Raw genomic sequence first — 47,397 nt, forward strand, 5'->3', positions numbered from 1 at the left:
GCGGGTGTTATCTCATCATTACTTGCAGAGAGTGGACATCAGGTCTTTATTTGTAATGATTTACAAGACCATACAGCGCTATTCAACCTTAGAGACCAAGATGTAGTGCGTTCTTTGGAGAAACAGCACAAAAGTGGCTTTCTAAGCTATTGTGATTTTGCAGCCCTACCTTTAGACATAGATGCTTATTTTTTTAGTTTTAATCCAGCTCAAGAGGGGGAGGCACTTGGTGTTGCTAAGCAACTAAAAATGCGTACGATTATTCATCCGAAATTGATGATTAATGCCTCTACGTTTGGTCTTAACGGTACTGAAAAATTAAAAGCCGTATTAACAGACGATCATTGGGTCTATTTTCCCGATATTATTCAAGAAGGTCAGGCTTTTAAAAGTGTGACGAGTGCTTCTAAGGTGATTATTGGCTGTGCCGATCAACAAGCACAGGATCATTTAGAAGAAATGTTACGCCCAATTTTTCCCCGACCTCAGCAATATTTGTTTATGCCAGTTTTAGATGCTGAATTTACCAAACTCAGTATTTCAGGCATGTTGGCAACGCGCATTAGTTATGTCAATGATCTAGCTGCGGTTGCCGAGAAATTAGGTATTGATATTGCCCATGTTCGTGATGGGATGGCTGCGGATAGCCGTATAGGGGAATCATATTTGTATTCTGGAGCGGGGTTTGGTGGAGAAAATTTTTCACATGATATTTTGACTCTATCAAATACCATCAGTAATACAGGAACAAAAAGTCAACTTCTGGGACAAGTTTGGGATATTAATGAGCAGCAAAAGGAGTTTCTATTCCGTAAGCTGTGGAATTATTATCATGGAAATTTAGCTGGAAAAACCATTGCAATTTGGGGGGCTGCTTTTAAGCAACATACCTCAAGTACCAGTTTTTCACCTATTCATCCGATGCTTGCCGCACTGTGGGCACAAGGTGTGACGGTTCGTTTGCATGATCCACAGGCCTTAGAAGAAATACACACAATTTATGGTGAACGTGATAATTTAATTTTATGTGAAGATCAGTATGACGCGGTGAATCAGGCACACGGTTTATGTGTTCTAACTGCATGGAAGCAATATTGGTCACTTGATTATACGCAATTAAAACTTAAATTAGCCCATCCTTTGATTTTGGATGGACGTAATATTTATCAACCTGATTATGTTAAAAGTCAGGGTTTTGCATATATGGGAGTAGGAAGATAATGATAAATTTAACTATTTTTCCTAAAAAAACGCTAGCAACAACACTTGAACATTTACAACACTTAAGTAAAACCATTGGCCAGAAGCACTTAAATACTTTTTTTGCCGAAGATGACCAAAGATTTAAGCATTTTTCTGTTCAATATGATGAAATCACTTTTGATTTTAGTAAGCATCGTGTTGATGAGTCTGTAATCAGTGCATTGATTGATTTTGTACAAGTTCGGGATCTTCCCACTTGGACGAAACGTTTATTTTCAGAAGAAGAAATTAACTATACAGAACAGCGTGCAGCTATGCATTGGGCGCTTCGTTTACCGAAACATGATGAGCAGCATCCTAAATTAGCAGGCAAAGTACATGAGCAATTAGAGCGAATGTATGCATTGGTTGAGAAAATTCATGCGGGCCAGTACCGTGGTGCAACGGGTGAAGTTATACAAGATGTGGTCAATATTGGTGTGGGTGGGTCTGATCTAGGGCCATTAATGGTGAGTCACGCTCTGTCTGATTTTAAAGTCAATACAGTCAAACCACTGAAAATGCATTTCGTATCTACCATGGATGGTAGCCAACTTTCAGATTTACTGCATCAATTACGCCCAGAAACGACATTATTTATTATTTCATCAAAGTCTTTTGGAACGATTGATACGCTTTATAATGCGCAAACTGCACGCCAATGGCTTGAAAAGCAATTGGGCCAATCAGAAGCGGTAGATCAGCATCATTTTATTGGCGTATCAACTAAGCCAGAGAAAATGACGGAATGGGGTATAGCAAGCCATAATCAGTTTTTACTCTGGGACTGGGTCGGCGGTCGTTACTCTTTATGGTCGTGTATTGGTTTGCCGATTGCATTAAATATCGGTGTACATGGTTTTAAGCGCTTACTTGCAGGTGCTCATGCAATTGATGAGCATTTCCAAAATGCCCCTTTACGCCAGAATATTCCTGTTCTTATGGGTATTTTAGGGATATGGAATCATAACTTCTTAGGAATTCAGACGCAGGCTATTTTACCTTATGATGGTCGTTTAAAGTATTTTTCGGCATATCTACAACAGCTTGAGATGGAGTCAAATGGTAAGTCGATTCAGCGTAATGGTCAAAAAGTTGAATTAGAGACATGTCCTATCGTTTGGGGTGAAGTGGGTCCAAATGCACAGCATGCTTTTTATCAGTTGTTACACCAAGGTGCGCATAAAGTGAGCTGTGAGTTTATTGCACCCGTTAATCGTTATGCTGCGAACCAATTTACCTATGTAAAAAATGCCAATGCATTGATTGATCAACACCATTTAGCGCTATCAAACTGTTTGGCTCAGTCTCGACTATTGGCCTTTGGTAATCAGGCACTTGATGCTGAAGAGGTGGCGGGTCTAGAGAATTATCAAAAATATGAGGGTAATCAGCCCAGTACAACCATTTTGCTTAAAGAACTGAATCCTTATACATTAGGTATGTTGGTTGCGTTGTATGAACATAAAGTATTTGTGCAATCTGTACTTTGGAATATCAATGCTTTTGACCAATGGGGAGTTGAAAAAGGTAAACAAATTGCGAATCAAGTACTTCCAATTTTGACTGGTACAGAAAAAGATTATGTTGATTTTGATAGCTCTACCCGTGGTCTATTAGATATTTTACTTGGAAAATAAAATGGCAAAAATATTAGTCACTGGTGGGGCTGGTTATATTGGTTCACATACTTGTTTGGAATTATTGAATGCTCAACATGAAGTTGTTGTCTTAGATAATTTATCAAACAGCTCGGAAGTGTCATTATCGAGAGTTCAAGTTTTAGCAAATAAAAGTTTAACTTTTATCCAAGGTGATATTCGCGATGCGCAGATTTTAGATCAGATCTTTGCACAGCATCAGATTGATGCGGTCATCCATTTTGCTGGTTTAAAAGCAGTTGGCGAAAGTCAGGTCATTCCACATGCTTACTTTGACCATAATGTTGCAGGCTCGATTAATCTTGTTCAAGCGATGATTCGTGCCAAAGTGTTTAAATTGGTCTTTAGTTCATCAGCAACAGTTTATGATGAAAAAAATTTATCACCGTTAAGTGAAGATATGCCAACAGGAATGCCAAGCAATAATTATGGCTATACCAAGTTGATCGTTGAGCAAATGTTACAAAAGCTTGCCGAGTCAAACGCTATTTGGTCCATTGCTTTACTGCGTTATTTTAATCCTGTTGGCGCACATAAAAGTGGCCAAATTGGAGAGGATCCACATGGGATTCCAAATAATTTAATGCCATTTGTGACTCAGGTTGCAGTAGGGCGACGTGAAAAGTTGTCAATATTTGGTCATGATTACGATACCCCAGATGGTACAGGGGTGCGGGATTATATTCATGTTGTTGATTTGGCTTGTGCACATGTGTTGGCGATTCAGAACAGGCTGAATGATACAGGCTGCCGTGTTTGGAATATTGGTACAGGCAATGGGATTTCTGTACAGCAAATCAAGGATACCTTTGAGAAAGTCAATAATGTGCGTATTCCCTTTGAGTACGCACCACGTCGGGCAGGGGATGTTGCAACAACGTTTGCTGATAATGCTCGGGCGGTTGCTGAATTAGGTTGGCAGCCAAAATTTGGGTTAGAAGATATGCTGGTTGATAGCTGGAACTGGCAAAAGCAAAACCCAAATGGTTTTATGCAGGACTGATACAATATTTTAAAACTCTGTCATGTATTGATTATGCAAACAATCATGTATTTATTCCCTTATTTTAAAAAACATCGCTATGATGTTTTTTAAAAATGAACTTAGATGAAGAATATTTATGAGATATCAAAGTATTAGATTTTTGTCACTTGCGGTTTTATCTGCACTTTCTTTGCCAGCAATTGCACAAGGAATTGTTTTAAATAATGAAGACTTACGAACTGATTTAAATTGGTTAAATCAACAAGGTGTGATTCAAATTAGCACGTCTACATGGCCTTTAAGTGGTGATGAAATACAACGTGCTTTATCTAATGCAAAGATTGATAATCAAGTTCAGCAGCAAGTCTTGGACTCCGTGCAAGCTGCTTTAAGTGCGGAAAATACAACGGCCAAAGCCAGTTTATATGCTGAATCTGATCCCCAAAATGTACCGCAACATTTTGCAGATGAACAAAAATCACAATATCAAGCGGCTGTTGAGTTCAATGCTGGTGGGGCGCAGTGGGATGCAAGACTGCGTGTTAATGCTGAAAAAGACCCTATTATTGATAATGGGCATGATGTGAATGTTGAAGGGTCATATTTAGCTGGAAAGTTGTGGAATCAATGGTTGATTGCAGGGCAAATTCCGACCTATTGGGGGCCTGGACATGATGGTAGTCTAATTCGAGGGGATGCAAGTCGTCCAGTATACGGTTTTACAATGCAACGCGCTGAGCAAAAGGCATTTGAAACGAAATGGCTGTCTTGGATTGGCCCTTGGCAGTATCAAGTTTTTGCTGGCCGATTAGATGATTATGAGGCCGTGCCAAATACAAATCTCTTGGGAATGCGTTTAACAGCCCAACCTTTACCTTATCTTGAATTGGGTGCATCACGTACATTCCAAATAGATGGTCAAGGTCAACCTGATAGTTTCAAAGCCTATTGGAATGCTTTTATTGGTAAAGATAACGAATGTGATGATAGTGGGTGTACTGGAGAGGGAAATGCCTCAAACCAAATTGCAGGCCTAGATGCGCGTTTAAATCTACAACAATGGTTTAAAGTTCCATTGAGTTTGTATGGGCAGTTTGTCGGTGAAGATGAATCAGGTTTACTGCCATCTCGGAAAATGTATTTGGCAGGACTCGATTATTCCTCACAAGTGAAGAATATGCCGTTCCAGCTTTATACTGAATGGGCAGATACACGTACCAATGGTGATGTTTGGGGTTATTCATATAATCATCATAATTATACGGATGGTTACTACCAACATGGATTCCCTTTAGGTCACGCTATGGGCGGTGATGGTCAGATGTATAGTTTAGGTGGAGATATTCGTTTCGATAAAATGAATCGTTTAAATGGTCGCATCTTGTTGGCAAAAGTGAATCAGTCAGGACTTGAAATCAATCATGCTTTTCCACAAAAAGATGAAATCAAAGCTCTGGATTTAACGTGGACACATTATCTTCGTCCGAATACGCCGTTGAAATTAAGTGGTTGGGTCAGTGACTCTGACGTGTATGGTGGAGATAGCGGCGTGTCTTTAGGGGTTGAAATTCCTTTGGATCGCTCTTTATTTTACTAAGTTAAAAAGACTTTCTTGAAAAATTATCTATATATGAACCATTCAAACGATGTTAAATCGTTTGAATGGTTTTTTATTTGTGGCTAACTATTGCTTAAGCTTGGATAAGTTGGGTCAACTGATCGACATAGACTTGTATTGCTTCAGGGTTTTTACTTGCATCACTTTCAATGTTTAAGCGTAATAGTGGTTCAGTATTTGAAGCCCGTACATTTAGACGCCAAATACCAAAATCTAAACTCACGCCATCAGTTTGATCAATCACTGGATTTTGGTCAGCAAAATGATCAAAGATCTTTTGAATGGTGACTTGTGTATCGGCAACTTTGAAGTTAATTTCACCTGAGCACGGGAATTTTGCAATCATATCCTCAACCAATGAAGATAAAGATTGACCTGTTTCAGAGAGTACAGAAACAGCCAATAACCACGGAATCATTCCACTATCACAGTAAGCAAAATCACGGAAGTAATGGTGGGCACTCATTTCACCACCATATACAGCATTGTGCTCACGCATTACATCTTTAATGAATGCATGGCCTGATTTAGATTGGACAGCGATCCCTTGATGTTTCTCAACAATATCTAATGTATTCCAGGTTAAACGAGGGTCATGCACAATCTTTTCACCCGCTTGTTTGAGTAGAAAGGCTTGTGCTAAGAGGCCAACAATATAATAACCTTCAATGAATTGGCCTTTTTCATCAAACAAGAAACAACGGTCAAAGTCCCCATCCCAAGCAATCCCCATATCTGCACCGTGCTTAAGTACTGCTTGGCTGGTACTATCACGGTTTTCGATTAAAATAGGGTTAGGGATTCCATTTGGGAAATTGCCATCAGCCTCATGGTGGATTTTGATGAACTCGACTGGGATATTTAATGCTTTAAATTTTTCTTCTATCGCATCAATTACATGCCCTGCTGCACCATTACCTGCATTGGTGACAAGTTTCATTGGGCGAATCTTAGTCGGGTCAATGTAGGTCATGAGGTGATCTACAAATTCAGGTAGGATATTGTATTTTTCTACAAGCCCCTTTTGAGTAGCGTCGATAAAGTTGCCTGATTCAGCAAGCGCTTGAATCTCTTTTAAACCTGTATCCGCACTAATTGGTCGTGAGTTCTCGCGAACCAGTTTCATCCCATTGTAATCCATAGGGTTATGGCTGGCCGTTACTTCAATACCACCTTGGACATCTAAATGGAATGCGCCAAAGTAAACTTCTTCTGTACCTGTCATACCCAGATCAAGAACATTTACGCCTGCATCATTTAAACCCTGAATGGTTGCTTGTTTAAGGCTTTCACTGGTTAGACGAACATCGGCACCAATCACAACTGTTTTTGGTTGATAAATTTGCCCATAAGCACGACCAATTTTATATGCAATATCTTCATTGAGTTCTGTGCCAAGCTTTCCACGGATGTCGTAGGCTTTGAAGCAGGTTAAAGTCATTTTATTACCCTATTTAAAAATGAAAGGGCTGGAAGTCAGCCCTTTAAACGTTATTATTCAACAGTTACGGATTTAGCTAAGTTTCGAGGCTGATCGACATCGGTTCCTCGAAGTACGGCAACATGATAGGACAAGAGCTGCACAGGAACGCTATAAACAATCGGAGCTAATACAGGGCTGATGCTTGGCACATAGACCACATGTTGGCGGTCTTTGGCTTGGATGCCACTGTTTTCATCGGCAAAGACAAAGAGTTCCCCGCCACGCGCTTGGACTTCTTCCATATTGGATTTGAGTTTATCGAGCATGTCATCTTGCGGTGCGAGAATGACCACTGGCATCTCATTATCAACTAAAGCGAGTGGGCCGTGTTTAAGTTCGCCAGCTGCATAGCCTTCTGCATGAATATAAGAAATTTCTTTTAGTTTCAATGCACCTTCGAGTGCAATAGGGAAGTGAGTCCCACGACCAAGGAACAAGCAATGCTGTTTCTCTACAAATAGTTCAGAGAGGCGGAGAATTTCAGCGTCGTTCCGTAAAGTATCTAAAATGACTTTAGGTAAGTGCCAAAGTCCAGCGGTAATCTCAGCCACCTGTTGTGTAGAGATACGATTTTTAATCGTACCTATTTTGAGTACCAACAACATAAGCGCTGCGAGCTGCGTGGTAAATGCTTTGGTGGATGCAACACCAATTTCAGGACCTGCCAGAGTTAATAAGCTATGGTTGGTTTCACGTACCATGGAAGATGTTGCGACATTGCAAATGGTCATCGTAATGATGTCTAAGCCTTTTGCTGTAGCACGCTTTTGAGTATCGCGCAGGGCAGCTAAAGTATCTGCTGTTTCACCGGACTGAGAAATACAGACATATAGGGTATTATTGACAATCACTGGTGTACGATAGCGAAATTCACTCGCGATTTCCACTTGGCAAGGCAGATCAATGAGCTGTTCAAACCAATATTTTGCAATCATACCCGCATGGTAACTGGTACCACAGGCAATGATTTGGATTTGCTGAATTTGAGATAAATCTGCAACAGCATTCGCAAGGAAATCTTCACGTAGGGCATTGCCATTTAAGGCTTGTGAAATGGTTTGTTGAATCGCTTCAGGTTGCTCATAAATTTCTTTGAGCATGTAGTGTTTATATTCGCCTTTTGATGCATTGCTGACGGTCGCATCTAACTCTTTTACTGGGCGATGAACCAATTGACCATCAACAAAGATTTCAATGCTATTACGAGTGAGACGCGCAATATCACCTTCTTCGAGATAAATAAATCGGTTGGTAATCGGAAGCAGCGCCAATTGGTCTGAGCTGATAAAGTTTTCACCAATACCTACGCCAATGACCAAAGGTGAACCTTCACGCACGGTAATCAGTTCATCTGGATAATCAGTATGTACGATACCGAGAGCATAAGCTCCTTTAAGCTGTGGCACGACTTGTTTGACTGCTTCAAGTAAACTTGGCGTTGACTTCAATGCATCATGAATCAGGTGGGCAACCACTTCGGTATCGGTCTGAGAGGTAAATACATACCCCCGTGCTTCAAGATCATCTTTAAGTTCTTGATAGTTTTCAATAATGCCATTGTGTACGATAGCAACGTTGCCTGAAATATGCGGATGTGCATTGTTTTCAGTTGGTTTGCCATGGGTTGCCCAGCGAGTATGTGCAATCCCTAATGAACCGATAATCTGTGATTCTTCAACCGCACCACCCAGATTGGCTACTTTACCGACACGACGTTCACGTAGAACATGGCCTTGGTTAATGAGAGCTAAGCCCGCAGAGTCGTAACCACGATATTCTAGACGCTTTAAACCTTCGATGAGGATATTACTAATATTACGTTCTGCAACGCCACCGACGATACCACACATAACAAATTCCTCTTATTTCTTGATCTTTTGCGGACGTTGGTAGTTTTCTTTCGTAAACTGCTTAGAACGTTCTACCGCTAAACTATTTTCTTCGACATCGCGGGTGATGGTTGAGCCAGCCCCGACAGTTGCGCCGTTGCCAATGGTGACTGGGGCAACCAAAGCACTATTTGAACCAATAAAGGCATGATCGCCAATGATGGTTTTAAATTTGTTTGCACCATCATAGTTGCAGGTAATGGTTCCTGCACCAATATTAGAGCCACTGCCCACTTCAGCATCACCCAAATAAGTAAAGTGGTTGGCTTTAGACCCGACACCGACCGTTGAGTTTTTGACTTCTACAAAGTTGCCAATATGCACTTCAGCCGCGAGTTTGGCACCTGGGCGTAAACGGGCAAAAGGTCCAATCTGCGCATCTTCACCGACAATAGCTTGATCAAAAATACTATAAGGCTGAACTTTGGTGCCTGCCGCGATTTTGGTATTTTTAATGATGCAGCCTGCGCCAATTTCTACATGGTCACCGAATTCACATTCGCCTTCAATGATGACATTGATATCAATGCGCACATCTTGTCCAACGACTAAGTTACCACGAAGATCAAAGCGACTAGGATCAATTAAATGCACACCTTGTTGCATGAGTTTTTTAGCTAGATTTGCTTGGAACTGGCGTTCTAAAGCTGCCAGCTGAATACGGTCATTGACCCCTTCAACTTCGAAGGCTTGTTCAGGCTCAACTGAGGCAACGGTCAAACCATCAGCCAATGCCATTGCCACAATATCTGTCAGGTAATATTCGCCTTGCGCATTGTTATTGCTGAGTTTGGGTAACCATTCGTGCAATTTGGCATTGCTCACACAGTAAATGCCGGTATTAAACTCTTTGATTTGGCGCTGTTGCTCTGTTGCATCTTTATGTTCAACAATCGCCTGAATCTGACCATTCTCACGGACGATACGACCATAGCCTGTTGCATCATCCACAGTGAGTGTGACTAAGCCGATACCAGTTTGGCTCGATGCATCTAATAGTTTTTGTAGCGTATTCTGGCTAATGCAAGGCACATCACCAGAGAGAATGAGGGAAATACCATCTTGAGGTAAAACGGGCAGGGTCATTTGTACCGCATGCCCAGTACCGAGTTGTTCTGCTTGTTCAACCCATTTAATGTCTTGATCTGCAAAAGCTGATTGAACCCGATCGCCACCGTGACCATAGATCGTAATGATGTTTTCAGCGTGGATTTTTTTTGCTGTTTCAATCACATGACCGAGTAAAGGACGCCCTGCAAGTGGTTGTAGCACTTTGGGTAACGTCGAACGCATACGCGTTCCTTTACCTGCAGCAAGAATAATAACAGTCGTTGACATGTTCTAATCCTAAAAATGGCCTAGGCCACGGTGAAATAAAAATAAAGCCCAATACAAAGTGCGGCCCAAAGACCAGCAATAATGTCATCAAGCATGATGCCGAAACCACCATCGACTTTTTGGTCAATGACATGAATTGGCCAGGGTTTCCATACGTCAAATAAGCGGAATAAGGCAAAACCAAACAACAGCCAGAGCCAATTCATTTGCCCTAAATACAGTACAGGCAAGAAAGTGATGGATTGGCCTGCAAATTCATCCCATACGATACGTCCATCATCATGTACCCCCATGACTTTGGCGGTATGGTCGCAAATATAAATACCGATCAGAGACATGAAGATGATGGCAATAATGGTGTTGGATAAGCCAATTGCAAGCCAGATTGGGACGAACAGCAGTGCAAAGGCTGAACCAAATGTTCCTGGTGCTTTGGGTGCTAGTCCTGAGCCAAAACCTACACCGCAAAACACGATGAAACGGTCGTACCCAGACATCTGACGAAAGAGGATAGGAGGCTTATGCAAAGTGTTGATATCCAGTAAATTGCAATGAATGGTCTAAGCCATTTTGTTGAAAACGTAGACCGCTTTGAGCGTCAACTTTTCCAATCACGTTGATCTTAGTATGGTTTTGTTGTTGCAAAAGTTTTTCATAATTCTGCGGACTTATTGTAAAGCATAATTCATAGTCATCGCCACCCGCCAAAGCATATTGCCATTGTTGTTCTCGTGTTAAATCTTGTAGAGCGGTGTTGATGGGCAGTTGATCAAGTTGTAGGGTCGCACCGACATTTGATGCCTTTAAGATATGACCTAAGTCTTGTGCTAAGCCATCGGACACATCAATCATACTATGTGCCAAGCCTTTGAGTACTTGGCCCAGTTCACAGCGTGGGGTGGGGTAGTCCAAACGTTGTTGCAGAGGGTGACCCAAGTGTTGCAGTGCGAAGGCGGCATCACCAATCGTACCACTAACACAAATTAAATCACCCACTTGAGCGGCGGAGCGGGTGACGGCTTGGCCGATATCGACCCAGCCCAGTGCAGTCACTGAAATGGTCAGATGTGGGCTTTGGGTGGTGTCTCCACCAATTAAACTCACGCCAAATTGATCGCAACAATCATATAAACCCTGACTAAAGCCTTTAAGCCAGTCATGATCAATTTGGGGTAAGCTCAAGGCCAGTAAAATACTCTGAGGTTTCGCGCCCATTGCGGCGATATCAGATAAATTGACCGCGACAGATTTCCAGCCAATCGCATGAGGACGGGTATCAAGCGGGAAGTGACGTCCAGCAACGAGAGTATCGGCACAGATGACCAATTGTTGCTGTGGAGGAGGGGTGAGCAAGGCTGAGTCGTCACCGACGCCTAAATCGACAGAATAAGGACTCTTACGATTAAAATAGCTATCAATGATCGAAAACTCAGCCATACAACAAATCTACTACTGTGAGTTCGCTTGTTGCTTTTCTGCTGCACGTAAAGTTGTTGCTAAACGATCTAATACACCATTGATGTATTTATGGCTGTCTGCACCGCCAAAGTGTTTAGCAAGCTCGATTGCTTCGTCTAAAACCACACGATATGGAATTTCAAGATGTTCCTTGAGTTCATATGCGCCTAAACGAAGGGTCGCAAGTTCAACGCCGTCAAGCGCAGAAACGTCGCGATCAAGCACAGGGATTAAGAGCGCATCCAATGCTTCATGATTGGCAACCACTTGGGTTAACAATTCATGATAATAGCTCAGATCCACTTTGTGCATGGCATTTTCCACACGCGTACGTGCTTCAATCTCATGGACTGGATTGTGGCTCATTTGCCATTCGTAAATTCCTTGTACAGCAAAGCGACGTGCTTTACGTTTTGCTGCATAAGTTGCTTGCAATGTTTGCGACATAGCGTTAAATAGCCTTTAACAAGTTAACCATTTCAATTGCAGTAAGAGCAGCTTCGCCACCTTTATTACCTGCTTTTGTACCCGAGCGTTCAATCGCTTGTTCGATACTATCCGTAGTCAATACACCATTAATCACTGGAAGACCAGATTCTAGGCCAACCACGCCTAAACCTTTGGCACATTCACCTGCAACAAAGTCGAAGTGAGGTGTGCTACCACGAATCACAGCACCCAGTGCAATGATGGCATCGAAGCGTTCAGATGCCACTAATTTTTTAGCCACGACAGGAAGTTCCCACGCGCCTGGTGCATGAACAACAGTGATATTATCCTCTGATACACCATGACGTTTCAATGTATCAATTGCACCTTCTAATAGATGTTCGACAACAAAACTATTAAAACGACCCACTAAAATCGCATAACGGCCTTCGCTAGCGAGATGTAACATACCTTCAATACGGCGAATTGCCATAGCAACCTCGATGATTTTTTAAGTTGTTTGATGTGCGGTGATATATTCCACCACTTCTAAATTAAACCCAGAGAGTGCATTAAAGCGTAAAGGTGAGCTTAAAAGCTTCATCTTTTCTACGCCTAAATCACGTAAAATTTGTGCGCCAACCCCAATGGTTTGGTACTGCTGAGATAAAGCAGCATTGGATTTGGTTGGTTTTGGTGCGGTAAGGCTGTCTAAGGCTGGGCCTAGGTCTTGTAAGTGACGTTGACCAATCCAAACCAAAACACCCCGATCGCTACTTGCGATTTCTTGCAGCGCTTTGTCGAGATTCCATGCTGGCTCGCCGTCCTTTTTATTGAACTTAAGCAAGTCACGAACAGGGTTGAAACCATGAACACGAACGGTGGTTACCCCTTCTTTTTTCGGTTCACCTTTCACCAAAGCCAAGTGAATATCTGGATTGCCCAATTCGCGGTAACGATATAAGTCAAAAGTCCCATATTCGGTATCAATGCTTTGCTGATCAATCCGTTCAACCGTTTGTTCATTGGTCATACGGTAGTGAATCAGATCCGCGATGGTGCCAATTTTTAAACCATGCTTTTCAGCAAAAATTTCAAGATCGGCACGACGCGCCATTGTGCCATCTTCATTGATGATTTCACAGATGACTGATGCAGGCTCTAAACCCGCTAGGCGAGATAAATCACAACCTGCTTCGGTATGCCCAGCACGGTGCAGTACACCGCCAGGCTGCGCCATCAATGGGAAAATATGACCCGGTTGAACGATGTCTGATGGTTTGGCATGTGCCGCTACAGCCGTTTGAATGGTATGCGCACGTTCCGCAGGTGAAATCCCTGTAGAAATACCTTCTGCCGCTTCAATTGAAAGCGTGAAGTTGGTGCCATGTTGTGCGCCATTGGCATCGACCATTAATGGAAGATTCAATTGTTTACAGCGATCACGGCTGAGCGTTAAGCACACCAAACCACGGGCATGGGTGATCATAAAGTTGATGTCTTCTGCGCGAACATGGGTCGCTGCAATAACTAAATCACCTTCATTTTCACGATCTTCGTCATCCATCAGGATGACCATCTTACCTGCACGGATATCTGCAACTAGCTCTTCAACAGTATTGAGCGGCATCAACCTTCACCTTCATTGTTGTCGTCATGGACGACGTATCATTTGTTTTCATTGGCACATAGTTTAAGCTTTTTTCAGGCTTTTGCCTATGCGCGAATCATTTCCCTGAGTTGTCCATTGTTATACACAGTCAATCTCAGCTTGAAAAGAGACCTTTATTTTAAAAAGCCGAAAAGTGCTTAGTCTTTAAACAATTGAAAAGCATAAAAAAGAACAATCTTATCGAAAATAAGTCAATCGGCGTAGTAAATAAGGGGACTAGACAAATGTTGTGTTGGTACTGGTGTGTCGTTGAGCGCTCAAGTCATTCTTTTTTGCATTTGAGCATCAGTTTAATTCGAGATGGACACGGCAATTGCGTAATCCGATCAGGGGGCACTCATCGGGTAGAGGGTGAGTTAACGAAATATTAAATGTGCCGTAGTGAATAATCAGACGATTCGTCATCTCTTTTTGATTTGTACTATAATTCTTCTTTTTTTAATCCTCTGGATTATTTCTCCTGTGATGTCCTTACTTGCTCAATATTTTGCACAGCAACAATTTTGCGTATTGGTTGAATACTTAAGCGTGCAGCAAGCCCAATCGCCTGTCAAAACTCAATTTGCAGGTTTTCCTGTGGCTATGACGCTGGCCGATCGGGTACATGCGGATGACGATGAAGCGCCTTTAATGGTCGCCAAGCAGTATCCACAAGCGATTGAAAAAGTCATTCACTTTTCGGGGAAAGCGCGTGATATACAGGACTTTGAACAGTTTTTGCAAGATGCAAAAATACAGGGTCAAAAGAACCTGTTGCTCTTAACGGGTGATAAATTAAAACAGCACCACTACAGCCATGACTTAGAGCCACGGACACGTTATTTGGAGTCTGTGAATGCTGTCATGGAAGCCAAACGCCAAGGTGGTTTTCATATTGGTGTGGCGTTTAATCCGTTTAAATATGCGGAAGCGGAAAAAGAGGCACAATATCTGAAACTGCATAAAAAGATGAAAGCAGGGGCGGATTATGTGATTACCCAGTTGGGCTATGACATGGCTGCTTTACAGGATGCGCATGCATTTTTAGCGCAACATCAGTATGCACAGAAAATTTTAGCCTGCGTTATGCCACTGACCTTGGCGCGGGCCAAGTTTATGCTGAATCATAAAGTAGCCGGCATTGTGATCACCCCGCATATATTGAAGGTGTTGCAGCAGGAAAAAGAACAGGGTTTAAGTGATCGCGTTTATGTGCGCTGCGCATTACAGATTCTCATGTGTCGACATTTGGGCTTTGCGGGGGTGCATTTATCGGCTTGCCATCAGCCTGAAGAACAAATGTTGTTGGAACGCTATATTGAAGAATATCGGCACTTGAGTTTTGCTGAGTGTGAACGACTTTGGAATACGCTTTGGCAGGTGCAAACAGGTACAGAGTTTCATCCGCAGCTGACTTATTATTCACGGCCTGCGACCTCTAGTCAGATCATTAAATACCAACATCTGCATCTGATGCACGATGCTTTATTTGAATCTAAACTGGCTAAAGGAGTAGGGCGGTTTATTTTTAATTTTAATGTTTGGGATCGAACGAAAGCCAACAATGCATTACTGAAAACGGAACATTTGAGTAAGCATGCGGTGGTGGGCTGTGAGAGTTGTGGTCAATGCCGTTTAGGCGAGACCCTGTACATTTGCCCAGAAACTTGCCCCAAAGGCTTGGCTAATGGGCCTTGTGGTGGAACCAGCTTAGACCGCTGTGAATTTGGTGACCGTGAATGCATTCATTCCGTCAAAGCACGCTTAGCCAAAGCGGTTGGACAAACAGCGATTTTAAAAGAAAAGCTGATTCCGACCGTGTCGATTGCGGTACGTGGAACCAGCTCTTGGAAAAATTGGTATGTGGAGTCTGCGAACTAAAATCAGCTGTCCTGATCCATAGCATTGGAATAGAACTTTTCTCCGAGTTTGATGCGCTCACGGCCTTGGCTCATGCGCCAGCGGTTGCTATCCCGCAGTGAATACACACAACCACAGTATTCTTGTTGATAAAATTCTTCACGTTTGCTGATGTCTAGCATGCGTACCGCACCGCCATGTTTGCGCCAGTTATAGTCCCAGTACTGAATGCCTGCATAATGTGAAGCAGAACGGTGTCCGCATTCATTGATCTGTTGCATATTCTTCCAACGGGAAATGCCGAGAGAGCTACTGATTAGGCTAAAGCCATGTTCTGCCGCATATAACGCCGTTCGTTCAAACCGCATATCAAAACACATGGTACAACGGATGCCTTTCTCTGGCTCATTTTCCATCCCTTTGGCACGTGCAAACCAGTTGTCTGTATCGTAATCACAGTCAATAAATGGAATATGATGTTTTTCTGCAAAGCGAATATTTTCTTCTTTACGAATTAGATATTCTTTCACGGGGTGAATATTGGGATTGTAAAAAAAGATGGAAAAATTGATACCTGATTCAATCAGGGTTTCCATGACTTCACCTGAACAAGGTGCACAGCAGGAATGCAGGAGCAGCTTGTCATGACCTGTGGGGAGGGTAAGTTTCTGACGTTCGAGCTTCGACATATTGAATGGTTATATATTTAAACCAGACAGTTTAAAACGTCTAAAAGACAGATCAATCCAGATTGGGTGAAGAATTCTCAGGATGAGCTGATGAATTTTCATGATCAAAAGCGGGTTGAGTCGATGATTAAGATATGCACTTAGCCTTGTAATGGATATAGAGAGAACATTTGAGAGGCCTAAACTTGCATAATGGATCGAGATTCGTCATCATTTACACAAAGGGTGTTTAACAGTTGTGTTAGATAGGTATTCGTTGAAGGCGGGCCACTTCAACAGCAAGAAAGAGAGTATCTAACAGTGCTGCATTTTTTTACTACGCCTTCCAATAAGGAATTGGAGTGTCGTCATAATTTCCAATTTGAAACTGATATGCGTTTGATCCAACGCTGTAAATTTCTTGAAGATCAAGATGAGAAAAAAGCCATTCAACATCTTTTAAAAGAACGTGGTTATACTAAAGCTGAGATTTTAAAACTCACGATTGATAGTTAAGTTAAGATTGAAAAGAGCTTCCAAAATAGGAAGCTTTTTTGTTTTTGCATGCCTTGTTTTGTATCTCGTTAGTTTGAGATACAAACGACTTTTGCTCCCTGCTTACATGATGCTTCACGTGGAACATCAAAAACCAAGGCTGAGGCAAATAATGTAGTGTGCTTTAGTTGATCGAAGGTGTTTGAAAACATCAGCTTTATATAAATGAGATGAATATTACTCAGGTATACAATAGGGAGGGTTGAGCTTAACCCATAAGAAGTGTTTAGCTGTGGTTTTTAACTTGTAGTTGATCGTGCCAATCATTTTCTTTACTTGTTTGAGAGTTGCTTTCATGTCTAAAACAGGCTTCAGCAGTAAATTGTGGCTTGCATCTCTGGGTTGTTGATCGTGTGCTGATTATATTTACATACCGTGTAGGGCGGTAAAATTTTTGTTATAGACAGCATGATTTAAAATTAAATAATGAAATAAATTAATAAGTTTAATCTAAAGGTGAAAAATATTAAGTATTAGGCGTGATTATCAGTTAAGCTATACCGTATCTATTAAAATTAAACCTTGAGTTGCGCCAGATGTTAGAACTCCGCCATTTAAAAACTTTAACCGCCTTAAGAGAGCATGGCTCATTGGTCGCTGCTGCAGGGGATTTGTGTTTAACCCCTTCAGCACTATCGCACCAGTTGCGTGAGCTTGATCAATGGTTTGGTGTGGAGGTGGTGAATCGTCGCAGTCGCCCTGTTAGTTTTTCGAATGTTGGACAGCGTCTATTAAAGTTAGCGGATGAGGTGTTACCACAGGTACAAATTGCACAAAGCGACATTACCCGTATCGTACATGGGCAAACAGGACGCATTACCTTTTCTTCTGAGTGTCATAGTTGTTTTGATTGGTTAATGCCGTTGTTAAATCAATATCGTCAGCAATATCCTGATGTTGATTTGGACTTTGCTTCAGGCTTTGAGGCGAACCCGCATGAATTATTACAGACGGGCGAATTTGACCTATTGATTACAGCCGATCCGATTGCATTAAAAGGGGTAGAATATTTCCCAATTTTTGAGTACGAGTCACGTTTGGTCTTATCCAATACCCATCCTTTGGTTCGCGCTAAAGAGATTACTGTACAAGAGCTTGCCGAAGAGACTCTTATTACCTATCCAGTTGATAAACATCGTTTGGATATTATGTCGCGTCTGTTTATTCCAGCCAATATTCTGCCAAAACAAATCCGTACCACCGATCTGACTCAAATGCTGATCCAGTTGGTGGCCAGTGGTCGTGGTATTGGTGCGTTGCCAGACTGGGTAGTGAATGAATATGAACAAAAAGGCTGGGTGACTTCACGTCGTTTGGACTGTGTAGCACCTGAAGGTTTGCGTCGTACTCTCTACGCTGGATATCGTACTGAAGAAAAAGAAAAAGACTATTTTGAAGGCTTTTTAAAGCAGCTCGATAAATTTGCCAAAAAAAGAGCGCAATACTATATCTAGTTGAAAAATAAAAAGAGGAGGAACATATTTCCTTCTCTTTTTTTAACTATTCTTAACTATTTATAATTTATGAAAATTTTTCTTCATAAAATATTAAACCTTTATTCACGATAACAATCATTTAAATGATTGACTAAAATATACAGATTTTCGGGTAAATCCTGAGTAGAATTCGACTTTTATTTTTTCTCCAGTAAAAAAGGCATGGCTTCTCACTATGCTGCTTTGCAAGGACGTTTTATGCTCGCGCTAGATATACAACATGTTCGAATGAAACAACACGCCACTGATAAGGCACAAGCGTTGCAATGTCTAGTCGATATCTTAGTCGAAGACCAATTGGTTACCCCTGATTATATTCATGGCTTGACCGCGCGCGAACAACAAAGTGCAACGTATTTAGGGCAAGGAATTGCCATTCCGCATGGGACACCTCAGTCGCGCCAATCTATTTTAAAAACAGGTATTCGTCTGGCGCACTTTCCTGAAGGAATTGTTTGGGACGGTGAAAATAAAATTTATTTAGCGGTGGTGATTGCTGCGAAATCAGATGAGCATTTGCAAGTCTTACAAGTTTTGACACGGGCTTTAATTAACGAGGTCGCTGACCAAGTGAAACAGGCTCAATCTGCAGAGCAAATTATTGCATTATTACAAGCCCAACCAGCATCTTTGGCATTGCATGAAAATTTAATCGCCACTCAAGTTCCCGCACTAGATGTAGAGGATTTGATTTGGCAGGCAACACAGCTGCTGAAACAGCAAAAAATGGTGGAGTGTGGTTTTCTGTCGGGTTTAAACCTAAAAAGCATGATTCATTTAGGGGAGGGGGTCTGGTCGATCACTTCGAACCAGCATGTTTTGAGCCCAGCTGTAAGTTTGGTAAAAGCGGAACAGGTTTTAAGCCATCAGCAGGAAATGCTCAAGACTTTGGTGTGTATTGCCAGTAATGAGCAACTGGATATGCCACGGTTTCAACAATTAATGGATATTTTGTTTGATACTGAACAAGTTCATACCCTCAACCAAGAGCAAGATAGTCACCAGTTGGCGCAGTTAATTGGTGCTGAACTGATTCCTGATTGGCCATCTCGTCGTATTGTCTTAGCCAACGCTCATGGACTACATGCGCGTCCCGCGACACACTTGGTCAATATGACCAAGAAATTTGCAGGGGATATTCTCGTTGCTGTAGATGAGGGGGCTTACGTTTCGGCAAAAAGTTTAACCAAATTATTAGCCATGGGATGCCGTCGTGGTCAAACTCTGACTTTTATTGCACAACCTGATACCGATGCTGTAGCAGGCTTAGAACAGATTATTGATGCAGTTCAACAGGGCTTAGGAGAAGAGGTTGAAGCTATTGACCTTGTATCTCATCAGCACAGCAGTAGTGACCCAGTCGGAAATACCTTGGAATTACTGCGTTTTGAATCACATGGCGATACGGGGAGCTGCGGTATTGCAGCATCAACTGGCCTTGCTTTTGGTCCTGCACATGTGGTGAAGCCACGTGAATTTAGCTATGAACGTCTAGGACAGAGCTTTAAAGCTGAGAATGAAAAGCTTGAAATTGCGCTTCATCAGGTGAAAAACAGCTTACGTCAATTCATTGCACATACTGAATCTACCGCCATTAAGCAGATTTTCATGGCACATTTGGAAATGCTGGATGACCCAGACCTCATCCAAAGTGTGCAACGCGGTTTAAAACAAGGGTTGTCTGCTGCGGCGGCTTGGCATGAGCATATTGAAGTGGCTGCGACTGCGCAGGCTGCACTTAGTGATCATTTACTGGCAGAGCGTGCGGCTGATTTGAGAGATATTGGTGAGCGTGTTTTGGCTGCTTTGTGCGGTGTTGCTGAGGTCACAGAACCCGAGCAACCTTATATCTTAATCATGCATGATGTTGGTCCAAGTGATGTTGCTCGTCTGAATAAAGACCGGGTTGCAGGTATTTTGACTGCGGTTGGTGGGGCGAGTGCCCATAGTGCTATTGTGGCACGTGCTTTGGCTATTCCAGCGGTCGTAGGTGCGGGTGCAACTGTTTTAAGTATTGAGAACCATGCCACCGTGCTGATTAATGGGGATACAGGTGAGTATGTGGTCTCACCAGAGCCAAGCCAGATTGATCATGCTATTGCAGAGCGCCAACGCCAGCGTGAGTTACGAGAACAAGCGGAACAGCACTGTTTAGAACCTGCCATCACACTGGATCAACATCAAGTTGAAATTGCAGCCAATATTGGCAAAGTGGGCGCTACGATACAGGCTGTGGCAGATGGGGCAGAAGCAATTGGTTTGCTACGCACAGAATTGGTCTTTATGTCACACAGCAGTGCGCCTGATGAGGCTACACAGGAAGCCGATTATCGGGTGGTGTTAGATGCTTTGGCGGGTCGTCCATTGGTGGTACGTACACTTGATGTGGGTGGGGACAAACCTTTGCCGTATTTGCCTATTGAAAAAGAAGAAAATCCATTCTTGGGCTTACGTGGTATTCGTCTGACTTTACGTAAGCCAGAATTGTTACGTCAGCAATTGGTTGCTTTACTTAAAGCGGCGGATAATCGCCCATTAAGGATTATGTTTCCTATGATTGGGCGGGTTGAAGAATGGCGAGCAGCAAAAGCGATTTTGGATGAGGTTCGCATACAGCATCCATGTGAAAACTTACAAGTCGGTATTATGATAGAGGTTCCTGCGGCAGCATTGTTGGCTCCGATTCTTGCTCAAGAAGTTGATTTTTTTAGTATTGGAACCAATGACTTGACTCAATATACTCTGGCGATTGACCGTGGTCATCCGCTGTTGTCTGCTGAAGCTGATGGCTTACATCCGAGTATTTTGTTATTGATTGATCAGACTGTTCGGGCAGCACATCAGCATGGTAAATGGGTGGGCATTTGTGGTGAATTGGCTGCTGACCCAAAAGCTGTGCCTGTATTGATGGGCTTGGGCGTGGATGAGTTGAGTATGTCGAGTACCAGTATTCCATTGGTGAAGGCGCAAATTCGTGGTTTGAACTATATAAATTGCCAACAGGTCGCACAGCAAGCCTTAAGTTGTGACAGTGCAACCGCCGTACGTGCATTGGTGGAGTAATTACCGAATGGCTAAGATATTAAGCATTACCCTGAATCCTGCAATTGACCTCACCGTGCAATTGGATCAACTAAAAATTGGCGAGGTCAATCGTCAGTTAACGGCCCAAAGCCATGCAGCAGGTAAAGGCTTAAACGTGGCACAGGTCCTTAAGGATTTGGGACATGAACTGATTGTGAGTGGCTTTTTGGGGCAAGAAAACCGTCAAATTTTTGACCATCATATCCAGCAAGAGCAATTTGATAACCAATTTATTTATGTTGCAGGTGAAACACGACAAAACATTAAAGTTGCAGAAGCCTCTGGTCAGATGACAGACATCAATGGCAAGGGCTTTTTTGTGGATACCACCGCAAAACAACAGCTACGTGAGCGCTTATCACAACTGATTTTTGCAGTGGATGCGATTGTGATTGCAGGTAGTTTGCCACAAGGTTTTTCTGCAGAAGAGCTTTCAACGCTGATTATATGGTTACAGTCTGAGGGTAAAAAAGTCGCAGTGGATACCAGTGGTATTGCATTGAAAGCGGCAATTGCTGCCCATCCTTGGTTGATTAAGCCCAATACGGATGAGTTGACGGAAACTTACCATTTGCCAGCAGAAACTTTTGCAGAACAACAGCACCTTTTTGCCCGTTTAAATAGTCAGATAGAACACATTGTGGTCTCGATGGGTGAAAACGGGGTGAACTGGCTTCACCGCACACAATCCCTGCATGCTACTGCACCGAAGGTCAGCGTCCAAAGTACGGTGGGTGCAGGAGATTCCTTAGTGGCAGGGATGATTCATGGCTTGTTGAGTTCAACTTCCCCAGAAGAAACATTGAAAACAGCAACCGCAATTGCGAGCAATGCCGTGACCCAAATAGGGTTTGCCCTTCCAGAATTTGCTGTTATTGAAGATTTGAAATCGCAAATCTCAGTCCAATCATTGAGTTAATACGATGCAAGAGATAAAACATATTCTATTTGTGCCACATAGTCCCGAGCAGCCGATTAATGCAGTGATTTTGGCCAAAAAATTGTCCAAAGCAGCAACAGCACTTGGTATTTCCAATCATGTAGCGACGTCAGTCGAACATCTCGATTTATCAAATGCTATTGATACGGTTGTTTTTGTGGGACAGAAGTCGACAGATACAGATCAACTGCGTGACAAAGTTGTGAAAGTCATTCGTTTGGGTGCCGCACAACATGATGCGACCATACTTTTGCAACAAGTCTTTGAGTATTCAGATGCTGTAGATGAACCTATTGCAGACAATGCTGAGGTTACACGGTTTGTCGCAATTACAGCATGTCCAACTGGTGTTGCACATACGTTTATGGCGGCCGAAGCCTTGCAACAAGGTGCAGTAAAGCATGGTTATCAGATTGATGTTGAAACCCAAGGTTCGGTTGGGGCTAAAAATATTTTATCGGCAGAATGTATTGCCAATGCAGATGTGGTGATCTTAGCAACGGATATTGAGGTCAATACCGATCGCTTTGTAGGCAAACGTGTATATCGCTGCGGTACGGGATTTGCCCTTAAGCAAACCGATAAGACTTTTGCAAATGCAATTGCTGAAGCCAAAGTGCTTGAAACGGGTAAGCAAACAGCCACCAAGACAGAAAGTGAAAACAAAGAAAAAGCTGGAATTTATAAACACCTTTTAACGGGGGTGTCTTTCATGCTGCCGATGGTGGTGGCGGGCGGTTTGATCATTGCGATCTCGTTTATGTTTGGCCTCAATCCTGTTGAAGGGAGCTTTGCAGCATCCTTAAAACAAATAGGCGCTGCAGCATTTACCCTCATGGTGCCTATGCTGGCAGGTTACATTGCCTATTCTATTGCGGATCGTCCGGGTTTAACTCCCGGTTTGATTGGAGGCTTGCTTGCAACACAATTAGAGGCAGGCTTTCTCGGTGGCTTAGTTGCAGGTTTTATTGCAGGTTATATTGCGTTATTTTTATCGAAACAATTAAAACTCCCAAGTAGCCTAGAAGCCTTAAAACCAATTTTGATTATTCCACTATTAGCCAGTTTAGCTGTTGGTTTAATCATGATTTATGTGGTTGGGCAGCCTGTTGCACAATTGTTTGAATTACTTACACACTTCCTTGCCAATATGGGTACGACCAATGCCATGATCATGGGGATTATTCTTGGGAGTATGATGTGTATTGATGTAGGGGGGCCAATTAATAAAGCCGCTTATGCGTTTACAGTAGGCTTACTGACGTCACAAACATACGGACCGATGGCGATTACCATGGCCGCGGGTATGGTACCGCCATTGGGTATGGCAATTGCAACTTTTCTGGCAAAGCATAAATTTGCCAAACCTGAGCAAGATGCAGGGAAGGCTGCTGTGGTCCTTGGCCTATGTTTTATTTCGGAAGGAGCTATTCCGTTTGCAGCCAAAGATCCGATTCGAGTGCTTCCATGTACGATCGCAGGTGGTGCTGTAACGGGGGCTTTGGTTGCATTGTTTAAATGTGAATTGGTCACTCCGCACGGCGGTGTAATGGTGCTGATCATTCCGAATGCGATGAATTATCCATTAAAATATTTATTGGCGATTGCGATTGGAAGCGTGGTGACTGGTGTAGCTTATGCCGTAATCAAACGTCGTTTGCCACAAACTGAGCCCGTCATTGCTCAAGCTTAATGAAGATCCTTTCTTTTTAAGCCTTTGGTTTGCCAATAGATATAATCAAAGGCTTATGGTGCGATCTTTTAAAATGATACAACGTGTAGGTTAAATGTAGTCCATGTTACGTGGGGATACTAAAAATCCGCCAATTTAGAGGTATTGATAAAAAAAGCGGCAATTTTTTATTGATAAGTGAATGGTATTTCACATTTTTATTTTTGAAAACAACGTGGTTTTGTTATTTTTTGTGAAAAATTTGGCTCGGTGCTATAATTACGCGCCTGATAATTTGTCAACTTTTAAACACTGATCATGATGATGCAACTCCACGTATCCCGCTTGAATATGAGCTTGGTTGATCAAGAATTATCAGCTATAGAACACATTCCTGCGATGCAACGCCGACGCTTATCGCGTCTGGCAAAGCTGGCTTTGAATAGTGCCATGCAGACTTTAGACACCCACGATGTCGATTATATTGTTTGGGTGTCACAATACGGTGATGAAGCAAAAACACTGAATATTTTAAAAGATGTGTTAAGCGAGCAAACCCCTTCACCGACTCAATTTTCAACGTCGGTACATAATGCAATTTCAGGTTTATATTCCATTTTATGTCAGGATGCGACACCTGCGACCAGTTTGGCAGGCTCGTGGAATGACGGGTTGATTGAAGCCTATGCGTGGTTAAAAACACAGCCCAAAGCCCGTCAGGTTTTGCTGGTGTATTATGATGAAGCTTTGCCGGACATTTATATCGAGCATCAACCATTTGCTGCTTTTGCGATGGCAGCGATCATTTCATTGGCACCTGCCAATTTGATGTTGACGCCAAAGCATACAGATTCAACACCAGCGTATCAGCAGGCTTTAGCATTTAACACATTTTGGAATAATCCTGAGCAAACTGAATCTGAAGCGTGGACGAAATGCTGAAATTAAATCGGATCAAGCAAAAAGCCAACTATGTCTGGCGCGTTGGTGCGACAGGGTTTAGTTTTGCCAGTTTTGGCTTAGGCGGCGTGGCGATTGGCGGTTTGATTGCACCAATGGTTAAGCTGAGTTCAGCAGATCCAGAAGTTCGAAAGCAGCGCACTCAAAAAGTCATTAAGCATAGTTTTAAAGGTTTTACCGAGATGATGGTGAAACTGGGCATCATGACCTATACAGTTGAAGGCTTAGACAAACTACAACACAGCCAGCAGGAGTTGGTGATTGCCAATCATCCGACACTGATTGACGTGGTGGTTTTAATTGGTTTAATGGAACAAGCAAACTGCGTGGTCAAGCAGGCGCTGTGGTCGAACCCATTTACCAAAGGCCCTGTGCAAAGTGCAGGCTATATTTTAAATGCAGGTTCTGAACAATTTATTCAGGACTGCGTACACAAATTACAACAGGATCATGCGGCGTCCTTGTTAATCTTTCCTGAAGGGACGCGGACAGCAAAAGGTGAGCAGCTGAATGACTTTCAGCGTGGTGCGGCCAATATTGCCTTACGTGCAGGTGTGCCGATTCGTCCTGTGCTGATTACCTGTACGCCATCGACCCTGACCAAAAATGAAAAGTGGTATCACATTCCAGAACAGCCTTTTCATATCCATGTGAAAGTGTTAGATGCGATCCGAGTGGAAGACGTATTGGATGATGTAACGGTCAATCCCAAAAATGTACGTCAATTAAATCAACAATTACAGTGGTTTTTTAACCAAGAGTTATCCGTAAATGAGCAATCTTGCTGATGAATTAAAGCAAATGATTATTGATGTCCTTGCCCTTGAAGACATCCATATTGAAGACATTGATACAGATGCACCTTTGTTTGGTGATGGTCTGGGTTTGGACTCGATTGATGCCCTTGAATTAGGCTTGGCATTGAAAAAACGTTATGGCATTCATTTGAATGCAGAGTCTGCAGAAACCAAAGAACATTTTAAATCAATTCAAAGCTTAGTGGCTTTGGTTGAAGCACAGAAAACAGCATAAGAGGTTGCTATGCTTGCACAAGAAACCGTGTTAGAAAAATTACGTGAATGGATGGAAGAGCTGTTTGAAATTGCGCCTGAAGATGTGCAATTAGAGTCAAACCTAGCTTCAGACCTCGATGTTGACAGTATTGATGCCATTGATTTGGTGGTAAAAATTAAAGAGTTGACAGGCAAACAAGTCAACCCTGAAGACTTTAAAAATGTGCGCACCGTAGAAGATGTGGTGGTCGTCATTCAGAATATGTCAGTTGCATGAACAACATCTTAAAAGGGGTAGCAGGGATCGGATTGATCCTCTATCCTTTTTTTGTGGCTTATGCTTTGGCACATGGACAGTATGTCTGGGTCAGTGCTGTATTGATTGCACTGGGCATTTTACGTCTCTTGAGTAAGGGCAATGCCCTGCTGTGGCCATTGACAGGTTTTGCCATTTTATGTGGCGGGCTGAGTTTGATTTTAAAAGATCATGCGTGGCTTAAACTCTATCCTGTCTTTATGAGTCTTGGGGCGCTGTTTATTTTTGCCAGCACCTTGATTCGACCGCCTTCAATGATTGAACGTTTTGCACGTTTGGCAGAGCCTAATCTGCCCGAAGAAGGAGTAGAATGGACCCGTCAAGTGACCAAAGTTTGGTGTGGTTTTTTTTGCATCAATGCGGTCATTGCCCTGATCACTGTTTTCTTTGCACCGATGAAGATTTGGGTGCTATATAACGGTTTGATCTCTTATGTCTTGATGGGTGGACTGTTACTGGGTGAGTTTGTGTTGCGTAAACGCCAGCAACGACTGCATCAGGCACAGAAATAACAGCATTTCCGTCAGGGCAGCTGAAACAGTGGCCTCGAACTATAGCGATTAGAAATACGGTTTTTAAAAACAAATTTTATGTCTTGTCATTTTCAACACCATCTCCATTCATCGCGTCCCTTGTGTATTCAGGCGGACTCAAGTTTTGTGTCCTTTCACACTTTTTGGTTGGATGTAGCTGTACAGGCTACGCAAATTCAGCAGTTGGAACAGCCAGTATGGGCGCTTTGGGAACAAGATAGTTATGAGTTTTTGGTATTGTTGTTTGCAGCCTTGCAAGCAGGTAAGCAAGTGCTGTTGCCGCCGCATCGGGTCAGCGACTTAGAAAAAGAATTGGCTGAACAGCAGATTTATTTTTTAAAACGTTTGCCGTCGACAGCCACGTCAACCTTTGAGCTTCAATTTGATGCTGCCTTTCTCAATCAGGCACAGCTGTATTTTTATACTTCGGGTTCAACAGGGCAGCCGAAAAAGATTCCGCGCACCTTGCAACAATTGTTCAATGAAGTCTGTGGTTTAGAAGCCAGTTTTGATTTGCCTGAGCAGGCAGTTGCGATTGCCACGGTGAGTCATCAACATATTTATGGTTTGTTGTTCAAGCTGTTGTGGCCCTTAGCCAGTGGACGTAGTTTCTACCAAAAACAACAGGCTTTCCCTGAAGATGTGGTTGATCTTCAAAAGAAAATTGCCCATCTGCAACTGCCCAATTATCTGATTTCAAGTCCTGCATTGTTGAAGCGCTGGACCACAGATGTGGTGTTGCAAGACTGCCATCGGGTCTATTCCTCTGGCGGAAAGTTGGATGCAGGTGTGCGTCCTTTGCTGAACCGTCCCATTACCGAAGTGTTTGGTAGTTCTGAAACAGGCGGGATTGCTCACCGTCAGACAGATGATGCACTATGGACACCCTTTGCCAATGTCGAAATTAACTGCGCCGAGCAGCAAGAGTTAGCCGTTAAAACCAACCATGCCTATAGCGAGGATTGGATTCTGACGGGAGATAAAGTGCAGGTTATGGATGCAGATAATCTCAAAAGTTCGTTTCAGTTGTTGGGGCGCTTGGACCGCATTGTCAAACTTGAAGAAAAGCGGTTAAGTCTCGATGCGATTGAAGCAAAAATCGCTGAGTTGGCAGAAATACAGCAGTGCCATGTTTTAATTCATGAAAAAGAACAGCGTCAGATGTTGGCGGTGGTGGCAGTGTTAACGGATGATGCAAGGGTGCTGCTCATTGAAAAGGGCAAAGCCGTACTCACCGCACAACTGAAAAAACACTTACAACTGAAATTGGAAAGTATCGCAATTCCACGGCAATGGCGGTTTTTAACGCAAATGCCACAAAATGCACAATCGAAGCTGAACAAACAGTATTTAAAATCACTCTTTCAGCCGATGACTCTGCCTGTGGTATTGACACAGCAGTCACAGGATATGCAGATCAGTTATGCTTTGGAGTTTGTGCCTGAGCTGGAATGCTTTAAAGGGCATTTTCCGAACTTCCCGATTTATCCGGGCGTAGGGCAAATTGGATTTATTCTACATTTTGCCAAACAAAACTGGGCAGATTTACTGTGGTGCAATGGTTTTGAGCAGTTAAAATTTCAAGGACTGATCCAACCCTATCAAACGCTGGAACTGGTGCTCAGCCGTAAAGCACATAAGATCAGTTTTGAGCTGAAAAATCATGACAAAATATTGGCATCAGGACGTTTGCTGTTTGCTGTCCCTGTAGACGTTTAAGCCGAGAGACAAAAATGAAACACTGCTTTGTGATTCCTGTGTATAACCATCCGCATTATTTGGCTGCGTTACTGTCACATTTAAGCGCTTTTGAGTTACCCATTATTATGGTGAATGATGGCAGTGATGCTGATTGTACAACAGTGTTACATCAGCTTGCGCAGGACTACCCAAGGGTCGATTTGGTTGAACATACCCACAATCAAGGGAAGGGGCAGGCGGTGATCACGGGTCTCAAGCATGCCTTTCAATGTGGCTATAGCCATGCTTTGCAACTGGATGCGGATGGACAACATGATTGGCAGGATGTGCAACGCTTTTTAGACACCTCTATCCAGCATCCCGAAGCCATGATTATTGGTCAGCCGATCTTTGATGCGACTGTTCCAAAAAAACGTCTCTATGGCCGTTATGCCACCCATATTTGGGTGTGGATTAACAGTCTGTCTTTTGAGATTAAAGACAGCATGTGTGGCTTTCGTGTTTATCCTTTGGCGCAGACGGTGAACATTCTAAATACAGCCAAGTTTCAACCGCGGATGGGCTTTGACTCGGAAATTTTGGTGCGTTTGAAATGGGATAATGTGCCGTTTATCAATTTGCCCACGCATGTCGTTTACCCTGAAGGTGGCATTTCACATTTTGATGTTTGGCGTGACAATTTGGGCATGGCGCGCGCGCATAGTCGCTTGTTAGGTGGCATGCTGCTGCGGTTCCCCAAACTGATTTATCAGAAAGTTAAAGGCTAAGGCGGTCAGAGAAGCATATGCAGAAATGGAGCGCCGTGAAAGAGCGGGGCGGGATGTTGCCGCTGATGCTGATGCTGGGTTTCTACCGTTTGGGTGGGCGCTGGCTGTGTCGGGTCATCTTGTACTTTGTGATTTTATGGTACTGGCTCTTTTCCAATACCGCGCGTCAGGCTTCTCTGTTGTACTTAAAAAAACTGCATCATTTTGCAGGTGCACAGTCACCGTTTCAGGCTGAGCCGCAGCTTTGGCATAGCTATACGCATTTGATGCAATTTGGCGAATGTATTTTAGATAAAATTGAAGGTTGGCTTGGGCATATTCCTGAACAGAACTTAAAGCTACATGGTCATGCGCACTTTCGCTCGCACTATCAAAAAGGTGCGGTGATTGTGGTGTCGCACTTTGGCAATATTGAATTGTTGCGCGCCGTCAAAGCAGAGCATCCGCAGAAAATTAATGTGTTGGTCTATCAAAAACATGCCACCAAATTCAATGCATTTTTAAAAAAGCTGAATGAACATGCCGATGTCAATTTGGTTTCGGTGGATGAGTTGGGAATTGAAACAGCACTGATTTTACAGGATAAGTTGGATCAAGGTGAATGGGTGATTGTGGCTGCAGACCGCGTACCTGTGCAGTCAGATCGGGTACAATCGGTTGCGTTTTTAGGTGAGCAGGCGCTGTGGCCACAGGGCGCATGGATTTTGGCCAGTTTGTTGAAAGCTCCTGTGCTAGCTGTGTTTTGCTATCGAGTCGATACACATTTTGAAGTGCATATCCATCAAGTCGCGGAGCAGTTAAACTGGCCACGTAAAGAGCGTTTACAGGCCATGCAACAGACCACACGACAGTATGTGGAGCTGTTGGAACAGCATTGCATACGCGCACCCTATCAATGGTTTAATTTTTATAATTTTTGGAATAAAGGATAAGTCTTGTGTTAATTGTTGGGGAAACTCTGCTCAGTATTGAAGATGTTGTGGCTGTAGCGCGTAAAGAAAAACAGGTGGCATTACCTACCTCTGCTGAATGGACAGCATTGATTCAACGCGGCGCAGATTTCCTCGATCAGCTGTTGCAAGACGAAGGCGTCATTTATGGCGTGACCACGGGTTATGGCGACTCGTGCTTGGTTGAAATTCCAGCCCACCAAGTGCATGAGCTGCCGCTACATTTGTCGCGTTTTCATGGCTGTGGCATGGGGCAAAACTTAGACTTAATGACCGCACGTGCTGTCGTGGTGGTGCGTTTATGTTCTTTGGCGCGCGGCTATTCGGGTGTTTCGCATGCCTTGTTACAGCGTTTGGTCTGGATGCTGAATGAAGATGTCATTCCTGTGATTCCCTCAGAAGGTTCGGTGGGTGCCAGTGGGGACTTGACGCCTTTGTCTTATATCGCTGGGGCCTTGGTCGGTGAGCGCGATGTGTACTATCAAGACCAGATCGTACCGATTGCACAAGTGTATGCCGAAAAAGGTTTGGAGCCTTTGGTGATGCGTCCTAAAGAAGGCTTAGCCCTGATGAATGGTACAGCGGTTATGACCGCGATTGCCTGTCTGAATTATAAAAAAGCCGAACAGATTTCTTTTGCCAGTACTTTGATTACTGCCCTGAATGTCTTGGCTTTAGAAGGGAATCCAAGCCATTTTGATGAAGTCTTGTTTGCGCAGAAACCACATCCGGGACAGCAACATATTGCAGCTCAGTTACGCGACTGGTTAAACAGTGAAGTGCAGACTGAACACCAAAGTTCACGTCTGCAAGACCGTTATTCACTGCGCTGTGCACCGCATGTGATTGGGGTGTTTGAAGATTCTAAAGTCTGGTTGTGTCAGTTTATTGAAAATGAGCTGAATTCAAGTAACGACAACCCATTGATTGATCCAGTGAATCTGCGGGTACTGCATGGTGGACATTTCTATGGCGGACATATTGCCCAAGCCATGGACAGCCTGAAAATTATGATCGCGAATATTGCCGACTTGATGGATCGTCAGTTGGCACAGTTGGTCGACTATAAAATGAATAATGGTTTGCCACGTAATTTAACGGGTTCCAGTGTTGAGCGTTTACCGCTGAATCATGGCTTTAAAGCGGTGCAAATTGGGGTTTCGGCATGGACCGCAGAAGCCTTAAAACAGACGCTCGCAGCGTCGATTTTCTCACGCTCAACGGAATGTCATAATCAAGACAAAGTCAGTATGGGCACCATTGCTGCGCGTGATGCCAGTCGAGTGATTACCCTGACTGAACAAGTGATTGCGGCTCTCAGCTGTGCAGCTGTTCAGGCGGTCAAACTCAAAGGGGTAGATACAGAACTCAGCCCTGTTTTAACAGCATTTCAACACTGGGTGCTTCAGAGCTTCACCTATGTAGCGGAAGATCGTCCTTTGCAACAAGAGCTTCAGGCATTGGTTCATCGCTTGGAGCATTTAGAACTGTTAGACAGCATTGCTGTTCAATATTCATAGGAAATGAGCATGCATGCTGATGTAATCATTGAAGTGCCTTTTCATGATGTCGACACCATGAATGTGGTGTGGCACGGGCATTATTTAAAATATTTTGAAATTGCGCGCTGCAAATTGCTGGATCAATTTCACTATAACTATAACCAAATGCGTGACTCGGGCTATGCATGGCCGGTGATTGAAAGTCATGTGCGTTATGTACAAGGCATTGAGTTTGAGCAAAAAATTCGTGTGCGCGCCGTTTTGAAAGAATGGGAAAATCGTTTAAAAATCGAATATCTGATTTTCGATGCAGTTTCGGGCAGAAAGCTGACCAAGGGCTATACCTCGCAAGTGGCGGTACACATTGAAAAACGTGAAATGTGCTTCCAGTCGCCACAGGTGTTGCTGGACTGTTTAAATGCATGGCCTGAATTTAAAGCGGAGTAATGCAAGCATGATTCGATACAAATTTTTTAAGCCGATTTTGGTTGCGTGTACAGCCAGTATGATGACACTGCTTGCTCCCACAGTGAATGCACAAAATACTGAATTGAAGCAGGTGTTTGCTCAGCTCGGTGCAACGCCTGTGGTGCGTGCCCAATTTGAGCAGCAGAAAAAACTGGCCTCTTTGAATAAAACCTATGTGTCCAAAGGCACGGTACTGTTCAGCAAAAACCAAGGCGTGCTGTGGCAGATTCAAAGTCCAGTCAAAGCCGATTTGGTGGTGACACCGCGTAAGCTGGTACAAAAGACGCAGCGCACGTCCAGTCAAATTGAAGTCGATAAGACTCCTTATGGCTCTGTAGCGACGATGTTTTTACAGTTGATGTCGGGCAATGAAGCGGCACTCGCTAAAAACTTTAATGTGGTGTCTGCCAATTACAGTCCGACGCAGTGGAATGTCAGCTTAACGCCGAAAAGCAGTCTATTTAAAAAGCTTTTTGTCCAAGTCGATGCGCAAGGTCAGCGTTATGTGGACCGTATTACGATTTTGGAACAAGCCAATAATCGCACCATCATTCGTTTTAGCCAGCAAACGGCTCAACCTCAAACTTTAACGGCTGCGGAAAATGCGCTTTTCCAATTGGCAAAATAAATTTAGCGCTCTGTGGTTGTTGGTGCTGTGTGTCATTGCTTTGGCACTGGGCGTGGCTTGGCTGAATAAAGGCATCAAGATTGAGACCAATATTTTTGCTTTGTTGCCTGAAGCCCATCAAGATGCTCATCTGGAACAAGCACAGCAATATGTCAGTCAGCAGTTAAATGACAAAGTTTTTGTGGTGCTGGATGCCAAAACAGATCAGCAACTCGAACAGGCAACGCAAGCACTCAAAACCCAAGCCGACCACAGTCAGCTGTTTTTACCTGTTCGTTCACAGCTTGATCCTGATCAATTTGCCCAAGCGCTGTATCAGCACAAAGCAGGACTATTATCCAAGACAGATCAACAGATTGTGCAAGGGCAGGATACTGCTGCATTGATGGAGCAAGGCTTATTACAACTGATGAGTCCGGGGATGCCAATCACGGCTGAAATGTTGAAGCAAGATCCCTTGCTGCTGTTCCCACGCTATGCAGTGGGTTTAAGCGCCTTACAAAGCAATGCCGATATCAATTTAGAGCAGGGCTTTGCGACCATTCGTGATGAGCAGGGCATCTCGCGCCTGATGGTGCTTCAGCTCAATAGCAGTCCCTATAACATTGCCTACCAAGAGCAGACTGCTGCATTTATTCAGAATATCAATCGGCAGCTCAACCAGTTGCAGGTTAAACCACACTGGACAGGCACACTGTTGTTTGCACAGTTCGGCACCAATTCTGCCAAAGAGGAAATCTCGACTATTGGCGTGGGTTCGACCATCGGGATTTTACTGCTGGTCTGGTTTGGCTTCCGTTCAATACGACCGATGCTAACGGAAATAGTCGCGGTCGGCACAGGCAGTCTGGTGGCCTTTGCAGTGACGTATTGGGTTTTCGGCGAAATTCACCTAATGACACTGGTCTTTGGCGCCAGTCTGATAGGGGTCTGTGTCGATTTTTCATTTTACTTTATGGCCATGCAGTCTCAGCATCGACAGGTGGATGGATTTGCAGTTCTACGGCCATTATTGCCAAGCCTATTTGTGGGTTTGATGACCACATTGTTGGCTTATGTAGTGCTGAGTTTTACCCCATTTCCGGGTTTTAAGCAGATTGCGGTCTTTTCCATGGTTGGACTGAGCGCCGCATGGGTGACCAGTATTTTATTGCTGCCACGTTTGCCTGCGTTGAATGCGGAACCTGCTATAGGTGCTTTGGGCTTTATTGGCAAAGCACGCAGTTATGTGCAGAGTCGAAATACGCTACGTTATGGCATGATTGCACTGATTCTACTCGTGATGGGTAGTAGTCTCGCCTTGCTGAAAAGCAATGATGACATCCGTAATTTACAAAGTATGGATGCCACTTTAAAGCAGGAAGATCAATATATTCGTTCACGTTTTATGCAACAGCAAAGCAGTGAATACTTTGTGGTACAGGGCAGAACCCCAGCAGAGTTGGAGCAGCGCGAACAGCAACTACTGGCAGAGCTTGCGCCCTTGCAACAGGCTGGCAAGTTGGATGCTGTACAAGCTTTAGGGCAGTGGATTCCCTCACTTGAGCAGCAAAAACACAATATTGTGATGTTACAGGCGATTCCTCAGCCCGCTTTGGTGGAATATGCGCAAGCGTTACAGCTCAATACCGCCGATATTTTAAACTGGCAAGCGCATTTAAAAGACCAGCCGTTGCTGACCGAAGCCATCTTTAAAGATCATCCTCTGCATTTTTTGCAGATGAGTCCGACACAACGTTTGGTGATGCTGCAAAATGTGCATGATGTCAAAGCTGTGCAACAGCTTGAAAATGCTGATGTACAACTGTTACGTCCCGTTCATCAACTGTCTGAATTGTTTAAACAGCACCGTGAGCAGGCACAGTGGCTATTACTCAGCGCTTTGGTGATTTTAGCCATTGGCTTAGGGGCACTATATGGCAAAAAATCCATTCTGCCTTTGGTGTTGCCTGTCAGCATGGCCTTAATGACCACGTTTGCGATTCAAGCATGGCTGGGTGTCGAGATTAATTTATTCAGCATTATGGGTACCTTCCTGATTATTGGAATAGGGGTGGACTATGCGATTTTCTACCGCCACGGACATGATCACCCGCAGGTGGTGGGCATGGCTTTATTCCTGTGCATGATGTCGACGTTCTTTAGTTTTGGTTTGTTGTCCTTTAGTCATACCTATGCCATTCACAGTTTTGGCTTAACAGTGTTGCTGGGCGTTATTTTTTCATTTATTTATGCCACACTTTTTACATCCTCCGATGCAAAACATGTGGTGGTTCAACAATATCAGCCAAAGAGCTGAGTCAAAGGGTACAGTGCAATGAGCACCATGCAACAGACAGATGTTTTAATTATTGGGGCGGGACCATCAGGCAGCTCGGCTGCAGCTTTGTTGCGCCAAAAAGGTTACCAAGTCACGGTCATTGAAAAGCAATATTTTCCGCGTTTTTCCATCGGCGAGTCTTTATTGCCGCAGTGTATGGTGTTTTTAGAAGAAGCGGGTTTATTGGAAACGGTGCGTGCACATGCCGACGAATATGCCTTTCAGTTTAAAAATGGCGCGGCTTTTTTAAGAGGCAGACAGCGTAGTTTTTATGACTTTACCCAAAAATTTAGTGAAGGCCCAGGCACTACATGGCAGGTCCGACGTGCCAACTTTGACCAGCTTTTGGCACAGCAAGCCGAAAAAATGAGCGCGGACATCCGTTTTGGCCATGAAGTCTTGGCCGTCGATGTCAAATCCACACAGCCGATTTTGACGGTCAAAGATGAGCAAGGCAACAGCTACCAAATTCAAGGCAAGTTCCTGTTAGATGCCAGTGGTTTTGGCCGTATTTTGCCGAAGTTTCTCGACTTAGAAAGCCCATCGGACTTTCCTGTGCGCCGTGCGGTCTTTACCCACATTGAAGACGGTCTATTGAATGACCCTGAGTTTGACCGTGAGAAAATTTTAATTACCGTACATGAAAAAGATCATCGTGCGTGGTATTGGCTGATTCCCTTTGCCGATGGGCGCTCTTCATTTGGCATCGTGGCGGAGCAAGATTTCTTTGAAAAATACGGTTATGACGGCAGTGTGGACTATGACTTAGAAGCCTTGCAGAAACGTATTTTGGCGGATGATGCCAGCTTGTCGCATGTGCTGCGTCACGCCAAACATGATACTCCTGTCCGTACTTTGGTGGGCTACTCTGCCGATGTGAAACATTTGGCATCAAACAATTATGCGCTACTCGGTAATGCGGGAGAGTTCCTCGATCCTGTCTTTTCTTCAGGGGTAACGATTGCCTTAAAATCGTCCAGTCTAGCTGTGCCATTGGTTGAGCAAGTGCTGCAAGGTCAGGCAGTCGATTGGATGGAGCAATATGAAAAGCCACTACGTAAAGGCATTCAAGTATTTCGTGCCTATGTCGAGTCATGGTATTCAGGTGAATTTCAGGATGTGGTGTTCTCCACTCATCAGGATGAAAAAATCCGCCGTATGATTGCTTCCTTACTGGCAGGTTATGCGTGGGATGCAAGCAACCCGATTCATCGTAATGCCAAGCAACGCTTGAGCACTTTGGCCGAATATTGCCGAGAAGAACAACCGCAAAAAGAGTCGTTGACTGATGAAACTTAAGCTGCGTTTGAAAACCGTCAGTTGGGTTTTAGCCAGTGCTCTGCTCTGTAGTGCCTGCCAAAGCTGGATTCCCAAGGCGCAGGGACTCGCGACCCCGCAGTGGGCTGCGCAAAATTATCAACGTCAAGATCAAATCGAAGTACAGTGGAAAACCCAGAGTTTCAGCTTTTTACTGTATCAGCAACAACGGGGGCAGTCGCTTGATATGTTAGCGCTCAGCCTCACAGGACAGCAGTTGTTTAAGCTCAGTTTTGATGGTCAAAAGGTCGAAGTTGAACAGCGGATTGATCCAATGAAACGGTTGCCTTTTGATTATGTGGTGCGTGATATTCTGTATGCTACGTATCCAAATTTTGCTGCCTTACATACTGCTCAAAATGCGGTCGTGCAGAAAGACGATACCATTTATATACAGCAGCAACCCGTGTTGAAAATTCAGCAAAATGAAGGAACAATTGAACTGGATAATTTGCAAGTGCCTTATCAAATGGTGATCAGCACGGTGAGCAATACTTTAGAAGATGATCAAGGTGACCATCATGACTAAAAATCTACAGCATGTTTCAGCCGTGGGGATTCAGTTCAGTGTGGCGCTGTCGGCTTTGGGGCAAAATGCCACTGAGCTTCAGCATGCCTTAACCAATACTGAAAATACTTTGTCGCAACGAGAGGATTTGATCGCGGGGCGTTCGGTTTGGGTCGGTGCATCTGATCAAGCCTTGGTTCAAGCAGTGCCTGAAAGCTTGAGCGGTGCAGATTCACGGAATCTACGCTTTGCCTTGACGGCTCTGGCACATATTGAAACTGAAATTCATGCTTATACTGCGCAGTTTGCTAAACAACGTCTTGCTGTGATTATCGGCACGTCAACCTCAGGCATCGCGGATAATGAGCCTGTATTGAAAGCGCAGTTTCAACAGCCAGCGTCAAAGTCTGTACAGCACCAAAAACAAGAAATGGGCAGTTTAGCGAAAGCCTTACAACAGTATTTGGGCTGGGAAGGGCCCGCCTATACCATTTCTACTGCCTGCTCCTCGGCAGCCAAAGCGCTGGCGGCGGGGCAACGTCTGCTGAATGCCGATCTGGCCGATGCTGTGTTGGTTGGAGGCATTGATACCTTATGCAAGCTGACCTTAAATGGTTTTGATAGTTTAGAAAGCTTATCGAGCGGAATTTGTCAGCCCTGTGGTGCCAACCGTGACGGTATCAATATTGGTGAAGCCGCAGGACTGTTTTTACTTTCTAAAGCGCTTGCCCCTGTGATGTTACTGTCGAGCGGCGAGTCAATGGATGCGTGGCACATTTCAGCACCGCATCCAGAAGGACGAGGGGCTGCGGAGGCGATGCAAAAAGCTTTAGATATGGCACAGCTGCAAGCAAGCAATATTGGATATTTAAATTTGCATGGTACATCCACACCCCAAAATGATGCGATGGAAATTCAAGCGGTACAGACTGTTTTCTCAGATGCAGCTGTGGCTTTGAGCAGTACCAAACATAAAACAGGGCATTGTCTGGGGGCAGCGGGTGCAATCGAAGCCTTTATTTGCCAACAAGTTTTATTAGATCAATCTTGGTTGCCGCTGCATCAGGCAGGCGAATTGGATGATGTTTTGGCTGGGCAAAATTATGTGCTTACACCATATTTGAATACACCCATTCGCTATGCGATGAGTAATTCTTTTGCTTTTGGGGGGAGCAATATCAGTTTAATTTTCGGGACGGTTTTGTCATGATGGACGCAGTACAGTTTATTCCACATGCGAAACCGATGGTTTTTGTAAGTCATCTGATTGAAGCCAATGATACGTTTGCGATTGCAGAACTTCATATCACAGCTGATTTGATGTTTTGTGAGCCAGATGGCTTGCCCACATGGAGCAGTATTGAGCTGATGGCGCAGACCATTAGTGCCTATGCAGGCTATAAAGGGCAAACCAAGGGTTGGCCACCGAAAATTGGCTTTTTATTGGGAACGCGTAAAATGCAGTTACCCTGTGCCTATTTTAGTTTGGGTACAACCGTGCAGATTCGGGTCGAACAAAGTTATCTGCACGAAGGTTTGGGGCAGTTTAATTGTGAAATTGAATATCAAGAACATCGGTTCAGCGCTATGTTGAGCGTATTTGAGCCTGAAAATATGAATGAAATCATTGGAAAATTAGTGTGAACAGAAGAATTTTAGTCACGGGTTCGAGTCGAGGAATAGGTAAAGCGATCGCTTTGGAGTTGGCAAAGGCGGGCTTTGATGTCACGGTACATGCTCGTTCAAGACAGTCTGAGGCCGAAACGGTGGCTCAGGAAATTCAAGCACTTGGACAGGCCAGCCATGTACTGATGTTCGATGTGAATGAGCGTGAAAATATTGCCGCTATTTTAGAGCAAGATATAGCACAGCATGGTGCTTTTTACGGTGCGGTGTTGAATGCAGGACTAACCCGTGATGGTGCTTTCCCCGCATTGACCGATGAAGACTGGGATGATGTGGTCTCGACTTCTCTGAACGGTTTTTATAATGTGCTGAAACCCCTGATGATGCCGATGATCCGCTTGAAAAAGGGCGGACGTATTGTGACCTTATCTTCAGTGTCTGGGATCATGGGCAACCGTGGTCAGGTGAACTATAGTGCTGCTAAGGCAGGCTTGATTGGTGCGACCAAAGCATTGGCACTGGAATTGGCAAAACGCAAAATTACGGTGAACTGTGTGGCTCCGGGCTTGATTGAAACCGAAATGGTCACGGAAGAAGTGAAAGAACATGCTTTGAAAATGATCCCGATGCAGCGCATGGGGCAGGTGGAAGAAGTCGCAAAAGCGGTGAAGTTTTTATGTAGTGATGATGCCAGTTATATCACTCGCCAAGTGATTTCAGTCAATGGAGGCTTGATCTAATGAAACGTGTTGTCGTAACAGGCATGTCTGGGATTACCTCTTTGGGTGAAACCGCAGAGCAAATTTTTGAGCAGTTTGCACAAGGCAAAAGCGGTATTCGCTATATGCCTGACTGGGAAATTTATCCTGATTTACGCAGTAAGTTGGCTGGCCCGGTGGAGTCATTTACTGTACCGAAGCATTTTAACCGTAAAGTAACCCGTGGCATGGGGCGTGTTGCTTTAATGTCTACGGTATGTGCTGAAAAAGCATTAGAAGATGCAGGTTTACTGCATGCGGATATCTTAAAAAGTGGTGATGCAGGTGTGGCCTTTGGTTCCTCTGCGGGCAGTGTGGATGCCGTACGTGAGTTTGGCGCCATGTTGATTGAGCACAATATGAGCCAACTGAATGCCACGACCTACATTCGTATGATGTCGCATACCAGTGCAGTCAATATGACGGTGTATTTTGGTTTAAAGGGTTTAACCCTACCAACTTCGAGTGCTTGTACTTCAGGTTCTATGGCGATTGGCCAAGCTTATGAAGCGATCAAATATGGCAAGCAAACTGTGATGATTGCAGGCGGGGCAGAAGAGCTCAGTGCAGCGGGTTCAGCCGTGTTCGATGTGCTATTGGCGACCAGTGTGCAAAATGACCATCCAGAGAAAACCCCACGTCCATTTGATGCAAGCCGAGATGGTTTGGTGGTGGGTGAAGGCGCAGGTTGTTTGATTTTAGAAGAGTATGAACATGCGCAAGCACGTGGGGCGACCATTTATGCCGAGATTGTGGGGTATGGCAGCAATACCGATGGTCAGCATGTGACCCGACCTGATTCTGAAATGATGGGCCGTTGTATGCAGTTGGCACTCAAAGATGCACAGCTTACAGCCGAAGATATTGATTATGTTAATGCGCATGGTACCTCGACCGATCAGGGGGATATTGCTGAATCACAAGCGACTGCGCGGATCTTAGGCAAAAAACCGATTAGCTCATTAAAAAGTTATTTTGGGCATACGCTTGGGGCGTGTGGCGCCATTGAAGCATGGCTCAGTATTGAAATGATGCGACGCAATCAATTGGTGCCGACTTTAAATTTAGATCAGATTGACAGCGCCTGCGGTGATCTGGATTATGTGGTATCGGGCATGCGTTCAGCAGAAACGCAAACCATGATGAGCAATAATTTTGCTTTTGGAGGGATTAATACCTCCTTAATTTTTAAACGTTTCAAATAAGATGAGGGAAAAATGATGTCTTTTAAAAAAGCTTTTGCAGTAACAGTATTGTCTTTATGTGGGATTGCATCGGCTCAAGCAGCTGACCAAATGCATGATTTCAATTTCCAAGAAGCCGTAAACCGTGCTGTCGCTGATGGGGTGTTGGATGGTTCAGTCAAGTTTTATTTAGCGGGCACTAAGTCAGGTGGCAAGGTCATTCAAAAAGGCTTAGTGACCAATAAAAAAACCAATGGTTTTGCTAAATCGGCAGAAAGTTCATGTGATCATGTGCTACGTTCTGCGTTGATTCAGTTCCAAAATACGGCAAAAGCAAAAGGTGCAAATGCCGTGACCAATTTGGTGAGTTTCTATAAGTCCAACGAAACACGTAGCACCACGACTTACCAATGTGCGAAAGGTACGGCATTAGCAGGGGTGGCGTTAAAAGGTGACTTAGTAAAGTTCTAATGTGACTGGTGGGCTGGGTCTTTCTATAAACAAGAGAAAGGCTCGGCTTGATATAAGATAATCATGGTTTTATCACTCAAGTTAGCGGTTTTCATGAGCGGTTAGGCTCAGTGGCTTTATCTTGTTTAAACAGTAAGTGTGAAGCATGAATAATGATGAAAAGCCGTTCTAGTATGCTGAATTCTAAAATCTTTTTGGCTGGGGGATTGATGCTAAAAGGAAAATTTCAAGCACTTCGTATAAGCGTATTATGTTAATTTAGAGAAAATTAAGAATCAAGATGATAAGCGACGATTTAAAGAAACATCCTAAAGCAATGTGGGTACATTTTTATAAAAACCGTATGGATTTGATGTCAGGGGATGGTACTGTCAAAGCAACAGAAGTTCCTCAAATACCTTATGATCATCCGAGAATGATTTTGGCAGATTTTGAAAGTGCTACAACAACATTGAAAGCTTTAATGAAACATCATTCTAATAGTTTATCTTTTTTCAAGTTTACAGCTCCTATTGCGATTGTCCAAATAATGGAGCCAATACAGGCTAATTTAGCTAAGATTGAAATACGAGCTTTTAAAGAATTATTTCTTGATACTGGTGCACGAGCAGTAAATCTTTATGACCTTGATGGAAATTCTATTGAGAATAGATAACTAGGGGTTTAGGAAGTTAAAGAGGGTTGTTACGAAGTAGTTTCAGCAAATCGAGGTATAAATTACCATACAGATGCATCTTGCGAAGATTCTGCGTCAAGATGTGACGTTAGCTTGCTTAATTTTATTTCAATAAAGATGGGGTGAAGATATTTTAATAATAACGCCTCTTTAAAATTGATAACAATAATGGAACAACTTAATCCTTCCGATTTAAAAGCAATTTTACATTCTAAACGTGCCAATCTTTACTACCTTGAACATGCACGTGTCATGCAAAAAGATGGTCGAGTTTTATATCTCACAGAAGCCAAAAATGAAAACCAATATTGGAATATTCCAATCGCCAATACCACGGTCATTTTATTGGGTACAGGCACATCCATTACCCAAGCAGCGATGCGGATGCTCGCCAGTGCAGGAGTATTGGTCGGTTTTACAGGTGGCGGCGGAACACCTTTATTTATGGGGAGTGAAATTGAATGGATGATGCCACAAAGTGAATATCGCCCCACGGAATATATGCAAGGATGGATGAGCTTTTGGTTTGATGAGGCGAAACGTTTAGAGGTCGCAAAACAATTTCAGTTCGCACGTATCGAATTTATCCGTAAAGTTTGGGCTAAAGATCGGGATTTACAAGCCGAAGGATTTTATCTGGATGACCAAGATATCACTCAAGCGTTAACAGGATTTGAAAAGAAAATTCCGCATCAAAGCAAAGTTGGTGATTTGTTGCTTGCTGAAGCACAAATGACCAAGCAACTTTATAAGATTGCGGCAACACGTTGCAAACTCCGTTTTGAACGCAATCCTGAGCAGGGGGATTTAGCCAATGATTTTTTGAATCATGGTAATTATCTCGCCTATGGTTTAGCCGCAACCACGCTTTGGGTGTTAGGCATTTCTCATTCATTTGCAGTGATGCACGGTAAAACTCGACGTGGTGCTTTGGTGTTTGATGTAGCGGATTTAATTAAGGATGCTGTGGTTTTACCTTGGGCATTTATTTGTGCCAAAGAGGGCATGAAAGAGCAAGAGTTCCGTCAACAGCTATTGCAAAAATTCGTTGCATATCGCTGTTTGGATTGGATGTTTGATCAGGTGAAAACGCAAGCTTGTAAAAACTTTAATACAGAGGCAAGTGAATTATGATTGTGACCTTCATTAGCCAGTGTGAAAAGAAAGCGATTGCTCGAACTCGCCGTGTACTTGATGCTTTTGCAGATCGAATTGGTGACAATACATGGCAAACAGTCATGACCGAAGATGGTTTGATTGCTGTTAAAAAATTATTGAGAAAGACTGTCACCAAAAGTACAGCGGTCAGTTGTCACTGGATACGTGGTCGTCGTAGAAGTGAGTTGCTGTGGGTCGTTGGAAATCGGAATAAGTTTAATATGCAGGGGATTGTGCCTGTAAATACGACGAAGAAAAAATTAGATCAAAATAAATGGGAAAATGATTGGCATTATTTACCTCTGATTAAAGCGTTGGTTGCAGTGTCCGCACTACTTCACGATTGGGGCAAAGCAACGGTTTTATTTCAGCAGAAACTCCTCAGTAAAAACAATCAATTTAAAGGCGATCCTTTACGGCATGAATGGATTTCCTGTCTTTTGCTCAATGCATTGGTTCAATCATCGGGCGATATTGAAACTGACGAAGCATGGCTCAATTTATTTATCAGTCAAAATTGGAATGAAGAAGTACTCAAACAAACGATAGTGGAAAATTCAGATCAATCAAAAGCTTTAGACCAACTTCCACCTTTAGCACAGTTGGTCGCATGGTTGATTGTGTCACATCATCGCTTACCTAATTTAAAACGTGAAGAAGAATATAGGAAATATGGCAGTGAAGATGTGTCATGTATAAGTAATTTATTTGAATTTATCGAAGCAGATTGGGGTTATCAAAATAAATTTGAGGAAAAAGAGTATCAACAACGTCTTAAATTGTGTTTTGAGTTTAAACAAGGTTTGTTGACTCAGTCATCTGAATGGAACAAGCAAATTAAAAAATGGTCAACACGTTTATTACAAGAGTTTCAAGCATCACAGCAGATTTTTGTTGATGGCAGTTGGCGAGTGATTTTACATCATGCACGATTATGTCTCATGTTGGGTGATCACTATTATTCATCTTGTGAGGCAGATAAAACGTGGAAAACCAATTTATCACTCGTTGCAAATACTGACCCAAAAACGAAACAAGCCAAACAATTTTTAGATGAGCATTTAGTACGGGTCAGTGACAATGCAATGCGAGTTGCTCAGTCTTTAAGTCGCTTAGCCGATGACATGGAACCCGCTTATGATATTCAAAAATTAAAAAAGAAAAGTCCTCAAGGTTTTGAATGGCAAGATCAGGCAGTGAAAGGGATACAACAATTTATTCAAAAAAATGAGGGAGTGGAGAAACAAGGTTGGTTTATTGTCAATATGGCGAGTACGGGTAAGGGTAAAACGATTGCCAATGCTAAAATTATGCAAGCTCTATCCAATGATGGGCAATCATTACGCTATATCTTAGCTTTAGGACTCAGAACATTAACTTTACAAACTGGTGATTCATATCGTCATGATATTGGTTTGAGCAATGATGAGCTTGCTGTTTTAATTGGTTCAAAAGCTGTTCAGGAATTACATCATCAAAATATAAAAAATACTCAGCCAGATGAAGTAAGTATTGAGGAAATAGGTTCAGAGTCACTAGAAGAACTATTAGACAATGAACTTGATTATGACGCTATGCCTCAAGCAGAGTTTATGAATGCTTTATTTCCAAAGAATCAGGAACAACGTAATAAAGCTTTTTTATATAAACCTGTTTTAGTTTATACCATTGATCATATGATGGCAGCCACGGAGACCAAACGAGGTGGAAAATATATTTTACCCAGTTTGAGACTTTCATCTTCAGATTTGGTGATTGATGAAGTTGATGATTTTAACGGTCAGGACTTAATTGCGATTGCTCGACTTGTACATTTGGCAGGGATGTTAGGGCGAAAAGTGATGATTTCCTCGGCAACCATTCCACCTGCATTAGCTGAGGGTTTCTTTAATGCGTATCAGCAAGGTTGGTCATTGTATTGTGCGTTTAAAAAACTTAAAAATACAAATATGACTGCAATGTGGGTTGATGAATTTAAAACTAAAATTCAAATCATTGATTCAAGCAAATCAAAAGAAACGATGCAGCAATATAAGAATACACATGATCAATTTATTGAGCTTCGAGTAAATGCATTAAGTAAACAAATCGTAAAACATAGAGCTTATATTATAGATTGCGCTGACCTTGTTGCAGAAAAAGAAGTACAACGTTTAGATCAAAGTTTACAGTCGCAATATTTTGAACGAATTCAGCAGAATGCTGAACAATTGCATCTAAATCATTACAGTATTGATATTAAAACAGGCAAAAAAGTTTCTTTTGGTGTGGTACGCATAGCGAATATTTCGCCATGTGTCGCGCTCACTCAATATCTATTAAATGCCGAGTGGTCACAAGGAATTGCACCTCGTGTCATGGCATATCATAGTCGTCAAGTTTTGCTATTACGTAGTGAGCAGGAGCGACATTTAGATCAGGTTTTGAAGCGCAAAGAAAAAGTAGGAGAGCAGGCAACTGCATTTTCAGAAAATGTGATTCGACAGCATTTAGATTCAACAGAGCATGAACATGTTGTTTTTATCTTGGTTGCTACGCCTGTAGAGGAGGTTGGTCGAGATCATGATTTTGATTGGGCAATTGTAGAGCCATCCTCTTATCGCTCTATCATCCAACTTGCTGGGCGGGTATTACGGCATCGAAAACTGGAACAGGATATTCAAAAACCAAATATTGCTTTGATGCAATATAATTTGAAAGGCGTACGAAAGGCGAAGGTCGCATTTGAAAAGCCAGGTTGTGAAATGAATAATGATAAATTCAAATTACAGACCAAAGATCTAAAAGAATTACTCGATATTTCAAATGTTGATTTTAATATCAATGCCGTTCCACGTATTCAGGCAAATCAACCTTTACAAGCTGTAAAAAAATTGGCTGATCTTGAACATGCGGTCATGGCTGATGCTTTAACTTCATATAATAAAGTAGGTGCGAAGCCCCTCAATGCGTGGTTGACTCAAAACTGGTTTTTAACGGCTTTACCTCAGCAATTTACGCCTTTTAGACAAAGTTCACCTAATATTCAGCTTTTTGCAGTGTTAAAAAATCACAAACTTGTATTTTGTGTAAAAGATGATTTTGGAAAATATATTGATCGTAATGGTTTTTATAATATTCATCACATGCAATTAAACGAATTAGAACAACAAAGATTATGGTTAAATCGAAATTATCACGACATTTTGTGTCGTCTTTCTCTTGATAAATTGAGCGAAAATGAGGATATTTCTGAAAAGGTAGAAACATTATCAGAACGCTATGGGGAAATTATGTTACCTGAGTATGATGAGAATAAAAGACTTGTTTATTCTGAACAATTTGGACTTGTAGTTTTAGATAAATAATAAGTGGGGGATATATGGCTGAAAGCATTTATACATTTTTGAATGAGCGAAAAGAACTTTGGTTAAAAGAGCGAATAAAAAAGGCTGAAAATGAAACGGTAATAAGCGAATTACAAAAACAGGCAAATGATAAGTTTAGTTTAAATGAATGGCTACCTGATGCAGCAAAGCGAGTTACACAGCTTTCTATGGTCAGTCACCCAAGTAAATTCAGTCACCCAAGTGCAAAAACTTCAAGCGTGATTGCTAAAGTAGAACAATCTAATGATGGCTATTTACGAAGTGGGAATGTGGATTATTCATTAGATGTATTTGGCAATGCTGCTGCAATGGATGTATTTAAGTTTTTGTCCTTACCATTAAATGAAAAGTTCACGGTATTGGACGGTTTTGAACAGCAAGATCAAGCATTGAAAACTCTAATTACTCATGCAAAATTAAACTTTGATACTTTAAGTACAGAATTTTTAAAAATAAAAGTAACAGATCATTCTGTTAAAACAGATCACTTAGTGAAACAAGTTTATTTTCCAGTTCGTGAAGCACAATATCATTTACTCTCTATTTTAACGCCATCAGGATTAATCACTCGACTAAAACAATCCATTGATGCGATACGTTTTTCTGAAGACACTAAACAAGCTAAAGAGTCACGTAAGAAAAATGAGCATCATGAAATAGGCTATTCCGATATTTTTGATTTAACTGTAACGGGGTATGGTGGAACTCAACCTCAAAATGTCAGTGTTTTAAATAGTCAAAATGCAGGACGAGCTTATTTATTATCAACTTGTCCACCTAAGTTTGAAAACCGTAATATTAAATTACCCAGTCAAGATTTTTTTCAACAGTGTCTATATTGGAAAAGATTTGGTAGTGAATTTGAAAGCTTACAGAAATATGTCACTGGAATTAATAATCAGCATACACGTAAAAAAATTAAAAAAATTTTACGTCAAATGGTTGGAGATATTTTATTTATTGCCTTTTGTATACGTAAAAATGAAAAGGGATGGTCTAAAAAGGAGCATTATCAATCCTTAGCTCTAAAGCAAAAAATATGGCTTGACGATGCATATTTAGATGTAAGAGAAACCGAAAGTGAATGGCGAGATGAAATTGCTCGAAGAACTGCAAAATGGATTTTAGACAGCTTTGAAGACTT

Annotated in this window: 41 protein-coding genes and 2 pseudogenes (1 of these 43 cut by a window edge); 34 read left to right on the forward strand and 9 right to left on the reverse strand. The window is 42.8% G+C overall.

Going from position 1 to position 47,397, the window contains the following annotated elements; all coding sequences use genetic code 11:
• The 4 genes from DPG01_RS05690 to DPG01_RS05705 form a co-directional block, all read left to right on the forward strand.
• Nucleotides 1-1,221, forward strand: partial view of a UDP binding domain-containing protein gene (locus DPG01_RS05690; protein WP_110974450.1) — the 3' portion only. It extends 33 nt beyond the left edge of the window; the window shows 1,221 of its 1,254 coding nt (coding positions 34-1,254); its start codon lies off the left edge, out of view; it ends in the stop codon at nucleotides 1,219-1,221.
• Nucleotides 1,221-2,882 carry a glucose-6-phosphate isomerase gene (gene pgi / locus DPG01_RS05695; protein ID WP_110974451.1) on the forward strand — a complete coding sequence of 554 codons (1,662 nt, stop codon included), beginning with the start codon at nucleotides 1,221-1,223 and terminating at the stop codon, nucleotides 2,880-2,882. The genes DPG01_RS05690 and pgi overlap by 1 nt, the downstream gene beginning before the upstream one ends.
• A gap of 1 nt (nucleotide 2,883) precedes the next feature.
• Complete coding sequence (gene galE, locus DPG01_RS05700) at nucleotides 2,884-3,906, forward strand: UDP-glucose 4-epimerase GalE (RefSeq protein WP_110974452.1); 1,023 nt, start codon at nucleotides 2,884-2,886, stop codon at nucleotides 3,904-3,906.
• A 112-nt stretch (nucleotides 3,907-4,018) separates the two neighbouring features.
• Nucleotides 4,019-5,485 carry a capsule assembly Wzi family protein gene (locus DPG01_RS05705; RefSeq protein ID WP_171327362.1) on the forward strand — a complete coding sequence of 489 codons (1,467 nt, stop codon included), beginning with the start codon at nucleotides 4,019-4,021 and terminating at the stop codon, nucleotides 5,483-5,485.
• 94 nt (nucleotides 5,486-5,579) lie between these two features.
• Here the strand turns inward: DPG01_RS05705 and DPG01_RS05710 are convergent, their stop codons facing one another.
• Genes DPG01_RS05710 through ribBA form a run of 8 tightly spaced genes read right to left on the reverse strand, consistent with a single transcriptional unit; the run spans nucleotide 5,580 to nucleotide 13,733 of the window.
• On the reverse strand, nucleotides 5,580-6,947 hold the full coding sequence (locus DPG01_RS05710; RefSeq protein ID WP_110974454.1) for a phosphomannomutase CpsG: 1,368 nt from the start codon (nucleotides 6,945-6,947) through the stop codon (nucleotides 5,580-5,582).
• A 53-nt stretch (nucleotides 6,948-7,000) separates the two neighbouring features.
• Complete coding sequence (gene glmS, locus DPG01_RS05715; protein WP_086210693.1) at nucleotides 7,001-8,839, reverse strand: glutamine--fructose-6-phosphate transaminase (isomerizing); 1,839 nt, start codon at nucleotides 8,837-8,839, stop codon at nucleotides 7,001-7,003.
• A gap of 12 nt (nucleotides 8,840-8,851) precedes the next feature.
• Entirely contained in the window at nucleotides 8,852-10,216 is a 1,365-nt protein-coding gene (gene glmU, locus DPG01_RS05720; protein WP_110974455.1) for a bifunctional UDP-N-acetylglucosamine diphosphorylase/glucosamine-1-phosphate N-acetyltransferase GlmU, read from the reverse strand.
• 20 nt (nucleotides 10,217-10,236) lie between these two features.
• Entirely contained in the window at nucleotides 10,237-10,758 is a 522-nt protein-coding gene (locus DPG01_RS05725; RefSeq protein ID WP_110974456.1) for a phosphatidylglycerophosphatase A, read from the reverse strand.
• Entirely contained in the window at nucleotides 10,736-11,653 is a 918-nt protein-coding gene (thiL, locus tag DPG01_RS05730; protein WP_110974457.1) for a thiamine-phosphate kinase, read from the reverse strand. Before thiL ends, DPG01_RS05725 begins: the two co-directional genes overlap by 23 nt.
• Nucleotides 11,654-11,665: 12 nt before the next feature.
• Complete coding sequence (gene nusB / locus DPG01_RS05735) at nucleotides 11,666-12,121, reverse strand: transcription antitermination factor NusB (protein WP_058952409.1); 456 nt, start codon at nucleotides 12,119-12,121, stop codon at nucleotides 11,666-11,668.
• A 4-nt stretch (nucleotides 12,122-12,125) separates the two neighbouring features.
• Nucleotides 12,126-12,596 carry a 6,7-dimethyl-8-ribityllumazine synthase gene (ribE, locus tag DPG01_RS05740; protein ID WP_004684294.1) on the reverse strand — a complete coding sequence of 157 codons (471 nt, stop codon included), beginning with the start codon at nucleotides 12,594-12,596 and terminating at the stop codon, nucleotides 12,126-12,128.
• Nucleotides 12,597-12,614: 18 nt separating this feature from the next.
• On the reverse strand, nucleotides 12,615-13,733 hold the full coding sequence (ribBA, locus tag DPG01_RS05745; RefSeq protein WP_110974458.1) for a bifunctional 3,4-dihydroxy-2-butanone-4-phosphate synthase/GTP cyclohydrolase II: 1,119 nt from the start codon (nucleotides 13,731-13,733) through the stop codon (nucleotides 12,615-12,617).
• Nucleotides 13,734-14,240: 507 nt separating this feature from the next.
• On the opposite strand from ribBA, the gene DPG01_RS05750 reads away from it, so the two are divergent.
• On the forward strand, nucleotides 14,241-15,635 hold the full coding sequence (locus DPG01_RS05750; protein WP_110974459.1) for a methylenetetrahydrofolate reductase C-terminal domain-containing protein: 1,395 nt from the start codon (nucleotides 14,241-14,243) through the stop codon (nucleotides 15,633-15,635).
• A gap of 2 nt (nucleotides 15,636-15,637) precedes the next feature.
• Here the strand turns inward: DPG01_RS05750 and DPG01_RS05755 are convergent, their stop codons facing one another.
• Nucleotides 15,638-16,303, reverse strand: a complete 666-nt coding sequence (locus DPG01_RS05755) for an epoxyqueuosine reductase QueH (protein ID WP_086210688.1) — start codon at nucleotides 16,301-16,303, stop codon at nucleotides 15,638-15,640.
• A 372-nt stretch (nucleotides 16,304-16,675) separates the two neighbouring features.
• On the opposite strand from DPG01_RS05755, the gene DPG01_RS19005 reads away from it, so the two are divergent.
• The 29 genes and pseudogenes from DPG01_RS19005 to csy1 all read left to right on the forward strand — a co-directional run.
• Entirely contained in the window at nucleotides 16,676-16,798 is a 123-nt protein-coding gene (locus tag DPG01_RS19005) for a hypothetical protein (RefSeq protein ID WP_265733404.1), read from the forward strand.
• Nucleotides 16,799-17,373: 575 nt separating this feature from the next.
• A complete protein-coding gene (locus tag DPG01_RS05760; protein ID WP_058952405.1) occupies nucleotides 17,374-18,291 on the forward strand; it encodes a LysR family transcriptional regulator in 918 nt (305 codons plus the stop codon).
• Between the two features lie 240 nt (nucleotides 18,292-18,531).
• Nucleotides 18,532-19,660: pseudogene (fruB, locus tag DPG01_RS19060) on the forward strand (fused PTS fructose transporter subunit IIA/HPr protein); the annotation flags it as partial.
• An 86-nt stretch (nucleotides 19,661-19,746) separates the two neighbouring features.
• Nucleotides 19,747-21,396, forward strand: a pseudogene (ptsP, locus tag DPG01_RS19065) (phosphoenolpyruvate--protein phosphotransferase); the annotation flags it as partial.
• 7 nt (nucleotides 21,397-21,403) lie between these two features.
• Complete coding sequence (gene pfkB / locus DPG01_RS05770) at nucleotides 21,404-22,336, forward strand: 1-phosphofructokinase (RefSeq protein ID WP_086210687.1); 933 nt, start codon at nucleotides 21,404-21,406, stop codon at nucleotides 22,334-22,336.
• Nucleotides 22,337-22,340: 4 nt separating this feature from the next.
• Nucleotides 22,341-24,050, forward strand: coding sequence for a fructose-specific PTS transporter subunit EIIC (locus DPG01_RS05775; RefSeq protein ID WP_110974460.1), 1,710 nt, complete (start codon nucleotides 22,341-22,343; stop codon nucleotides 24,048-24,050).
• A 300-nt stretch (nucleotides 24,051-24,350) separates the two neighbouring features.
• Nucleotides 24,351-24,971, forward strand: a complete 621-nt coding sequence (locus DPG01_RS05780; protein WP_110974477.1) for a beta-ketoacyl synthase chain length factor — start codon at nucleotides 24,351-24,353, stop codon at nucleotides 24,969-24,971.
• Nucleotides 24,965-25,777 carry a lysophospholipid acyltransferase family protein gene (locus DPG01_RS05785; RefSeq protein WP_110974461.1) on the forward strand — a complete coding sequence of 271 codons (813 nt, stop codon included), beginning with the start codon at nucleotides 24,965-24,967 and terminating at the stop codon, nucleotides 25,775-25,777. Before DPG01_RS05780 ends, DPG01_RS05785 begins: the two co-directional genes overlap by 7 nt.
• Nucleotides 25,761-26,021 carry a phosphopantetheine-binding protein gene (locus DPG01_RS05790; protein WP_068909365.1) on the forward strand — a complete coding sequence of 87 codons (261 nt, stop codon included), beginning with the start codon at nucleotides 25,761-25,763 and terminating at the stop codon, nucleotides 26,019-26,021. The genes DPG01_RS05785 and DPG01_RS05790 overlap by 17 nt, the downstream gene beginning before the upstream one ends.
• Before the next feature lie 9 nt (nucleotides 26,022-26,030).
• The gene (locus tag DPG01_RS05795; protein WP_058868645.1) at nucleotides 26,031-26,279 is read left to right on the forward strand and encodes an acyl carrier protein; all 249 of its coding nucleotides are present in this window, start codon (nucleotides 26,031-26,033) and stop codon (nucleotides 26,277-26,279) included.
• Nucleotides 26,276-26,830, forward strand: a complete 555-nt coding sequence (locus DPG01_RS05800; protein ID WP_086210682.1) for a septation protein IspZ — start codon at nucleotides 26,276-26,278, stop codon at nucleotides 26,828-26,830. Before DPG01_RS05795 ends, DPG01_RS05800 begins: the two co-directional genes overlap by 4 nt.
• Nucleotides 26,831-26,908: 78 nt before the next feature.
• A complete protein-coding gene (locus DPG01_RS05805; RefSeq protein WP_110974462.1) occupies nucleotides 26,909-28,570 on the forward strand; it encodes an AMP-binding protein in 1,662 nt (553 codons plus the stop codon).
• Nucleotides 28,571-28,584: 14 nt separating this feature from the next.
• On the forward strand, nucleotides 28,585-29,319 hold the full coding sequence (locus DPG01_RS05810) for a glycosyltransferase family 2 protein (protein ID WP_110974463.1): 735 nt from the start codon (nucleotides 28,585-28,587) through the stop codon (nucleotides 29,317-29,319).
• Nucleotides 29,320-29,336: 17 nt separating this feature from the next.
• The gene (locus DPG01_RS05815; RefSeq protein ID WP_110974464.1) at nucleotides 29,337-30,251 is read left to right on the forward strand and encodes an acyltransferase; all 915 of its coding nucleotides are present in this window, start codon (nucleotides 29,337-29,339) and stop codon (nucleotides 30,249-30,251) included.
• A 5-nt stretch (nucleotides 30,252-30,256) separates the two neighbouring features.
• Entirely contained in the window at nucleotides 30,257-31,789 is a 1,533-nt protein-coding gene (locus DPG01_RS05820) for an HAL/PAL/TAL family ammonia-lyase (protein WP_110974465.1), read from the forward strand.
• A gap of 9 nt (nucleotides 31,790-31,798) precedes the next feature.
• The gene (locus DPG01_RS05825) at nucleotides 31,799-32,218 is read left to right on the forward strand and encodes an acyl-CoA thioesterase (protein WP_005012597.1); all 420 of its coding nucleotides are present in this window, start codon (nucleotides 31,799-31,801) and stop codon (nucleotides 32,216-32,218) included.
• A 58-nt stretch (nucleotides 32,219-32,276) separates the two neighbouring features.
• On the forward strand, nucleotides 32,277-32,867 hold the full coding sequence (locus tag DPG01_RS05830; protein ID WP_228156967.1) for an outer membrane lipoprotein carrier protein LolA: 591 nt from the start codon (nucleotides 32,277-32,279) through the stop codon (nucleotides 32,865-32,867).
• Nucleotides 32,842-35,166, forward strand: coding sequence for an MMPL family transporter (locus DPG01_RS05835; RefSeq protein WP_110974466.1), 2,325 nt, complete (start codon nucleotides 32,842-32,844; stop codon nucleotides 35,164-35,166). Before DPG01_RS05830 ends, DPG01_RS05835 begins: the two co-directional genes overlap by 26 nt.
• An 18-nt stretch (nucleotides 35,167-35,184) precedes the next feature.
• Entirely contained in the window at nucleotides 35,185-36,486 is a 1,302-nt protein-coding gene (locus tag DPG01_RS05840; protein ID WP_110974467.1) for an NAD(P)/FAD-dependent oxidoreductase, read from the forward strand.
• Nucleotides 36,476-37,033 (forward strand): DUF3261 domain-containing protein, encoded by a 558-nt coding sequence (locus tag DPG01_RS05845; protein ID WP_110974468.1) that lies wholly within the window; start codon nucleotides 36,476-36,478, stop codon nucleotides 37,031-37,033. Before DPG01_RS05840 ends, DPG01_RS05845 begins: the two co-directional genes overlap by 11 nt.
• Nucleotides 37,026-38,222: a beta-ketoacyl-ACP synthase gene (locus DPG01_RS05850; protein WP_110974469.1), complete on the forward strand. Its 1,197-nt coding sequence runs from the start codon at nucleotides 37,026-37,028 to the stop codon at nucleotides 38,220-38,222. The genes DPG01_RS05845 and DPG01_RS05850 overlap by 8 nt, the downstream gene beginning before the upstream one ends.
• Nucleotides 38,219-38,656: a 3-hydroxylacyl-ACP dehydratase gene (locus DPG01_RS05855; RefSeq protein ID WP_110974470.1), complete on the forward strand. Its 438-nt coding sequence runs from the start codon at nucleotides 38,219-38,221 to the stop codon at nucleotides 38,654-38,656. Before DPG01_RS05850 ends, DPG01_RS05855 begins: the two co-directional genes overlap by 4 nt.
• Nucleotides 38,653-39,378 carry a 3-ketoacyl-ACP reductase FabG2 gene (locus tag DPG01_RS05860; protein ID WP_068909339.1) on the forward strand — a complete coding sequence of 242 codons (726 nt, stop codon included), beginning with the start codon at nucleotides 38,653-38,655 and terminating at the stop codon, nucleotides 39,376-39,378. Before DPG01_RS05855 ends, DPG01_RS05860 begins: the two co-directional genes overlap by 4 nt.
• Complete coding sequence (locus DPG01_RS05865; RefSeq protein ID WP_086210671.1) at nucleotides 39,378-40,601, forward strand: beta-ketoacyl-ACP synthase; 1,224 nt, start codon at nucleotides 39,378-39,380, stop codon at nucleotides 40,599-40,601. Before DPG01_RS05860 ends, DPG01_RS05865 begins: the two co-directional genes overlap by 1 nt.
• A gap of 15 nt (nucleotides 40,602-40,616) precedes the next feature.
• Nucleotides 40,617-41,051, forward strand: coding sequence for an excinuclease (locus tag DPG01_RS05870; protein WP_086210747.1), 435 nt, complete (start codon nucleotides 40,617-40,619; stop codon nucleotides 41,049-41,051).
• A gap of 280 nt (nucleotides 41,052-41,331) precedes the next feature.
• Nucleotides 41,332-41,706, forward strand: a complete 375-nt coding sequence (locus DPG01_RS05875) for a rod shape-determining protein (RefSeq protein WP_086210670.1) — start codon at nucleotides 41,332-41,334, stop codon at nucleotides 41,704-41,706.
• A gap of 189 nt (nucleotides 41,707-41,895) precedes the next feature.
• Nucleotides 41,896-42,861 carry a type I-F CRISPR-associated endonuclease Cas1f gene (gene cas1f, locus DPG01_RS05880; protein WP_110974471.1) on the forward strand — a complete coding sequence of 322 codons (966 nt, stop codon included), beginning with the start codon at nucleotides 41,896-41,898 and terminating at the stop codon, nucleotides 42,859-42,861.
• Nucleotides 42,858-46,232 carry a type I-F CRISPR-associated helicase Cas3f gene (gene cas3f, locus DPG01_RS05885; RefSeq protein WP_110974472.1) on the forward strand — a complete coding sequence of 1,125 codons (3,375 nt, stop codon included), beginning with the start codon at nucleotides 42,858-42,860 and terminating at the stop codon, nucleotides 46,230-46,232. Before cas1f ends, cas3f begins: the two co-directional genes overlap by 4 nt.
• A 14-nt stretch (nucleotides 46,233-46,246) precedes the next feature.
• Nucleotides 46,247-47,397, forward strand: a 1,151-nt coding sequence (gene csy1, locus DPG01_RS05890; RefSeq protein WP_110974473.1) for a type I-F CRISPR-associated protein Csy1, incomplete at its 3' end; no start/stop codon positions are given.

Source organism: Acinetobacter sp. WCHAc060042, assembly GCF_003231195.1.
GTDB lineage: Bacteria > Pseudomonadota > Gammaproteobacteria > Pseudomonadales > Moraxellaceae > Acinetobacter.

Excerpts from the sequence above, each read along its gene's own strand:
- DPG01_RS05710 (WP_110974454.1), bottom strand. The coding sequence starts at position 6,947 with ATGACTTTAACCTGCTTCAAAGCCTACGACATCCGTGGAAAGCTTGGC.
- DPG01_RS05825 (WP_005012597.1), top strand. The coding sequence starts at position 31,799 with ATGCATGCTGATGTAATCATTGAAGTGCCTTTTCATGATGTCGACACC.
- DPG01_RS05780 (WP_110974477.1), top strand. The coding sequence starts at position 24,351 with ATGATGCAACTCCACGTATCCCGCTTGAATATGAGCTTGGTTGATCAA.
- DPG01_RS05835 (WP_110974466.1), top strand. The coding sequence starts at position 32,842 with ATGCGCTTTTCCAATTGGCAAAATAAATTTAGCGCTCTGTGGTTGTTG.
- DPG01_RS19005 (WP_265733404.1), top strand. The coding sequence starts at position 16,676 with ATGCGTTTGATCCAACGCTGTAAATTTCTTGAAGATCAAGATGAGAAA.
- galE (WP_110974452.1), top strand. The coding sequence starts at position 2,884 with ATGGCAAAAATATTAGTCACTGGTGGGGCTGGTTATATTGGTTCACAT.
- DPG01_RS05845 (WP_110974468.1), top strand. The coding sequence starts at position 36,476 with ATGAAACTTAAGCTGCGTTTGAAAACCGTCAGTTGGGTTTTAGCCAGT.
- cas3f (WP_110974472.1), top strand. The coding sequence starts at position 42,858 with ATGATTGTGACCTTCATTAGCCAGTGTGAAAAGAAAGCGATTGCTCGA.
- DPG01_RS05810 (WP_110974463.1), top strand. The coding sequence starts at position 28,585 with ATGAAACACTGCTTTGTGATTCCTGTGTATAACCATCCGCATTATTTG.
- DPG01_RS05795 (WP_058868645.1), top strand. The coding sequence starts at position 26,031 with ATGCTTGCACAAGAAACCGTGTTAGAAAAATTACGTGAATGGATGGAA.
- thiL (WP_110974457.1), bottom strand. The coding sequence starts at position 11,653 with ATGGCTGAGTTTTCGATCATTGATAGCTATTTTAATCGTAAGAGTCCT.
- DPG01_RS05785 (WP_110974461.1), top strand. The coding sequence starts at position 24,965 with ATGCTGAAATTAAATCGGATCAAGCAAAAAGCCAACTATGTCTGGCGC.
- DPG01_RS05870 (WP_086210747.1), top strand. The coding sequence starts at position 40,617 with ATGTCTTTTAAAAAAGCTTTTGCAGTAACAGTATTGTCTTTATGTGGG.
- pfkB (WP_086210687.1), top strand. The coding sequence starts at position 21,404 with ATGGCTAAGATATTAAGCATTACCCTGAATCCTGCAATTGACCTCACC.
- DPG01_RS05875 (WP_086210670.1), top strand. The coding sequence starts at position 41,332 with ATGATAAGCGACGATTTAAAGAAACATCCTAAAGCAATGTGGGTACAT.
- DPG01_RS05815 (WP_110974464.1), top strand. The coding sequence starts at position 29,337 with ATGCAGAAATGGAGCGCCGTGAAAGAGCGGGGCGGGATGTTGCCGCTG.
- DPG01_RS05775 (WP_110974460.1), top strand. The coding sequence starts at position 22,341 with ATGCAAGAGATAAAACATATTCTATTTGTGCCACATAGTCCCGAGCAG.
- DPG01_RS05855 (WP_110974470.1), top strand. The coding sequence starts at position 38,219 with ATGATGGACGCAGTACAGTTTATTCCACATGCGAAACCGATGGTTTTT.
- DPG01_RS05840 (WP_110974467.1), top strand. The coding sequence starts at position 35,185 with ATGAGCACCATGCAACAGACAGATGTTTTAATTATTGGGGCGGGACCA.
- glmU (WP_110974455.1), bottom strand. The coding sequence starts at position 10,216 with ATGTCAACGACTGTTATTATTCTTGCTGCAGGTAAAGGAACGCGTATG.
- DPG01_RS05755 (WP_086210688.1), bottom strand. The coding sequence starts at position 16,303 with ATGTCGAAGCTCGAACGTCAGAAACTTACCCTCCCCACAGGTCATGAC.
- DPG01_RS05805 (WP_110974462.1), top strand. The coding sequence starts at position 26,909 with ATGTCTTGTCATTTTCAACACCATCTCCATTCATCGCGTCCCTTGTGT.
- ribE (WP_004684294.1), bottom strand. The coding sequence starts at position 12,596 with ATGGCAATTCGCCGTATTGAAGGTATGTTACATCTCGCTAGCGAAGGC.
- DPG01_RS05760 (WP_058952405.1), top strand. The coding sequence starts at position 17,374 with ATGTTAGAACTCCGCCATTTAAAAACTTTAACCGCCTTAAGAGAGCAT.
- DPG01_RS05790 (WP_068909365.1), top strand. The coding sequence starts at position 25,761 with ATGAGCAATCTTGCTGATGAATTAAAGCAAATGATTATTGATGTCCTT.
- cas1f (WP_110974471.1), top strand. The coding sequence starts at position 41,896 with ATGGAACAACTTAATCCTTCCGATTTAAAAGCAATTTTACATTCTAAA.
- DPG01_RS05865 (WP_086210671.1), top strand. The coding sequence starts at position 39,378 with ATGAAACGTGTTGTCGTAACAGGCATGTCTGGGATTACCTCTTTGGGT.
- DPG01_RS05800 (WP_086210682.1), top strand. The coding sequence starts at position 26,276 with ATGAACAACATCTTAAAAGGGGTAGCAGGGATCGGATTGATCCTCTAT.
- ribBA (WP_110974458.1), bottom strand. The coding sequence starts at position 13,733 with ATGCCGCTCAATACTGTTGAAGAGCTAGTTGCAGATATCCGTGCAGGT.
- DPG01_RS05750 (WP_110974459.1), top strand. The coding sequence starts at position 14,241 with ATGTCCTTACTTGCTCAATATTTTGCACAGCAACAATTTTGCGTATTG.
- glmS (WP_086210693.1), bottom strand. The coding sequence starts at position 8,839 with ATGTGTGGTATCGTCGGTGGCGTTGCAGAACGTAATATTAGTAATATC.
- pgi (WP_110974451.1), top strand. The coding sequence starts at position 1,221 with ATGATAAATTTAACTATTTTTCCTAAAAAAACGCTAGCAACAACACTT.
- nusB (WP_058952409.1), bottom strand. The coding sequence starts at position 12,121 with ATGTCGCAAACATTGCAAGCAACTTATGCAGCAAAACGTAAAGCACGT.
- DPG01_RS05830 (WP_228156967.1), top strand. The coding sequence starts at position 32,277 with ATGATGACACTGCTTGCTCCCACAGTGAATGCACAAAATACTGAATTG.
- DPG01_RS05850 (WP_110974469.1), top strand. The coding sequence starts at position 37,026 with ATGACTAAAAATCTACAGCATGTTTCAGCCGTGGGGATTCAGTTCAGT.